Origin of the sequence: Pseudoalteromonas sp. CF6-2 (assembly GCF_021729425.1) — a bacterium.
In the GTDB taxonomy this organism is placed as follows: domain Bacteria; phylum Pseudomonadota; class Gammaproteobacteria; order Enterobacterales; family Alteromonadaceae; genus Pseudoalteromonas; species Pseudoalteromonas arabiensis.
The window spans coordinates 2767407-2825077 of record NZ_CP091442.1 but is presented as its reverse complement, the minus strand read 5'-3'; the positions used below and the strand labels follow the sequence as shown (position 1 = coordinate 2825077).

51 protein-coding genes (2 of these 51 cut by a window edge) are annotated in these 57671 nt (G+C 41.2%); 26 read left to right on the top strand and 25 right to left on the bottom strand.

Features of this window, described 5'->3' with window-relative positions; genetic code table 11:
- Window positions 1–195 carry the 3' portion of a recombinase RecA gene (gene recA / locus L3Q70_RS13065; RefSeq protein ID WP_193987749.1) on the top strand. It extends 852 nt beyond the left edge of the window, so only the last 195 of its 1047 coding nucleotides appear in the window; its start codon lies off the left edge, out of view; the stop codon is at window positions 193–195.
- 686 nt (window positions 196–881) lie between these two features.
- Here recA and L3Q70_RS13060 read toward each other — a convergent pair.
- Together L3Q70_RS13060 and L3Q70_RS13055 are read right to left on the bottom strand one after the other, a co-directional pair.
- Window positions 882–2990: a TonB-dependent siderophore receptor gene (locus L3Q70_RS13060; protein WP_062568805.1), complete on the bottom strand. Its 2109-nt coding sequence runs from the start codon at window positions 2988–2990 to the stop codon at window positions 882–884.
- 149 nt (window positions 2991–3139) lie between these two features.
- Window positions 3140–4309 (bottom strand): DcaP family trimeric outer membrane transporter, encoded by a 1170-nt coding sequence (locus L3Q70_RS13055; protein WP_062568806.1) that lies wholly within the window; start codon window positions 4307–4309, stop codon window positions 3140–3142.
- 304 nt (window positions 4310–4613) lie between these two features.
- Here L3Q70_RS13055 and acs point away from each other — a divergent pair, with 304 nt between their 5' ends.
- Both acs and L3Q70_RS13045 read left to right on the top strand, forming a co-directional pair.
- The gene (gene acs, locus L3Q70_RS13050; RefSeq protein ID WP_062568807.1) at window positions 4614–6554 is read left to right on the top strand and encodes an acetate--CoA ligase; all 1941 of its coding nucleotides are present in this window, start codon (window positions 4614–4616) and stop codon (window positions 6552–6554) included.
- Window positions 6555–6650: 96 nt separating this feature from the next.
- A complete protein-coding gene (locus L3Q70_RS13045; RefSeq protein ID WP_062568808.1) occupies window positions 6651–7304 on the top strand; it encodes a response regulator transcription factor in 654 nt (217 codons plus the stop codon).
- Between the two features lie 50 nt (window positions 7305–7354).
- On the opposite strand, the gene purU is transcribed toward L3Q70_RS13045, so the two are convergent.
- Window positions 7355–8185, bottom strand: a complete 831-nt coding sequence (gene purU / locus L3Q70_RS13040) for a formyltetrahydrofolate deformylase (protein ID WP_237114401.1) — start codon at window positions 8183–8185, stop codon at window positions 7355–7357.
- Between the two features lie 357 nt (window positions 8186–8542).
- On the opposite strand from purU, the gene L3Q70_RS13035 reads away from it, so the two are divergent.
- Entirely contained in the window at window positions 8543–11158 is a 2616-nt protein-coding gene (locus L3Q70_RS13035) for a DUF2339 domain-containing protein (protein WP_237114400.1), read from the top strand.
- A 12-nt stretch (window positions 11159–11170) separates the two neighbouring features.
- Here L3Q70_RS13035 and L3Q70_RS13030 read toward each other — a convergent pair whose 3' ends face one another.
- Window positions 11171–14611, bottom strand: coding sequence for a PAS-domain containing protein (locus L3Q70_RS13030; RefSeq protein ID WP_062568811.1), 3441 nt, complete (start codon window positions 14609–14611; stop codon window positions 11171–11173).
- Between the two features lie 384 nt (window positions 14612–14995).
- Between L3Q70_RS13030 and L3Q70_RS13025 the strand changes: the two genes are divergently transcribed.
- The 13 genes from L3Q70_RS13025 (at window position 14996) to L3Q70_RS12965 (ending at window position 29141) form a co-directional block, all read left to right on the top strand.
- The gene (locus tag L3Q70_RS13025) at window positions 14996–15259 is read left to right on the top strand and encodes a DUF4212 domain-containing protein (RefSeq protein ID WP_004586074.1); all 264 of its coding nucleotides are present in this window, start codon (window positions 14996–14998) and stop codon (window positions 15257–15259) included.
- A 10-nt stretch (window positions 15260–15269) separates the two neighbouring features.
- Window positions 15270–16994 (top strand): sodium:solute symporter family protein, encoded by a 1725-nt coding sequence (locus L3Q70_RS13020; RefSeq protein ID WP_062568812.1) that lies wholly within the window; start codon window positions 15270–15272, stop codon window positions 16992–16994.
- 117 nt (window positions 16995–17111) lie between these two features.
- Window positions 17112–18950, top strand: coding sequence for a DUF294 nucleotidyltransferase-like domain-containing protein (locus tag L3Q70_RS13015; protein ID WP_237114399.1), 1839 nt, complete (start codon window positions 17112–17114; stop codon window positions 18948–18950).
- A 9-nt stretch (window positions 18951–18959) separates the two neighbouring features.
- Window positions 18960–19583, top strand: a complete 624-nt coding sequence (locus L3Q70_RS13010; RefSeq protein ID WP_193987746.1) for a 3'-5' exonuclease — start codon at window positions 18960–18962, stop codon at window positions 19581–19583.
- Between the two features lie 224 nt (window positions 19584–19807).
- On the top strand, window positions 19808–20227 hold the full coding sequence (locus L3Q70_RS13005; RefSeq protein ID WP_237114398.1) for a DUF1801 domain-containing protein: 420 nt from the start codon (window positions 19808–19810) through the stop codon (window positions 20225–20227).
- Between the two features lie 242 nt (window positions 20228–20469).
- Window positions 20470–21027, top strand: coding sequence for a hypothetical protein (locus L3Q70_RS13000; RefSeq protein ID WP_237114397.1), 558 nt, complete (start codon window positions 20470–20472; stop codon window positions 21025–21027).
- Complete coding sequence (gene epd, locus L3Q70_RS12995) at window positions 21005–22021, top strand: erythrose-4-phosphate dehydrogenase (protein ID WP_062569510.1); 1017 nt, start codon at window positions 21005–21007, stop codon at window positions 22019–22021. The genes L3Q70_RS13000 and epd overlap by 23 nt, the downstream gene beginning before the upstream one ends.
- Window positions 22022–22063: 42 nt before the next feature.
- Window positions 22064–23239 (top strand): phosphoglycerate kinase, encoded by a 1176-nt coding sequence (locus L3Q70_RS12990; RefSeq protein WP_062569511.1) that lies wholly within the window; start codon window positions 22064–22066, stop codon window positions 23237–23239.
- Between the two features lie 207 nt (window positions 23240–23446).
- A complete protein-coding gene (gene fba / locus L3Q70_RS12985; RefSeq protein ID WP_062569512.1) occupies window positions 23447–24511 on the top strand; it encodes a class II fructose-bisphosphate aldolase in 1065 nt (354 codons plus the stop codon).
- 398 nt (window positions 24512–24909) lie between these two features.
- Entirely contained in the window at window positions 24910–25860 is a 951-nt protein-coding gene (locus tag L3Q70_RS12980; protein WP_237114396.1) for a porin, read from the top strand.
- Between the two features lie 145 nt (window positions 25861–26005).
- On the top strand, window positions 26006–26695 hold the full coding sequence (gene phoB, locus L3Q70_RS12975; RefSeq protein WP_054551169.1) for a phosphate regulon transcriptional regulator PhoB: 690 nt from the start codon (window positions 26006–26008) through the stop codon (window positions 26693–26695).
- Window positions 26696–26749: 54 nt separating this feature from the next.
- Window positions 26750–28081, top strand: a complete 1332-nt coding sequence (gene phoR, locus L3Q70_RS12970; protein WP_237114395.1) for a phosphate regulon sensor histidine kinase PhoR — start codon at window positions 26750–26752, stop codon at window positions 28079–28081.
- Window positions 28082–28172: 91 nt separating this feature from the next.
- Window positions 28173–29141 carry a phosphate ABC transporter substrate-binding protein PstS family protein gene (locus L3Q70_RS12965; RefSeq protein WP_130149561.1) on the top strand — a complete coding sequence of 323 codons (969 nt, stop codon included), beginning with the start codon at window positions 28173–28175 and terminating at the stop codon, window positions 29139–29141.
- A 58-nt stretch (window positions 29142–29199) separates the two neighbouring features.
- Here L3Q70_RS12965 and mdoH read toward each other — a convergent pair whose 3' ends face one another.
- The 10 genes from mdoH to L3Q70_RS12915 form a co-directional block, all read right to left on the bottom strand.
- Window positions 29200–31182: a glucans biosynthesis glucosyltransferase MdoH gene (gene mdoH / locus L3Q70_RS12960; protein ID WP_237114394.1), complete on the bottom strand. Its 1983-nt coding sequence runs from the start codon at window positions 31180–31182 to the stop codon at window positions 29200–29202.
- On the bottom strand, window positions 31154–32818 hold the full coding sequence (locus L3Q70_RS12955; RefSeq protein ID WP_237114393.1) for a glucan biosynthesis protein G: 1665 nt from the start codon (window positions 32816–32818) through the stop codon (window positions 31154–31156). Before L3Q70_RS12955 ends, mdoH begins: the two co-directional genes overlap by 29 nt.
- 359 nt (window positions 32819–33177) lie before the next feature.
- Window positions 33178–33417 (bottom strand): hypothetical protein, encoded by a 240-nt coding sequence (locus tag L3Q70_RS12950; protein ID WP_237114392.1) that lies wholly within the window; start codon window positions 33415–33417, stop codon window positions 33178–33180.
- Window positions 33418–33473: 56 nt separating this feature from the next.
- Window positions 33474–34325 (bottom strand): pantoate--beta-alanine ligase, encoded by an 852-nt coding sequence (gene panC / locus L3Q70_RS12945; RefSeq protein ID WP_237114391.1) that lies wholly within the window; start codon window positions 34323–34325, stop codon window positions 33474–33476.
- Window positions 34326–35120 (bottom strand): 3-methyl-2-oxobutanoate hydroxymethyltransferase, encoded by a 795-nt coding sequence (gene panB / locus L3Q70_RS12940; RefSeq protein ID WP_062569519.1) that lies wholly within the window; start codon window positions 35118–35120, stop codon window positions 34326–34328.
- 29 nt (window positions 35121–35149) lie between these two features.
- On the bottom strand, window positions 35150–35638 hold the full coding sequence (gene folK, locus L3Q70_RS12935; RefSeq protein WP_237115272.1) for a 2-amino-4-hydroxy-6-hydroxymethyldihydropteridine diphosphokinase: 489 nt from the start codon (window positions 35636–35638) through the stop codon (window positions 35150–35152).
- Window positions 35638–36927: a polynucleotide adenylyltransferase PcnB gene (gene pcnB, locus L3Q70_RS12930; protein ID WP_083515335.1), complete on the bottom strand. Its 1290-nt coding sequence runs from the start codon at window positions 36925–36927 to the stop codon at window positions 35638–35640. The genes folK and pcnB overlap by 1 nt, the downstream gene beginning before the upstream one ends.
- 293 nt (window positions 36928–37220) lie before the next feature.
- The gene (gene gluQRS / locus L3Q70_RS12925) at window positions 37221–38165 is read right to left on the bottom strand and encodes a tRNA glutamyl-Q(34) synthetase GluQRS (protein WP_062569521.1); all 945 of its coding nucleotides are present in this window, start codon (window positions 38163–38165) and stop codon (window positions 37221–37223) included.
- A 19-nt stretch (window positions 38166–38184) separates the two neighbouring features.
- Window positions 38185–38628, bottom strand: coding sequence for an RNA polymerase-binding protein DksA (dksA, locus tag L3Q70_RS12920; RefSeq protein WP_062569522.1), 444 nt, complete (start codon window positions 38626–38628; stop codon window positions 38185–38187).
- A gap of 213 nt (window positions 38629–38841) precedes the next feature.
- Window positions 38842–39831: an AraC family transcriptional regulator gene (locus L3Q70_RS12915; RefSeq protein ID WP_237114390.1), complete on the bottom strand. Its 990-nt coding sequence runs from the start codon at window positions 39829–39831 to the stop codon at window positions 38842–38844.
- Between the two features lie 142 nt (window positions 39832–39973).
- Between L3Q70_RS12915 and L3Q70_RS12910 the strand changes: the two genes are divergently transcribed.
- Complete coding sequence (locus L3Q70_RS12910; RefSeq protein ID WP_237114389.1) at window positions 39974–42523, top strand: penicillin acylase family protein; 2550 nt, start codon at window positions 39974–39976, stop codon at window positions 42521–42523.
- On the opposite strand, the gene sfsA is transcribed toward L3Q70_RS12910, so the two are convergent.
- A complete protein-coding gene (gene sfsA, locus L3Q70_RS12905; protein WP_237114388.1) occupies window positions 42513–43232 on the bottom strand; it encodes a DNA/RNA nuclease SfsA in 720 nt (239 codons plus the stop codon). The genes L3Q70_RS12910 and sfsA overlap by 11 nt on opposite strands.
- A 161-nt stretch (window positions 43233–43393) precedes the next feature.
- Here sfsA and pepB point away from each other — a divergent pair, with 161 nt between their 5' ends.
- Both pepB and L3Q70_RS12895 read left to right on the top strand, forming a co-directional pair.
- The gene (gene pepB / locus L3Q70_RS12900) at window positions 43394–44689 is read left to right on the top strand and encodes an aminopeptidase PepB (protein ID WP_237114387.1); all 1296 of its coding nucleotides are present in this window, start codon (window positions 43394–43396) and stop codon (window positions 44687–44689) included.
- A gap of 196 nt (window positions 44690–44885) precedes the next feature.
- Window positions 44886–45452 (top strand): phosphoribosyltransferase family protein, encoded by a 567-nt coding sequence (locus L3Q70_RS12895; RefSeq protein ID WP_130149573.1) that lies wholly within the window; start codon window positions 44886–44888, stop codon window positions 45450–45452.
- Between the two features lie 37 nt (window positions 45453–45489).
- Here L3Q70_RS12895 and L3Q70_RS12890 read toward each other — a convergent pair whose 3' ends face one another.
- The gene (locus L3Q70_RS12890) at window positions 45490–46146 is read right to left on the bottom strand and encodes a Crp/Fnr family transcriptional regulator (protein WP_062569528.1); all 657 of its coding nucleotides are present in this window, start codon (window positions 46144–46146) and stop codon (window positions 45490–45492) included.
- Window positions 46147–46412: 266 nt separating this feature from the next.
- On the opposite strand from L3Q70_RS12890, the gene L3Q70_RS12885 reads away from it, so the two are divergent.
- On the top strand, window positions 46413–46643 hold the full coding sequence (locus tag L3Q70_RS12885; RefSeq protein ID WP_062570023.1) for a YgjV family protein: 231 nt from the start codon (window positions 46413–46415) through the stop codon (window positions 46641–46643).
- 7 nt (window positions 46644–46650) lie between these two features.
- Here the strand turns inward: L3Q70_RS12885 and L3Q70_RS12880 are convergent, their stop codons facing one another.
- The 5 genes from L3Q70_RS12880 to L3Q70_RS12860 all read right to left on the bottom strand — a co-directional run bounded on the left by L3Q70_RS12880 (window position 46651) and on the right by L3Q70_RS12860 (window position 49435).
- Window positions 46651–48291 carry an amidohydrolase gene (locus L3Q70_RS12880; protein ID WP_237114386.1) on the bottom strand — a complete coding sequence of 547 codons (1641 nt, stop codon included), beginning with the start codon at window positions 48289–48291 and terminating at the stop codon, window positions 46651–46653.
- 105 nt (window positions 48292–48396) lie between these two features.
- Entirely contained in the window at window positions 48397–48630 is a 234-nt protein-coding gene (locus tag L3Q70_RS12875) for an EF-hand domain-containing protein (RefSeq protein WP_062569530.1), read from the bottom strand.
- A gap of 6 nt (window positions 48631–48636) precedes the next feature.
- Window positions 48637–48870 (bottom strand): EF-hand domain-containing protein, encoded by a 234-nt coding sequence (locus L3Q70_RS12870; RefSeq protein WP_062569531.1) that lies wholly within the window; start codon window positions 48868–48870, stop codon window positions 48637–48639.
- 100 nt (window positions 48871–48970) lie between these two features.
- Window positions 48971–49198, bottom strand: a complete 228-nt coding sequence (locus L3Q70_RS12865) for a hypothetical protein (RefSeq protein ID WP_062569532.1) — start codon at window positions 49196–49198, stop codon at window positions 48971–48973.
- A 9-nt stretch (window positions 49199–49207) separates the two neighbouring features.
- Entirely contained in the window at window positions 49208–49435 is a 228-nt protein-coding gene (locus L3Q70_RS12860) for an EF-hand domain-containing protein (protein WP_237114385.1), read from the bottom strand.
- A 311-nt stretch (window positions 49436–49746) separates the two neighbouring features.
- On the opposite strand from L3Q70_RS12860, the gene L3Q70_RS12855 reads away from it, so the two are divergent.
- From L3Q70_RS12855 to L3Q70_RS12840, 4 genes are read left to right on the top strand one after another with little or no spacing between them, the layout of a single operon-like run.
- On the top strand, window positions 49747–51204 hold the full coding sequence (locus tag L3Q70_RS12855) for a HAMP domain-containing sensor histidine kinase (protein ID WP_062569534.1): 1458 nt from the start codon (window positions 49747–49749) through the stop codon (window positions 51202–51204).
- Between the two features lies 1 nt (window position 51205).
- Complete coding sequence (locus L3Q70_RS12850; protein WP_193987731.1) at window positions 51206–51742, top strand: hypothetical protein; 537 nt, start codon at window positions 51206–51208, stop codon at window positions 51740–51742.
- A 2-nt stretch (window positions 51743–51744) separates the two neighbouring features.
- The gene (locus L3Q70_RS12845) at window positions 51745–53088 is read left to right on the top strand and encodes a sigma 54-interacting transcriptional regulator (protein ID WP_193987730.1); all 1344 of its coding nucleotides are present in this window, start codon (window positions 51745–51747) and stop codon (window positions 53086–53088) included.
- Between the two features lie 20 nt (window positions 53089–53108).
- Window positions 53109–53609 (top strand): DUF1543 domain-containing protein, encoded by a 501-nt coding sequence (locus L3Q70_RS12840; protein ID WP_237114384.1) that lies wholly within the window; start codon window positions 53109–53111, stop codon window positions 53607–53609.
- A gap of 1 nt (window position 53610) precedes the next feature.
- Here L3Q70_RS12840 and L3Q70_RS12835 read toward each other — a convergent pair whose 3' ends face one another.
- From L3Q70_RS12835 to pdsR, 4 genes are all read right to left on the bottom strand, one after another.
- Window positions 53611–53820, bottom strand: a complete 210-nt coding sequence (locus tag L3Q70_RS12835) for a hypothetical protein (protein WP_062569538.1) — start codon at window positions 53818–53820, stop codon at window positions 53611–53613.
- A gap of 50 nt (window positions 53821–53870) precedes the next feature.
- Window positions 53871–54032, bottom strand: a complete 162-nt coding sequence (locus L3Q70_RS12830; protein WP_157066206.1) for a hypothetical protein — start codon at window positions 54030–54032, stop codon at window positions 53871–53873.
- A gap of 115 nt (window positions 54033–54147) precedes the next feature.
- Window positions 54148–56274 carry a proteobacterial dedicated sortase system histidine kinase gene (pdsS, locus tag L3Q70_RS12825; RefSeq protein WP_237114383.1) on the bottom strand — a complete coding sequence of 709 codons (2127 nt, stop codon included), beginning with the start codon at window positions 56272–56274 and terminating at the stop codon, window positions 54148–54150.
- Window positions 56274–56963, bottom strand: coding sequence for a proteobacterial dedicated sortase system response regulator (gene pdsR / locus L3Q70_RS12820; protein ID WP_237114382.1), 690 nt, complete (start codon window positions 56961–56963; stop codon window positions 56274–56276). Before pdsR ends, pdsS begins: the two co-directional genes overlap by 1 nt.
- A 219-nt stretch (window positions 56964–57182) precedes the next feature.
- On the opposite strand from pdsR, the gene pdsO reads away from it, so the two are divergent.
- Window positions 57183–57671 carry the 5' portion of a sortase-associated OmpA-like protein PdsO gene (gene pdsO / locus L3Q70_RS12815; RefSeq protein WP_062569541.1) on the top strand. It continues 249 nt past the right edge of the window, so only the first 489 of its 738 coding nucleotides appear in the window; the start codon lies at window positions 57183–57185; its stop codon lies off the right edge, out of view.

Here is a 57671-nt window from a genome sequence, read left to right as displayed (position 1 = left end):
AAGTCAGGTGCTTGGTACAGCTATAATGGTAATAAAGTCGGCCAAGGTAAAGCTAACTCAATTAAGTTCTTAAAAGATAACCCTGAGATCGCAGATGAAATCGAAGGCAAACTACGCGAGATGCTATTACTGCAAGCCACTGTACAACCAGAAGATGGTGAAGATGCAGGCTTAATCGCAGAAGATGAGCTATAAATCGTTTTAAAGAGTATCGTTAAGCGTGATTTGACCCGCACTTAACAAAAGAAAGCCGCTACCCTATGTAGCGGTTTTTTTATGGCTGAAATAGTCTGTGGCCGCGTGTTGTTTATTTGAATGCTCGCGGGGTAAACCCGTTGCTATAAGATGGCGTAGTCGCGGTTTTATATCGCGCTTAAGATTTAGTTGTTTTTTGGGCTGTTGCGGGGTAAACCCGTTGTTACAAGGTGGCGTAGTCGCGATTTTATATCGCGCTTTAGTTTAGGTTGTTTTTTTGGGTTATCGCGGGTAAACCCGCTGCTATAAGATGGCGTAGTCGTGGTTTTATATCGCGTTTCGGGTTACGTGTTTATTTGATTGGTCGCGGGGTAAACCCGTTGCTATAAGATGGCGTAGTCGCGATTTTATATCGCGCTTTAACTTGAGTTGTTTTTGGGTTGTTGCGGGGTAAACCCGTTGTTACAAGATGGCGTAGTCGCGGTTTTATATCGCGCTTAAGATTTAGTTGTTTTTTGGGCTGTTGCGGGGTAAACCCGTTGTTACAAGGTGGCGTAGGCGCGGTTTTATATCGCGTTTTAGGTTAAGTTGTTTTTTGGGCTGTCGCGGGGTAAATCCGCAGCTACGGGGCGTAGCTGCGATTTTATAGCACGTTTAATAGGATTATTAAAAACGCTAAAGCAAGATTATAGCTGCCAGTTTAATGACATAGCATAACCGCGTGGTGCACCGTAGTAACCTTGCTCCCAGAACAAGCTGTGAAGGTATTTCTCATTGGTTACGTTGTTGATATTAAAGTTAACACTCACATTATCATTAATGTCATAGGTTGCCATCAGGTTTAGTAAGCCATAGGCATCTTGTTTTGTGACCGGTACCACACCTGAAGGCTGTGTCGGTTGCACACGTTGCGTGTCATCCTGCCACTGGTAATTTAAACCAAAGGTTAGGCCATCTATTTGAGGTACTTTCTGGGTTAAAGCAAGTTTAACTTGATTCTCTGGTGTGTAATCTTTTACTAACTCATCACCATCGATATTTAAGTTACTATAGCTAAAGCTAGCACTAAGTGTGTCGTTGAGTCGGCCACTCATTTCTATTTCAAAACCGTCACTATTGATGCCATCTGCACCATAGTAGCGTGTGTCATCTGGTTGAGAACCAGCAATAGCGATAGCTAGGCCTTCTTGCTTAGCATCGAAATACGCAAAGGTCACGAATAAGTTGTCATCGAGTAATTGTGCTTTCAAGCCGATTTCGCTGCTTTTACCTGTGATTGGATCTAGGTAATCTCCGTTAATATCACGCTCTGTTTGTGGTACAAAAGTTTCTGTGTAGCTTGCATATGTAGAGAAACGTTCGTTAATGTCATACACTACACCGTAATAAGGTACAGTTTGATCACTGTCTTTATCTTTCGCTTTTCCATATGACTCGCCCTCAGTTTCCCAGTTTACATGGCTAACACCCGCTAAGAAACTCAATGAGTCTGTGGCACGAATTCGTGTAGAAATATAAGCAGAACGCTGACGACTTGTAATATCAGCACCTGTTAAACCATCATCAAATGTCGGTGTGGGTGCTGTGCCATCCCAACCGCCAAGTTCAGGCATGCGAGGGAAGCCATTTTCATTATCATAAAGAGACATATCATCGTTATCCATATCCGCTTGGTTTACACCAAACGATAGGTCGTGCTCCATGCCAAATAAGTCGAACTTACCAGTTGCATAGATATCTAAAATATCGTGCTTATCTTTATGATCATATTCGCTTGCGTAACCTATTAAGCCTAAACCTGTTTCTCTATCAGGTGTTTTATAGACATAAAAAAGCTCTGAATCTTGCTCATTTTCTAAGTGCGCATAGCTTGCTTTTAAAAACCAAGTATTCGTAATTGCTTGTTCAATTGATAAGAACAGCTGCTCTGTTGTGTTGTTCCAGTAAGACCAGTCAGATGCTGTACTGGTTGATTCATCAAAGTTAGTTGCTGAGCCATCGCTATAATAAAGAGGGAGTGCACCCCATAATGGGCTATCTGCATCTTTTTTCTGGTTAACGTAGTTAGCCGTTACTACCGTGCTATCCGTTAACTGGCCTTCGTAAGCAAGGTAGTAAATTGTTTTATCTTGCTCATAGCGGTCAAGGTAAGACTCTGCTTTATGTTTGGTAAATACAGCACGCACAGCGTGATTTTCATTTAGTGCAGTTGATGCATCAAGCTCTAAGCGTTTGCTATCCCAAGAGCCGTACGATACAGATGCATTGACTTGTGTTTGATAAGTAGGGCGTTTTAAAACCATATTAACAGTTGCAGATGGGTTACCTGCACCTGTCATTAAACCATTGGCGCCACGGACAATTTCAACGCTATCGAAAATTGAGGTATCTAAAGTTCCCTGGATAGAGCCGTTGTCTTGTGGCATACCCATGCCGTTAACCTGAAAGTTTGTTATCTCAAAACCACGTGCTTTAAAGTAGGTACGATCAGTTTCAATTTGCTCAACAGTGACACCTGGTGTACTTTCAAGGACTGAGTTCAGATCATCAAGTGAAAAGTCATTCATTAATGCACGAGATACAACAGAGATAGACTGGGGTGTTTCTTTTATTGTTAGCCCAAGTTTTGTTGCAGATTGCGCTTCTTCAGTGATGTAGTTTTTATGGTGCTGACCATAAACAGCTATTTTTTCAATAGGTTGTTCTTTTTCTTGTGCAGCGAAAGCGTGGCCACTTAATAGTGCTGAAGTCACTAAGCTTAATTGTGAAAGGCGCAAAAATTTAGTTGATGACATGCAAATTCCCAAATAGTTCAATTCAGATTGTAAATTAATGCGTAATGTAATCTAAATGAAAATGGTTTGCAATTAGGTTTGTCGGTGTTGGCTTAAAATAAACAAAAAAAGCGGCCGAAGCCGCTTCAGGAAGTAAAACTGATTAGGGATTAAAAAACGTATTTTGCAGAGAACTGCAAGCGATCCATATCGCCATCTGTGCCACTTTCTAGTTCACGCTCAGCATGTTTATACTCAACACCAAACGTAAGCTTTTTAACAGGTGAGTATAAGATATTTGCACTATAGCTTTGACTGGTTTCTGTAGGATCGCCAGAGATCGCAAATAAGTCACTATTATTGTCAGCAGAGAAGAATGAATAAAGGAATGTTGAACGCCATTGGCTATTCCAATGTTGCTGATAGGCAATAAAGCCTGATGTTGAATCAATGGCATCAAGATCATCACCATCAAGCACGGCACCATGAGCAACATTTAAACCCACGTAGCGACCTAAGCCTGAACCCTGTGTCAGCATAAATTTAAGGTTGTTTTGACCAAAGTTTACTTTACCAGACGCGCTAATACCAAATGAAGACTCATCGGCATCAATACCATTCTTTTTATAGGTTAATTGGCGTGCAAGACCTGTCACAACTAACTCACCCCAATCCGCTTTGTGAGTATAACGGGCTGTAAAATCAGGCATTGCGGCATCATCGGTTGCAACGCGAGCACCACCTTGTGTGGTAATGGTACTTTCAGGGTTTTCGATTGAAAAAGACCAACTACCCGTTGTGTACCTTGCCTGAGCTTGGCGAGCAAACACAGTGCCTTCTGCTGGACCAACAAAATCAAGGGTTTCTGGAAGAGCACCTACGTTTTGGAAGTTCGACCATGCTTGACCGAATAACCAACCGTCATACGTGACATAAGCTTGTCGAATACGTGGTGCATATGAATTAGTAACGCGCTCATTACCACCAGGTGCTGATGCTAGAAAGTCGATCTCAATCTTTGTATTTATGGTTTTTCCGTTATCTAATTTGGTTGCGGTACCAAAATTGAAACGTGATTGACGGGCGTGCATATCAAAGACAGCATCATTGTCTGCGTCAGGTCCAACAGGAGTCGTACTTGGCACGTAAAAATCGCGACCAACGCTTGAACCGTCTGGTATACCTGATGAGTAATCACTCCACATTGCATCGAGTTTTACATAACCGCCATAGGTGATATCAGTATTACCTATGGTGGCTGCGTGTGCTGTGCCTGTCAGCGCACAAAGTACTGCTGATGCAGTTAATGTCTTCAAGGCTGTTACTTTTCTTGTTGTCATAATGTGTATTCCTGTCAAAGCTACTTGTATGTTGTTGTATCACTGTTGTTTAAGAAGTGATTTCTCTCAATTATCTATTGGTCTATTAGACTAAGGTGGTACTAATACTAATGAGCAACAAAGTTTGTTTAAATTAAGGTAGTTAGTCAGATGTATTAGTACATTGGACTTGATTATAGAAGGTGATTACGAAGTTTTTTGTTTATTGGTGAGATATACAACTAAGGTCTAATATTTTAAGTCGCTTTGCTGAGTGATCCTTGAAGTAAGCCTTTGGCAAGTAATTAACATGGAGACGACAACAATGTCACAAAGTATCTATCCAGTTCCAGCGCATATCAAGAATGCAGCACTCGTTGATAACGATAAATATAATACACTGTATAAGCAATCTATTGATGACCCAGAAGGATTCTGGCGAGAGCACGGTAAACGTCTTGATTGGTCGACCCCTTATAATAAAGTAAAGAACACGTCATTCGATAAAGGTCACATTAATATTCGTTGGTATGAAGACGGACAATTGAATGCCTCTTATAACTGTATCGATCGTCACCTTGCTAAAAATGCAAACAAAACGGCCCTGATTTGGGAAGGTGATAACCCTGAACAAAGCGAAAACATTAGCTATCAAAAGCTGCATGATGAAGTCGCAAAACTCGCCAATGGTCTTAAAAAATTAGGTGTTTCTAAAGGCGATCGCGTCGCTATTTATATGCCAATGACTCCACAAGCTATCTATGCAATGCAAGCATGTGCACGTATTGGTGCCATTCACTCTGTTGTATTTGGTGGTTTTTCTCCATCAGCGATTGCTGATCGAATTAACGACTCCGGCGCTAAGGTTGTAATTACTTCTGATGAAGGTCGTCGTGCAGGGAATTGCGTGCCACTTAAGGCAAACGTTGATGAAGCGGTATCACAAGATTCGGTAACCAGTGTGGAACATGTCATCGTGCATCAGTTAACGGGTGGCGATGTTGAGTGGAATAGCCATGATGTTTGGTGGCATGACCTAGTAGCAGATTTACCGGCAGAATGTGAACCTGAGCCAATGAATGCAGAAGATCCGCTTTTCATTCTTTATACTTCCGGTTCAACGGGTCAACCTAAAGGGGTTGTTCATACCACAGGTGGTTACCTTGTGTATGCATCAATGACCCACGAGTACGTATTTGACTTAAAAGAAGATGATATCTTTTGGTGTAGTGCCGATGTGGGCTGGATCACAGGTCATAGCTACATTGCATATGGTCCATTAGTTAATGGTTGCACTCAGGTTGTTTTTGAAGGTGTGCCTACTTACCCAACAGCAGGTCGTATGGGTGAAGTCATTGATAAACATAATGTTACTATCCTATACACTGCACCAACGGCTATCCGTGCTTTGATGGCGAAAGGCGATGAGCCAACGGCCACATCAAAACGTACTAGTTTACGTATTATGGGCTCTGTAGGTGAGCCAATTAATCCTGAAGCATGGGCGTGGTACTACGAGCATATCGGTAATGAAAATTGCCCAATCGTAGATACGTGGTGGCAGACCGAAACTGGCGGCATCATGATCACACCACTACCAGGTGCAACAGATATGAAGCCAGGTTCGGCAACACGTCCATTCTTTGGGATTGCGCCTGCATTGTATGATGCCGAAGGTAATACGCTTGAAGGGGCAGTTGATGGCAACTTAGTTATTTTAGATAGCTGGCCTTCACAAGCGCGAACAGTTTATGGCGATCATGAACGTTTTGAGCAAACCTATTTCTCAGCATACCCAGGTGTGTATTTTACAGGTGATGGTTGTCGTCGTGACGAAGATGGTTACTACTGGATCACTGGTCGTGTAGATGACGTGCTTAACGTATCAGGCCACCGTCTAGGTACAGCTGAAATCGAAAGTGCATTAGTTGCTCACGAAGCAGTTGCCGAAGCGGCTGTTGTTGGCTATCCACATGACATCAAAGGTCAGGGCATTTACGTGTATATTACACCAAATGAAGGCGTGACTGTCAGTGATGAGTTAACGGCAGAGGTACGTAACTGGGTTCGTAAAGAGCTAAGCCCAATTGCATCACCAGATATGATCCAATGGTCGCCAGGCCTACCGAAAACACGTTCTGGTAAAATCATGCGTCGAATTCTACGTAAAATCGCGGCAAATGAGCACCAACAGTTAGGTGATACTTCAACACTGGCCGATCCGAGTGTGGTTGATGAGTTAATCGAGAACAGATTAAATCGTTAAAAATGCGTTAAAAACTTGATTAGAAGTTGATTCTAAACGTAGTATATCGGCTGTCACTTAGAAATAGGTGTCAGCCGAATTTATTAGGAGTGAACCATGAGTCAGTTTTTAATAGCGGACGATCATCCGTTATTTCGTGAAGCGCTGAAAGGGGCATTGAGTGCGAAGTTCGCTGATTTAGAAGTGTTTGAATCGGAAAACTTTGATACCACATTGCAAGTGCTTAGCGAACAAGAAGATCTTGATATTCTACTGCTAGACCTTCACATGCCAGGTAATGGCGATTTATACGGCCTTATTCGTATTCGCGAAGACTATCCAAGCTTACCCATAGCAGTGGTGTCAGGTAGTGAAGACATCAATATTGTTTCTAAAGTGATGGGATATGGTGCGATGGGGTTTATACCTAAATCATCATCATCAGATGATATTGCTATAGCCATTAACCATATTCTTGAAGGGGATGTATGGTTACCCATTGAGCTTAAAGATAAAGTCGCTGCGGTTGATGGCGAAGACAAAGAAATAGCCGCTCAGGTAGCCTCATTAACACCACAACAATATAAAGTGTTGCAGTACTTACACGAAGGCTTATTGAATAAACAAATCGCTTATGAATTACATATTTCTGAGGCCACGGTAAAAGCACATATTACCGCTATTTTCAGAAAACTTGGTGTATATAACCGCACTCAAGCGGTCCTTATTGCCTCAAAACTTCAACTTGATCCTATTGAGTCGAACTCGTAATTAGATAATAAAAATAATAAAGAGGCGATTAGCCTCTTCATTAAAATGACTTAAGCAAATACCACGGTGCGATTACCGTTAATAAACAGTTTATGCTCAGAGGCTAACTGTAAGGCTTTGCAAAAAACTGTTTTTTCTACATCTTTCCCCATTTTTGCCATCATTTCTGCGGTATCAGCATGACTAACATGGGTTATATCTTGCAAAATAATTGGCCCTTCATCGAGCTCATTATTAACAAAGTGAGCTGTTGCACCAATGATTTTTACGCCACGTTCAAAAGCCTGATGATAGGGTTTTGCACCGATAAATGCCGGTAAAAATGAGTGGTGGATATTGATTATTTTACCTTCAAAGCGAGCGACAAACTCAGGGCTTAAAATTCGCATATACTTAGCAAGGCCAATAATATCAGGTTGGTAGCTGGCAATTAGGTCACCCACTTGCTGATCGTGCTCTGCACGGCTCAACCCTTCATGAGAAACAACATGAAATGGCACATCAAAGCCGGCTGCCAAAGGGGCTAAGTCTGGATAGTTAGCGATAACGGCTAATACTTCAATATTCAGGGCTTTTTCAAATTGTTTGAGTAAAACCCCCCCCAAACAATGTGCTTCTTTAGTGGCAAGCAACACAACTTTGGTTTTCTCGCTGCTATGCAGTGCAAGCTCAGCACCATCTGGAAGTAAGGTTGCAAGCCTAGGTAAAAAGTTATCTGACACCGTGCCACTTAACTCAGTACGCATAAAAAAGCGCTTAGCGTCTTTGTCAACAAACTCATTATTACGTGTGATATTTAAATTATGCTCATGACAAAGGCCTGTGATTTTGGCAATTAAGCCAACATCATCATCGCATTGCGTGGTTAAAATCGTGTTCATAGTCCTCATTCTAATCCCGTTTTTGTGGCCTTTATTATTTGCTAATTTTTAAGTGCTGCATAGCGCAATTTCAACTATCTAATAATTAATTTCAGAATAGCCTAGTCCAATTCACTGTATTACAAAGAGTACTTGTTATTGGTGGTTTGAATGAAAGTGAGGTTTTTGTGAGTAGGATTTAAGTTTTCATTATAGATCAGGATGACGTAGCAGATTCTGACTTTAACATGACATTAAAGCGAACACTCATCGATCAACCTTAACAGATTTGGTTCCGTACCTTCGTTGCTTTACTTACGCTAAGTGTTTATTGTAGAGATAATTAGGGCGTTTGCTTTATAGACACAAGGATGATGTATGGATGAGGGTATTGCGTTAATAGTGTTACTGGTTGCTGTAATTCTATTTGGGTCAGTGGCGGGTATTGTTGCCCTGTTTCAGCTTTCAAATTTAAGAAAAGAAGTGATAGCGTTAAGGAAGACGATTTCGTCAAAGGCGTATCAGCCGCATCTTGCTGATGAAGCTAAAGTATCAGCTCATGTTGAATCGCAATTAAGAGAGCATGTACAGCCTTCACCCACTAACACAGAGCCTGACTCAACCACTCTTGAACAACTTAAAGTTGATTCTCATACTGTTAAACCTAGCGTTTCAAAACAGCCTAAGCCAGATTATTTCTCGCCAATTATTGCTCGATTTAAAGCCAATTGGTTAACGTGGGTAGGAGCAATAGCGCTGGCGTTTGGTGGGATTTTCCTTGCCCGTTATTCACTCGAAGCTGGTTTATTATCAGAATCAATGCGGGTTATTTTAGGGGCCGTGTTTGGTGTAAGTTTAATTACGGTCGCCGAGGTGTTACACCGAAAAGGGATTGTTTTTGAAGGATTTAGTAACTACATACCTGCGGCACTTGCTAGTGGCGGCTTTATAAGCTGTTTTGCTTTAACTTTACTTGCTTATTCACATTACGAATTATTACAGCCTTTATCTGCGTTTGGTATTTTGACCTTTGTATCTCTGGTTGCCAGTTGGATGGCATTAAGGTTTGGCCCACTGCTCGCAGTTATCGGCATAATTGGCGCCTACAGTGTGCCGATATGGGTAAGCACAGGAAGCAATGACTTTATTGCCTTACTGACCTATGTTGGTTTTGTTACTGTATCAGCCTCTTTAGTGGCTCATTATGTGAAACGCCATTGGTTATGGTATTTGCTATGGGCTGGTCACTTGGGTTGGTTTTGGTTGGTGGCTGTCACTGCATCAAGCCATTTTTTATGGTTTATTAATCTGTATGCGGCTTTGAGTATTCTACTATTGATTGCGATACCGCGTTTAGGGTTAAAGCTCAGGCAGGTAGAGCATCGCCCTTATCGCTTTACAAAAATGCTAAGGCAACTGCCAGATACTCCTTTACTACTGGCAATTATTTCCCCTGTTCTTTTATTAATGAGCACTACCAATGCACTGCTTGTATGGCAGCTTAGTACTTTATTATTTGTTGTTTTATTACTGTTTTTGATTTTAAAAAATAGTGTATGGGATAACTGGCTACTGCTCGCTTTGGCATGTGTTGTAATATTATTGCTTGCACAAAACAACACTGTTGATTTTTCAGAACAGCTTTTTGTTTTTAGGCAAAACTACGGAGTAGGGCTGTTTTTTAGTGCGTTGTTTTTAAGTTATGGGTGGTACTTTACAGGCAAGTATCCAAAACGTTTAGGGTTTACATTAATCGCTTCACTATCAACCTTTGTGATTGTAGCGAGTTTATATTTAATTACCCCTGACCATGCTTTAATGAGCGCTTATCCGCTATGGTGTGTTGTGTTGTTAGCGGTCAGTGCGCTGCAATTTAAACTCTCAGCAAATAACAACCATCCTTTGCAGGTATTCTGCTACTGGCTTGGTGCTAATGCTAATATTAGTTTAGCACTAACTATGCTACTTGAAGGAAGTAGTTTAACCCTCGCATTAACGGTGCAAGTGCTATTGATTAGTTTTTATGTGAACAAGCACAGCATCACAATGCCAAGTTGGCCACTAAAAGCGTTAGTGGCAGGTTTACTCGCACGCTTGAGTGTAGCCCCTTGGTTAGTGGATTATAATGATACAAACCTGTTTGGTGTTCACTGGAGTCTCATTGTTTACCCTGTCAGTGCATGTTTGTTTTACTGGGCCGCAAGGTTTTGGCATCAACAACCTCTTCGAGTGTGGTTAGAAGGCGCCACTTTACATTGTATTGCTTTGTTTATAACGACTGAAACAAGTTATCAATTGGTGGGACGTTACCCTGATTTTGAGAATTTATCGGTGTATGAACACATTCTACTTGCCTGTAACTGGGGCGTGTTAGGCTGTGTGTATTTATTGCGTTCAAGGTTTACTCAACACTTGGTAAGGCTTTATCAGGCTGGGGCGATTGTACTTTTAACACTGGCTGGTTTATTTGCATTAAAACTACTCACTGCGTTGAATCCTTTCTTTGAGCCTATAAATATCGGTCAGTGGCCAATTATTAACTGGTTATTACTGCTCTGGTTGGTGCCTGCATTAATAACCTTATGGGTTGCAAAGTTAATAAAGCCTATTAATACTAAATTGGTTAAGCCATTAATTTGCCTCGCAGGTGCTTTTCTTGCACTTTATATTAATGCTGAAATACGCCACAGCTGGCAAGGTGAGCTTATTAATTTAGCGCAGTCGACCTCAGACGCCGAACTGTATACATATTCGTTAATATGGTTATTGATAGGTGCATTAGTGGTGATTGCGGGGCACTTGCGCTCTATCGTTGATCTGCAAAAGCTTGGACTAGGGTTACTGGCCTTAGTGGTGTTGAAGGTATTCTTGATTGATATGGCAAATCTAACAGGGCTGCTAAGGGCTGTGTCATTTATTGGCTTAGGTATTTCATTGGTTGCACTAAGTTGGCTGTTTCAAAAATTTAAGGCAAAGCCACACGCTTTGCCTTAAAGAGAGAGTAGGTTATGCACTGTGATTAAGCAGTGCTTTTAACTTCGCTGGTTTTACAGGCTTGCTGAGATAGTGGATGTTCTCAGCTTTTGCTTGTTGTTTAAGCGCTTCATCACGTACAGCGGTAATTAAAATTGCCGGAACAGGGCTTTGCCAAATTTCACGTAATGTTTTGATTAACGTAATGCCGTCACAGTCGTGACCAAGCTGATAATCCATCAGGATTACATCTGGGGCACGATGATCTTTAGCATATGCCATAATCGCATTTACGTTATCGAATAACTGATAATTAGCTTGCCATTTTTGTAGAAGGCTTGCCATTGCATTAAGGTTTTCAGGGTCATCATCTACTGCGACAATATTCATGGCAGAGCGGTTTTCCATGCCTTTTTTCGGCGTTTGTTTTTGTTGTATAAACTGTCTCTCTCCATAAGGGACTTCAATACTAAAGCGGCTTCCTTTACCTAGGTTTGAGCTTACATCTAAGCGTAAAGACAATAAGTCTGCCATTCTTTTTACCACGCCTAAGCCAAGACCGACCCCTTTATTGTCACCTGCTTCAATACGATAAAAGTCGTTGAAAATTTTTGCTTGTTCCAACTGTGATATGCCAGGACCTGTATCCCATACTTCAATACGAAGATGGTGTTTTCGTTTACGACACGCAATTAATACTCTTCCTTTATCAGTGTATTTTACTGCATTAGAAACAAGGTTTTGAATAATTCGGCGCAGATAAGTGATGTCGCTATGTACAATGATCCCTGCAGAGCGCACTGTGAGTTTCAAGCCTTTTTCACTCGACATAATTGCGTATTCATTTTTAAGGGGGGCAAGAATATCGTCAATACTAAAATGGCGTGGAGTTGGCGTCATCGCACCTTGTTCTAGCTTCGCTATTTCAAGTAATGCAGACATCAGGTGGACGGTTGAATCTAAACTTGCACCGAGTTTTTCAAAATTGTTTAAGTTATTACTCGAGAGGGTTTTGTCATCAATGGCTGCTAAATAAAGTCGAGCAGCATTAAGCGGTTGTAAGATATCGTGACTGGCCAGTGCCAAAAAGCGAGTTTTACTGTCATTCGCTTGCTCAGCTTCTTTTTTAGCCAAAGTGAGTGCTTGCTCAGTTTGTACTCGACTGTCAATTTGCGCTTGCAGATCTTTGTTAATCGTTCGTATTTCTTGCGTTCGTGCTTCGATACGGTTTTCAAGATCCATATTGACTTCCTCAAGAGCGTTTTGGGTTTCAATATGCGCTGTTATATCTGAAAAACTGGTCACAAACCCACCATCAGGCAGTGGGTTGCCTATCATCTCAAAGACTTGGCCATTACGACGGTGACGAATAAAGTGGTGTGGGCTGCCATTTTTAAGGTGTTGCACGCGTTTTTCTACATGCCGTTCTATCTCCCCTGGGCCGCACTCTCCGCGTTCTGCGTTGTAACGGATCACCTCTTCAATCGCTTGGCCTACTTCTAAAAAGCCCTCAGGGTAGTGGAACATTTCTGCGTAGCGTTTATTCCAAGCAACCAAGTTGAGTTCTTTATCAACAACTGAAATACCATGACTGAGATTTTCAAGCGAGGTGAACAACAGGTTTTGATTAAATTGCAGTGCTTGCGTTGTTTCGTCAAAGAAATTGACGACCTCTTCAAACGCCATGCGTTTCCCTGAGGCTACGGTATGAATAAGCGCTTGGGCAGACGATGCGCCTAGTACGCCTGTTAAAGCGCGCTCACAATAGGCAATAAACTCAGGCTCTGGGTGAGCATTGTTGTCATCAAGTTTATTGCTTAATGCAAAGTGTGCAAGTACCTGTTGACTGCGCTGAATACCCAAGAAGGTTTGTAATAGTACTTTAAAGTCGTATACCGTGGCTTTAACGTTCTTATTTAAGCGTCTTGCAAATACCGCTTGCTCTTTCGGGTTTACAAATGCAGCGGCTTGAATCTTATCTATTAAGCGCTCATCAGCACCCAGTGAAAAGCTAATATAACAGCCGATATTCGCAAATAATGCGATTAGCGTACCTCGTGTTATAAGTGTTTGCTGTAACTCGGCATCTAGGCTGTTACCCGCATCTAAAATAGGCAGCATTAAAAATAGAATCCAGCAAATAACACCTGCAAGCAAACCAGCATACACACCATAAGCATGGCCTTTACGCCAGTATAGGCCACCGACGATAGCAGGCAGTAATTGTGAAACCAGTGAAAAGGCAACCAAGCCCATGCTTGCCAGCGCTTTACCATGGCCAAACCATTGCTGGTAGAAATAAGATAAGATCAAAATGCCAGCAATAGTGAAGCGTCTCACAAGTAAAATCTGTGATTTATAACTACTTGTTATGAGGTTACGTTTAAACTTACGACGCAACATTAAAGGTAAAACCACATCGTTTGAGATCATGGTACTTAAGGTAAGTGTAGCGACCACAATCATCGCTGTTGCAGCAGATAAACCGCCAATAAAAACAAAGGTGGTTAAAAACGCGTTTTCATGTATTAAAGGCAGTGCTAACACAAAGCTATCGGGTGAAAAGCCACTACCAATACCAGGATGAATAGCCGCTGTCGCAATCGGAAAAATCATTGCCGCCGTTAACAGTAAATAAAGTGGAAATGCCCAACGTGCGGTATAAAGGTGACGTTTGTCTTGGTTATCAACAACGGTCACATGAAATTGCCTTGGCAAACAGATTATAGCGGCTGCGGCCATTAAAGACTGGCCAATAAAATTGAAGCTCAGAAAATCAAAGTTATGCCAATGCTGCCAAATAGAGCCTGTTAATTGCTCAGTTTGCACCGTACTCAAATTAAATAATGTGTATAAAGCAAGTCCCGCAACGGCAACCAAAGCTAGTAATTTCACCATAGATTCGAATGCAACAGCGAGCATCAGCCCTGAGCGATATTCGGTTACATCCACTTTTCGTGTGCCAAAAAAGATAGCAAACATTGCCATGATTAAGGTCGCCGACAGTGCCAGCATAGAACCCGAAATACGGCTATCATTTTGCAATAATAAAAAGCTACTACTAAGTGCTTTGAGTTGTAAGGCGATATAAGGGATAGTCGCAAGTAAGGCTATGATAGTAACCATAATTGCAGTAGTTTGACGTTTGCCATAGCGGGCTGAAATAAAGTCGGCAATAGTGGTGATATTTTGTTTTTTACTGACTAAAACGAGTTTACGTAAAAAGCCCTGACCGAAGAAAAACAGCAGCGCAGGACCGATTAAAATAGGCAGGTAGTTCCAACTACTGGTAGCAGCTGTGCCCACCGAACCATAGTAAGTCCAAGACGTACAGTAAATCCCTAAAGAGAATGAGTATACAAAGGGGTGATGGCTAATACGTTTTGCTAATGGAGTGGTTTTATCCCCCCAGTTAGCTAGCCAGAACAACACGCCAATGTAGGCGAGTGCAACAAAAATAAGCGCAGCTGTCATGTCTAAATTCAGTAATTATTGTAATAACTCTACCTTATCAGAATTATCAATAATTTCGATGTGTTGATTTTTTCTATATACAAAGTTTTATATTTAACTTATTGAAAAACATTGTCTTTAATGTTTTTTTGTATTTTTATTAGACTAATGTCGCAGATCATTCGTTTTTGCTATTTTCAGTATTTCGCAGATTTATAATTACAGGTTAACTCTTTGTTAAATATTGCTTTTTACTGACTGTTTACAAATGCGATTTTACAGTTTACGTAAACGTAAACTGGTTGTTACGACTATGGTATCAATTCCATATTGCTGAACCCTTGCTAACTTAGTTTATGACAACTAATACCACTCATTACATTGGTAATGTATAAGGGGATAAAAATGGCTTTTAAAGATGAAGAACAAGCAAAAGCTTATTGGGCGGAAAATATTTCACTGCTATTTAAACTGTTAGCAGTGTGGTTTGTCGTCTCATTTGGTTTTGGCATTTTATTGGTAGATGTACTGAACGAAGTACGTTTTTTTGGGTTTAAACTCGGCTTCTGGTTCTCCCAGCAAGGCGCAATTTACACCTTTGTTGCTTTGATTTTTGTTTACGTTTTCAAAATGAATACGTTAGATAAAAAATACGGCGTAGACGAATAGGAGCTAAGCAATGGATGTTCAAACACTCACGTTTATTATTGTCGGTTTAAGCTTCGCGCTTTACATCGGCATCGCAATCTGGGCCCGTGCAGGGTCAACAAATGAATTCTATGTTGCTGGTGGCGGTGTTCCACCACTGGCCAATGGTATGGCAACGGCCGCTGACTGGATGAGTGCAGCATCGTTTATCTCAATGGCGGGTATCATCTCGTTTGCGGGTTATGATGGTGGTGTATATCTAATGGGTTGGACAGGCGGTTACGTACTTCTTGCTTTATGTCTTGCGCCTTACCTTCGTAAGTTTGGCAAGTTTACGGTGCCCGATTTCATTGGTGATCGTTATTACTCACAAGCAGCACGGATTGTGGCAATATTATGCGCCATCTTTATTTGTTTTACATACATTGCAGGTCAAATGCGTGGTGTAGGTGTTGTATTCTCTCGCTTTTTAGAAGTTGATATTGAGACCGGTGTTTACATTGGCATGGTGATTGTTTTTTTCTACGCTGTATTAGGCGGGATGAAAGGCATTACATATACGCAAGTAGCGCAGTATTGTGTACTGGTATTTGCTTACCTTGTTCCAGCAATCTTCATTTCAATGATGATGACGGGTCACTTCTTCCCACAAACAGGGTTTGGTGCAACGTTAAGTGATGGCTCAGGACAGTTTGTACTTGATAAACTTGATGGGCTCAGTACTGAACTCGGCTTTGCGCAATATACCGAAGGCTCGAAGAGCATGATTGATGTATTCGCAATCACAGGTGCGTTAATGGTTGGTACTGCGGGTCTGCCTCACGTAATCGTTCGTTTCTTCACTGTTCCTCGTGTTAAAGACACACGTATCTCAGCGGCATGGACGCTTGTTTTCATTGCTATTGTTTATACAACTGCACCTGCTGTTGCATCGTTTGCCCGTGTAAACATGATCGATACAATTAATGGTAAAGATGGAAGCGGTACAGAGTATGCTGAAGCGCCAGCATGGGTTAAGAACTGGGAAAGAACAGGCCTTATTACCTTTAATGATAAAAACGGTGACGGCAAAATGTTCTACTCAGCAGGTAAGATTGATGATCCAAACAGCGCTAATGAAGTGAATGTTGACCGCGACATCATGGTACTTGCAAACCCTGAAATTGCAGACTTACCAGCATGGGTGATTGCATTAGTTGCAGCGGGTGGTATCGCAGCAGCGCTATCAACAACTGCAGGCTTACTATTGGTAATCTCGACCTCGGTATCCCATGACTTATTAAAACGTACCTTAAAACCAGATATTAGTGACAAACAAGAGCTACTTGCAGCGCGATTAGCGGCAATGATAGCGATTGTGATTTCAGCTTACTTTGGTATTAACCCGCCAGGGTTTGTGGCCTCGGTTGTTGCCTTTGCATTCGGCTTAGCAGCGGCGAGCTTCTTCCCAGCTATCATAATGGGTATCTTCTCTAAGAAGATGAATAAAGAAGGTGCAATCGCGGGTATGGTGACAGGTATTACTTTCACTGCGGCTTATATTATCTACTTCAAGTTCGTAAGCCCTGAGCTAAATGCGCCTGCACACTGGTTATTTGGTATCTCTCCTGAGGGGATCGGTCTAGTTGGTATGATTGTTAACTTTGTAGTGGCAGGTATCGTACTTAAACTAACGGCTGAAACGCCAGTTGAAATCCAAGAAATGGTTGAAAGTATTCGTAACCCGAAAGGTTCGAGCGCAGCGCACGCGCACTAAAAATGCCATTTATGAGAACACACTCTTGAAGGTTAAAAGCCCGACTTAAGTCGGGCTTTTTATTTATTTAAAACGGGAGTAGTGTAGATATTGCCCCATCGAATAGCGAGAATGACCATGAATACCGAGCAACAGGAAGTCGCCCAATTTGTGATGCAGCAAACCCCTTTTAATCAGCTTGATATGGCTGCCTGCGAGTACTTTGTTAACCATCTCGATATTATTTACCTTACCCGTGAGAATCAAAATCAGTGGTTAAGCTCAGAAAATCCAAAGTTGTTTTTGATTCGCTCTGGTGATTACGATTTGGTTGATGCAAAAGGCGATGTGATTGCTAAGTTGGCAACTGGCGATTACTTTGGCTTTCCCTCATTGCTAACAGGCGAGGCCATTCAAAATAGTATTTCTGTGCAAAAGGAAGGCATTGTCTACATGTTAGGCCAAGCGGCATTTGACTATTTGCGTCGTGAATACAAAGTATTTGAGCAATACTTTGTGCGAGCTCACAAGAATCGCCTGCTTTCATCTCACTATAAGAGTCAAAATGAGAGTTGGTCTGAAAAGAAAATAGCGGAGTTGATGAACCGAAAAGCAGTCATCTCAGCACCTGATGCGAGCATTCGACAAATCGCTAAGAAAATGAAAAAACAGGGTGTCTCGTCGATTATGCTCACAGAAAATGAGCGTTTAGTGGGGGTCGTTACAGACAGAGACTTGCGCAACCGTGTATTAGCCGATGAGGTTGACCCACAAGAGTCTGTCAGCAGTATTATGACTGCTAAACCAAAGTTTATTTTTGAGAATAATCGGGTGTTTTCAGCGTTGCACTTGATGCTCAAATACAATATTCATCATTTACCTGTACTTGATGAGCACCATAAACCATTGGGTATGCTAACCAGCACTGATTTATTGCGTCAGCAAAAAAGTGACCCTGTGCAATTGATTGGTCGTATTTATAAAGCGCATAGTGTGGTTGACTTAAAACGCTATTCGCAAGAAATCCCGAGCTTATTAAAAGGTTTTTCGAATAATATCGATGATATCTCACTGATTGGTAAATTATTAAGTGGTTTAACTGATGCCTTGACCTCGCGCTTAATTCGTTTGTTTCAAGAAGATAATGGTGCTGCGCCAACCAGCTTTAGCTTTATTTGCTTTGGTTCGCAGGCCCGTGAAGAACAAACCCTGCATTCAGATCAAGACAATGGCTTACTGTTGCCAGATGGGTTAACTGAACAGCAGCAAGATTACTTCAGACGTATGGGCGAGTTTGTATGCGATCAGTTGACTGAATGCGGTATTAAACGTTGCCCAGGTAATATTATGGCGAGCAACCCACAGTGCAGAATGGGTATAAGTGCATGGACTGAAAAATTCTATAAATGGATTACCTCCCCCACGCCAGGGGCCATGCTCAATTGCAAAATATTTTTTGATTTACGGTTTATTGAAGGCTCAACAACCTTATATGCAAGCTTCTGTGAACAATTAAAACGTATTTCTAAAAATGACTTATTCTATGCGGCTATGGCCAGTGATATTAAAAATACACCTGTACCAATCGGATTGTTTAATCAATTTAAGCTAGAAAAAGATGACAAGCAGCATAAGTACCTTGATTTAAAAAAACGTGGTGTGGTGATCATCAACGATATAGTGCGTTTATATTCTCTCAAAGCGGGTATTCAGCGGGCTAATACGCAAGAGCGAATCGATGCCTTAATGAGATTTTCATTACTCAATAAAGATGATTTGTATAACCTAAAAGATTGCTGGCGTTTTTTAACGCAGCTGCGTTTAGGTACGCAAATAAATGAAGAAGGCCTACCGAGTAACTGCATTAATCCAAATGCCTTAAACTCCCTAGAGCGCCACCAATTAAAAGAAGCGTTTTACTTGGTTAAACAAGCACAGCAAGCTGCTGCCTTTAAATTTGCTCGCGGAAGTTTATAGGAGAGCACAATGGTAAAACGCTGGTTAAGTCGGTATTTAGCACGCAAGCAATTATTGGCGTCTAATGCCTATAAAGAACGCTACATTGTGATCGATATGGAATTAACAGGTCTTGACCCTCGCAAGCATGAAATCGTCTCTGTGGCGTGGGTGATGATAGAAGATCAATGTATTAAACTCAGCGGTGCTCAGCACTTAATAAATAAAGATGTGCAAAGTTTAGAGCAAAGCCCGATTTATCACGGTATTGCTAAGCAAGATATAGATGCAGGCGAAAGCTTAGAAACGATCCTTGGCAAGCTGCATGAGTATTTTGATGAGTGTATTTTGGTGTTTCATAATGCGGCGCTGGATTGGGGTTTTTTAAAACAAGCGTGTCGTAAGTTCGGTTTAAAGGCAAAAGCGCGTTTGATTCTTGATACTTTTGTGATTGAAAAAAAGCGCCTCCATAAACAAGGTCATGAAATTGGCCACGATGACTTAACTCTCAGCGAATGTCGCAAACGTTACAATTTACCGCATTACAGCTCGCACCATGCCCTTACTGATGCCATGGCAACTGCCGAGTTATTCTTAGCGCAGTGCCATCAAATCAGCCGGGGTAAACCATTAAAAGTAGGGGAGGTGGTTTGATTAGCAGGCGTTATTTGAAAAGGGTTAATCTCGAGGGAATTTTTGTTTTTGATGTAGAACACGCATGACACGTATTATGTCATCCTCGACCCAATAGGAAATAATCATCGAGATTTCAGGGATAATGAGCAGTCGCCCTTTGATGCATGTACGCTCTACGCCCATCTAAGTAGGTTCTACTTATGCTAGTATTAGCAGCTGTGTTTTGTTTAAAGGAATAATGTATGTTGCATAATATAACCAACACACAAGTGAGTGAGCACTTTGAAAAATACCCAGAACATGCTCGAATTCGTTTAATGGCGCTTCGAAGTTTTGTATTTAACATTGCCGCTGAACTAGAATTAGGTGATGTTCAAGAGTCTCTAAAGTGGGGAGAACCTAGTTATAGTATTAAAACAGGTAGCCCAATAAGGTTAGATTGGAAGTTAAAGTCTCCTACTAATTACTACCTCTTCTTTCATTGCCAAACCAAGTTAATTGATACCTTTCGTCAATTGTATAGTGAAACGTTGGTGTTTCAGGGAAATAGGGCAATTGTGTTATCACTCACTGAGCCTCTACCAGAAGCTGCAATTAAACACTGCTTGGAGATAGCTTTAACGTATCAGCAGCGTAAGAAATTACCTCTTTTAGGTGTATGAGAAAGTAAAACGCGATATAAAATCGCGCCTACGCTATAAATCAACTTCTTTTTCTGCAGACCTCTTATAAAAACTTCAAAGGTCGATTACCAAAACTGCGCCATCTAAAACATGCCAAGCAATTTTTATTTCACCTGACCTCTTATAAAAATGTGTCAGGTCGATTACCAAAACTGCGCCATCTAAAACATGCCAAGCAATTTTTATTTTGGCTGACCTCTTATAAAAATGTGTAAGGTCGATTGCCAAAACTGCGCCATCTAAAACACGCTAAGCAATTTTTATTTTGGCTGACCTCTTATAAAAATGTGTCAGGTCGATTACCAAAACTGCGCCATCTAAAACACGCTAAGCAATTTTTATTTTGGCTGACCTCTTATAAAAATGTGTCAGGTCGATTACCAAAACTGCGCCATCTAAAACACGCTAAGCAATTTTTATTTTGGCTGACCTCTTATAAAAATGTGTCAGGTCGATTACCAAAACTGCGCCATCTAAAACATGCCAAGCAATTTTTATTTCACCTGACCTCTTATAAAAATGTGTCAGGTCGATTACCAAAACTGCGCCATCTAAAACATGCCAAGCAATTTTTATTTCACCTGACCTCTTATAAAAATGTGTCAGGTCGATTACCAAAACTGCGCCATCTAAAACACGCTAAGCAATTTTTATTTCACCTGACCTCTTATAAAAATGTGTCAGGTCGATTACAATACCGCCATCTAAAAGGCAGCTGCCTTTATCTGCAAGCAACTAGAGTGGATTTTCTTCTTCATGGCAATCAAACTTGCAATTAACGGTTTTGGTCGGATTGGGCGCAACATCGTCCGTGCTTTGTACGAATCAGGGCTTGAAGATCAGATTAAAATTGTCGCTATTAATGAACTAGCCGACCCAAAGGGCATTGCCCATCTCCTTAAATACGATACATCTCATGGTCGTTTTTCATTTCCTGTTAATCTAGGTGAAGATACGCTAACAGTCGCTAATGATTCTATAGCACTGTTTGCTGAAGAAAACCCCGCTGAGTTGCCTTGGCAAACCCTTGGCATTGATGTAGTGCTTGAATGCACAGGAGTATATCACTCACGAGAGCATGCTGAGCTACACTTAAATGCCGGTGCAAAAAAAGTATTATTTTCGCAGCCAGCTGATGCCGATGTTGATGCCACCATAGTATATGGTATTAATGACGATGAATTAAAAGCAGAGCACACAATCGTTTCTAATGGCTCATGCACAACTAACTGTATTGTGCCAGTTATCAAAGTATTAGATGACGCATTTTCAATTGAATCTGGGGCAATTACGACCATTCATGCGTCGATGCATGACCAACAAGTGATTGATGCATATCATCATGATTTACGTCGTACACGCGCAGCTAGCCAGTCCATTATTCCGGTAGATACGAAACTTGCTCGCGGTATTGAGCGTATACTACCTAAGTTTCATAGTCGCTTTGAAGCCATTGCAGTGCGTGTGCCTACAATCAATGTGACGGCCATGGATTTGAGTGTTACCGTTAATTCTGATGTCGATTTAGCGGCGGTTAATCAAGCACTTAAACTGGCAGCTAAAGACCGTCTTGATGGTATTTTAAGTTACACTGAAGAGCCTTTGGTGTCGGTAGATTTTAATCATGACCCACATTCTTGTATCATAGACGGCACACAGACACGTGTTAGTCATAAACGACTGATAAAGTTGTTGGTGTGGTGCGATAATGAATGGGGTTTTGCAAATCGTATGCTCGATACTGCGCGTGCGATGGTGGCTATAAGTCAATAATTTATAAATATAATATTAGTATCGTTAACTAAGGAGAAGTCCATGTCGGTCATTAAAATGGCAGATTTAGATTTAAACGGCAAACGCGTGTTAATTCGTGAAGATTTAAATGTGCCTGTTAAAGAAGGTAAAGTGACCTCTGATGCACGTATTCGTGCAGCATTACCTACTATCAAATTAGCGTTAGAAAAAGGCGCTAAAGTAATGGTGATGTCACACCTTGGCCGCCCTACGGAAGGGGAATATGATGAAGCATTTTCACTTGCCCCAGTCGTTAATTATTTAAATGATGCTCTTGAGCAAACTGTGCGTCTTGAAAAAGACTACTTAGAAGGCGTAGACGTTGCTGATAATGAAGTGGTGGTTTTCGAAAACGTGCGTTTTAACGTTGGCGAAAAGAAAAATGACGAAGCACTGTCTAAAAAGCTCGCTGCATTATGTGATGTATACGTAATGGATGCATTTGGTACGGCTCACCGTGCGCAAGCATCTACTCACGGTGTGGGTTTATTTGCTGATGTTGCCTGTGCAGGTCCACTACTTGCGGCAGAGCTAGACGCACTAGGCAAAGCGCTTGATAACCCTGCGCGTCCTTTAGTGGCGATTGTAGGTGGTTCTAAAGTATCGACTAAGTTAACTGTACTTGATTCATTATCTACAGTCGTTGACCAGCTTGTAACGGGTGGCGGTATCGCGAATACCTTTATTGCGGCAGCGGGTCACCCTGTAGGTAAATCTTTATTTGAAGCTGATTTAATTGATGAAGCAAACAAATTAAGTGCAGCGGCAAAAGCAAATAACGGTGAAATTCCGGTACCAACCGATGTTGTTGTTGGTAATGAGTTCTCAGAGTCAGCGGTTGCAACATTAAAAGATGTTAATGAAGTAACAGACGAAGATATGATCTTCGATATTGGTCCTGATACAGCAAAGCAGCTTGCAGATATTATTGCTAAAGCTGGTACTGTTGTGTGGAATGGCCCTGTTGGTGTATTTGAATTTGATCAGTTTGGTAACGGCACTCGTGCTATTGCGGATGCGATTGCGAATTCAAATGCGTTCTCAATTGCGGGTGGCGGTGATACGCTTGCGGCAATTGATAAATACGGCATTGCCGATAAAGTATCTTATATTTCAACTGGTGGTGGTGCATTCCTTGAGTTTTTAGAAGGGAAAAAGCTGCCAGCGGTTGCTATGCTTGAAGAACGTGCTAAGTAATTAGTGCGAAGCCAGCATAATCAGTCGTCTGGTTATGCTGGTTAGCTGTTAATAAAATACCTCTCACCTTCATTTTATTTTCAGCTATAACGGTCAGCGATAGTAAATGCTGTGGCTTTTCGTGATGCAGTGATGCATCAAAAACTAACATATCCGTTCAAACTAGATAGTAGGAAACTACTGTCGATACAATTTGGAGAATCCCAAATGGCTTTAATCAGTATGCGACAACTTCTTGATCATGCAGCTGAAAATGGTTACGGCGTTCCTGCGTTTAACGTTAACAACCAAGAGCAAATGCGTGCAATTATGGAAGCGGCTGATAAAACAAACAGCCCAGTAATTGTACAAGGTTCTGCTGGCGCACGTGCTTATGCCGGTGCCCCTTTCATTCGTCATATGATTTTAGCAGCCGTTGAAGAATGGCCTCATATTCCAGTTGTAATGCACCAAGATCACGGTACTTCACCAGGTGTGTGTCAGCGCTCAATCCAGTTAGGTTTTTCATCAGTGATGATGGATGGCTCATTAATGTCTGATGGTAAAACACCTTCAAGCTACGAATACAACGTTGATGTAACGCGTCAAACAGTTGAAATGGCACATGCTTGCGGTGTGTCTGTAGAAGGCGAGCTAGGTGTTTTAGGCTCACTTGAAACAGGTGAAGCAGGTGAAGAAGATGGCGTAGGTGCGGAAGGTAAACTTTCTACAGAGCAAATGCTAACTGATCCTGAAGAAGCGGCTGACTTCGTTCGTAAAACACATGTAGATGCACTTGCTATTGCATGTGGTACATCACATGGTGCGTATAAATTCACTCGTCCGCCTACAGACGATATTTTAGCGATTGATCGTATTAAAGAAATTCACGCGCGTATCCCAAATACTCACTTAGTAATGCATGGATCGTCTTCAGTGCCACAAGAGTGGTTAGAAGTTATTAACCAATACGGTGGCGAAATTCCTGAAACCTATGGCGTACCAGTAGAGCAGATCATCGAAGGGATTAAATACGGTGTTCGTAAAGTTAATATTGATACCGATCTTCGTTTAGCGTCAACAGGGGCGATTCGTCGTCACTTAGCTTTAAATCCTGCTAACTTTGATCCACGTAAATACTTAGCTGAAGCAACCAAAGCTATGACAGAGATCTGTGTAGCGCGTTATGAGTCATTCGGTACCGCGGGACAAGCAAGTAAGATCAAAGCTATTTCTTTAGATGATATGCACCTTAAGTATTTATCTGGTGAGCTTGATCCAAAAATTAAGTAATTGATACTAAATGAATAAAGCCGGCTTCTATGCCGGTTTTTTATTGTCTAGATCAAATTGGATCAGCGATTTACTTACTCAAGCTTGTTAGGATCAGAGTTTTACTAACCTTAAACTACACAGATCATTATTTTACTAGTTCAATACTGATCTCAGCCTGTTCTCTGCTCAGCTTTTAAACGAAATACTAAGAGCCTTAACATTAAATCAATAAGTTAGCCTGATATGTAAGTATAAAATTGATCTGAAACTGATCAACTTAGTAAAAACCTGATCCTGATCTGTTTCAGTTAGTAGCTCAGTGATCTGAAATATTTATATTAAATACTTGCTTATATCTTGACCAATAACAGTTTATGTTCGATTTTTAAGTTACTGCTTAAATTAAGGATCGTCCTATGAACAAACCAGTCATTATGTTGTCGAGCTTTGCTCTATGCTTATTTTCTTTTGATAGTGCAGCTGAGGCGATTGATATTTATGGCCGAGCCCATTTAGGCATTGCAAATAGTGACACAGGGGAGGGGAGTGACACTTCCGTTGAGAGTTACAGCTCTCGCATAGGAATTAAAGGAAGCGGTGATATTAGTGATGGTTTTAAAGCTATCTATAAGTTTGAGTTTGCTGTAAATGCCGCTGATCAAGATAGTGATGGCAAAACAGAAGAAAATATTACAGCACGTAATCAGTATGTCGGCTTGCAAGGGCGTTATGGGCAAATAGTCGCAGGGCGTCACGATACCGCGCTAAAAGTATCACAGGGAAAAATCGATCTAATGAATGATTTTAACGGTGATGTAAAAGCCCTTTTTAATGGTGAAAACCGCCTTGGAGATGTACTTCATTACAACTCGCCTGTTGTTGGCAATATGCAATTTGTGGTCACCTATATTGCCGAAGATAACTCAAAGCAAAAAGATGAAACGGGCGTATCAGCAGCACTCATGTATGGCGACAGTAAATTTAAAAAGACACCTTTTTTCGTTAGTGTAGCCCACGACAGCAAAGTGGCAGGTTATGACACCACACGGTTTACTGCACAAGGTAAGTTAGGTGATTTCACGTTAGGTGGAATGTACCAACAAAGTGAAAAAATATCAGACTCTGATAGTGAAGATGGCTTTCTATTTAGCGCCTCTTATAAGCTAAATAAATATAAGTTATTAGCGCAATATCAAGATGCGGAAGGCGAGTTTGGTAAGTTAAAAGATTCAGGCACCGGTACGTCTATTGGTATTGAACGAAGTTTGTCAAAACAGGCAAGGATGTACATGTGGTATACGCAATTCTCACTAGATAATAACGCCGATCAAGACCATCTAGCTGTTACCTTGAGGTATGACTTTTAGTTATTAAAGCTCATTTAAAGTTAAAAAATACAGATTTATACTTTGATTTTTTGGTACTTTTTGAATTACTCGTTAGACTTTCATAAAAATGTCATACTTAGTCATAATAATGAAACCAGTTCGCTAACGAAAGAGATAAATTGGAATGTCACGTAAAGTACTAGTCGTCGATGACGAAGCACCTATCAGAGAGATGCTGGTTTTTGTTTTAGAGCAAAATGGTTTTCAAGCAATTGAAGCAGAAGATTACGACTCTGCCATTGAAGCGATGGTAGAGCCATACCCCGATATGGTTTTATTAGATTGGATGTTACCAGGTGGGAGTGGTATTCAAATTGCTAAAAAATTCAAGCAAAACGAATATACGCGTCAAATCCCTATTATTATGCTGACAGCACGCGGAGAAGAAGAAGATAAAGTGCGTGGTCTTGAAGTTGGTGCTGACGATTATGTAACTAAACCATTTTCTCCGAAAGAGCTCATGGCGCGTATCAAAGCGGTTATTCGCCGAGTGTCTCCTACTTCTTTAGAAGAAGCCATTGAAGTGCATGGTTTACGTCTTGACCCTATTTCACACCGCGTTACATCAGAAGGGAGTGAATTAGATATGGGTCCGACTGAGTTTAGATTACTTCACTTTTTTATGACTCATCCAGAACGTGTTTACAGCCGTGAGCAATTACTTGATCATGTATGGGGAACAAATGTATATGTAGAGGACCGTACTGTTGATGTGCACATTCGTCGTTTACGCAAAGCGATTGCACCACTTGGACATGACCGTTTGGTGCAAACCGTTCGCGGTGCAGGCTATCGTTTTTCTAGTAAATTATAAGTGCCTTAGCCGACAACAGTTAGCTAATTTACATACTTAAGGTTAAGTGAGTGTATGTATCGAGTAGTCAATAAACAGGCGTTAGCAAAACGCCTGTTTATGTATTTCTTACCCTTGTTATTAGTTGGCGTACTCGTTGGTGCGCCTTTTTTGCTTTTATTTTTAGGCTCTTTTGCACTACTAATTTGGCACTATCATCAATTATATCGCCTTAGCGATTGGCTCCTTAATCAGCGTAGTTTTAACCCACCTGAAGGGGAGGGAGCGTGGGAGCAGGTCTTTGAGGGGATCTATCGTTTACAACATCGAAATCGTAAAAAACGTAATGAGCTGGCTGATTTAATTCGTCGTTTTCGTGACGGGGCAGAAGCCGTTCCAGATGCGGTGGTGGTGTTACAAAAAGATCTTAGCATTATCTGGTGTAATCAATTGGCACTTAAGGTATTAGGTTTACAGTGGCCAACCGATCACGGACAACGTTTAGATAATCTTATTCGCGATCCTAAATTTGCAAAGTACATGCATAAAGCGTGTTTTGATGAACCGCTCGAACTGGATGGTGGCCATAGCTATGATCAAACGCTAGAGTTTCGTGTTATGCCCTATGCAAGTTCACAGCTGATGATGGTGGTACGTGATGTTACTCGCTTAAAGCAACTTGAGCAGATGCGTAAAGATTTTGTGGCTAATGTGTCTCACGAACTGCGTACACCACTCACCGTTGTGACTGGTTATTTGGAGATGCTTGATGCTGACACATTACCGCCACCTGCTATGTGGGAAAAAGCACAAACAACCATGCTTGAACAATGTAAGCGTATGGATAGTTTGGTCAATCAATTACTTTCACTGTCGCGTATTGAAGGGGCGCGTCGTCAAGATAACGACAAGCCTGTGAATGTGCCGCAGTTACTTACCTATATTCAAACCGAAGCTAAGTCACTTAATCAAGACAAAGGCCATGAGCTCATATTTAATGTGGATGAAACCTTGGATATTAAAGGTGCTGAGGATGAGTTACGCAGCGCATTCTCAAACTTAGTTTTTAATGCTATCCACTATACCAAGCCTAGTGGAAAAATAGTGGTTAATTGGCAGCTTAAAAATAATCTGGCTGCGTTTAGTGTGACGGATAATGGTGATGGTATTGCCAGTGAACACATTAATCGTTTAACCGAACGGTTTTATCGTGTTGATAAGGCGCGTAGTCGTACAACTGGTGGCTCAGGCTTAGGTTTAGCCATTACAAAACACGTGCTTACACGTCACGATAGTCACCTAGATATTAAAAGTAAACTCGGTGAAGGTTCAACGTTTTCGTTTGCATTTGGCAGCGATAAAGTTGTTCGTTTGCTAGGCTCTTCAGAAAATAATTCAAAGTCATAAAAGTGTCATTTTAGGGTAATCTAACTGTCATCTTGTGTAATTAAAGTAGGTGGCAGTTAGGAAATGGGACGAACAAATCGGAGTAACCCCTATGAAATTCAAAAACCTCGTTGCCGCAATGGGTGTGGCTGTAACAACATTTGTATCAGCTCAAGCAGCTGCAGTTGATAAAGATATGCCTGAATACACTAAGACAAGTGGTATTTCGGGTAACTTCTCATCTGTAGGCTCTGACACACTTGCAAACATGATGACGTTCTGGGCTGAAGAGTACAAGCGCTTCTACCCAAACGTAAACATTCAAATTCAGGCTGCGGGTTCTTCAACTGCGCCTCCAGCATTGACTGAAGGTACAGCAAACTTTGGCCCAATGAGCCGTCGTATGAAGTCAAAAGAAATTGAAGCATTCGAAAAGCGTTACGGTTATAAGCCTACTGAAGTACGCGTAGCAATCGATGCCCTTGCTGTTTTTGTACACAAAGATAACCCTATTGAAGGTTTACGTATTGACCAAGTTGATGCGATTTTCTCTTCTACTCGTAAATGTGGTGCTGATGCACAAGCAAATCGTTGGAGTGATGTAGGTTTAACGGGTGACTGGGCTGCTAAAGACATCCAGCTTTATGGTCGTAACTCAGTATCAGGTACTTACGGTTACTTTAAAAAGAAAGCACTGTGTAAAGGTGATTTCCGTAACAATGTAAATGAGCAACCAGGTTCTGCCTCTGTAGTACAATCAATTTCATCGTCACTAAACGCGATTGGTTACTCAGGTATCGGTTATAAAACATCAGGTGTACGTACAGTACCACTGGCGAAAAAAGGGTCTAACTTTGTTGATGCAACCCTAGAAAACGTTGCTACTGGTAAATACCCATTATCTCGTTTCTTGTATGTTTATGTGAACAAGCACCCTAACAAGCCACTTGCACCCATTGATGCAGAGTTCTTAAAAATGGTTCTTTCTGTAGATGGTCAAAAAATTGTTGAGAAAGATGGTTATGTGCCACTTTCAGGCAAAATGGCAATGGCTGAACTTAAAAAGCTAGGCCTTCTGTAACAACCAACAGACATAGTAAAAAACCGCTCAGTTTGAGCGGTTTTTTTTCGTCTATAGTTTAGAGCTTAGCAAGTAGTTTTGCTTTTAGCCGCTGTTGTGCACGGCGAACTTGCTTACGCTTTTTCCCTGAAGGTGCTTTAAAGCTTTGAATAGGCATGATCGTTGGTGACTCGTCAGGTAAAGCTGGCACATCAAAACTTGCCTGTGAGTCCTCAGGTAAGGCAATCTCTTGCTGATGAACACGCAGTGCTGCGAGAGTATCATCATCAATTACCTCGCTAGGGCAAAGGAAAATACCCATTTTGCGCATTTTAACACCAAGACCAATACTGCTTGAGTATCGAACAATTGGTGCAGCTAAAATTAGACCGACTAAAATGGGCGATAACCACCAAAAGAAAGTTGGTGTGTAGTAATACGCAACACCACCCCAAATAAACGCCGTAATCGTAGAGAATAATGTATAGCCAATGGCTTCTTTCCACGGAACCATGCGTCCCTCGCGTGGTTGCGCATCCCAGCTCACTTTTTTGCCAAGAAATACACACACTACAAAGTAGCTATGAAACACCATCATAAGTGGCGCAATGATAATGGCAAATACAGTTTCAATGAGTGCGCCAGCAATGAGCTTCATCGTGCCACCAAATGCTTTATTGCGGTGTACGAGTGTGACAATGATACCCAGTAGCTTCGGCAGTAACAGCAAACCAATTGTAATGAATAATAATGAGTCGATTAATTCAGTTTTTGCTATTTGCCATGTTGGGAAAAGCTGGTACGCATGGTTGAAATACACATCACTGTTTACAGCACGTGTTACCGCATCTAAGGTGCTTAATGCCAACATTGAAAGCCAAATTAATGATGAAATATAGGCCGTAGCACCAAATAAAAAGTGCATTTTACTCATCAGCTTCAAGCCCGATTTAGGGAGTAGGCCTAAGTGCTGAATATTACCTTGTACCCAGCGTCTATCACGAATTGCGTAGTCTAAAATATTACTGGGTACTTCTTCGTAACTACCTTCAATGTCGCTCAGTAATAGCACATCCCAGCCACTGCGGTGTAACAGAGATGCTTCCACAAAGTCATGGCTTAAAATCTCACCGCCAAAAGGCGCGTTACCTTTTAATACTGGAAGGCCACAACACTGCGTAAAGGCTTCAACGCGAATAATCGCATTATGTCCCCAGTAATTAGCTTGATTTGTTTGCCAAAAAGCAGACCCCGTCGCTAGCATTGGACTATATAAGATTGATGCAAATTGTAAAAAACGACCGAAAAAAGTATCTTGGCGAACTGGAATCGGAATCGTTTGGATAAGGCCAGTATTAGGGTTATTGATCATGCTTGATGTTAGCTCAAGCATACATTGACCCGTCATGATGCTGTCAGCATCAAGTACTATCATATGTTCGTATTGGCTACCCCAACGCTCACAAAAGTCAGTTAAGTTACCTACTTTACGATGCTTGTTATCTTCACGGCGACGATAAAATGTGTGTTTCGCTAAATCACCCAAGCGTGCTGTAAATGCATTCCATGCTTTTAGCTCATTGCGGGCAATGTCTGGATCTTGCGTATCGCTGAGTAAATAAAAATCGAAATGCGGCATTTGCCCTGTTTTTTCAAGCGAGCGAAGGCTCACTTCAAAGCCTGCAATAACACGCTCTGTATCTTCATTATAAACAGGCATAACAATGGCTGTTTTCGTTTGGGCAATAGCATCAGCATTTACGTCGATTGGTTTTTGACGTTTCAATGTTAATGGGTCAATGCGTAAGAGCTGTAAAATAAAGCCCATACACCCACTACAAAAGGCAGTAACAATCCACGCAAAGGTTACAGAGAATAATGCCAATAATGCATACTCAAGTAATGTCATGCCGTTTGAATTTAAAATATCGAACATGATCCACACGCCATAGGCTGTTATGGCCAGTGCTAGGCACGTAAAAAGCCAAGCACGTGTCTTTTTAAACGGCATTGCAGTTGCAGTTAGTTTTTTACTATTGGACGTCATTTGGATACCAGACATAGCTCCATACCTCGCTAATTTCTTTGTCACGTAGTTTTAGCGATAAGCGCATATCAACGGGCTTATCTCCCTCAGGCGCCACCTTAAATGCCACGCGCCATCCTTGATTATTTGGTAATTGCTGCACTGTTTTATCGCTGATTTGGCCAGCTGAAATATTTAAATCAGCCATCAGTGCGAAGTTTGCAGACAATTGGTTAATATTTTCGCCACTAAAGTCGACGGTAAATTGGCGATGACTTTTTGGCGGTGGATTCTTCTCACCAGGTAATGCCGCGCTACCTATGCGGGTTCTTAACACACTGGCTTTATCTTGCGTTGCAAGGGTTGCATTGAAGGTTGATAGCTTATAGCTGAAGCTTAAATTATCGCCAGCCTTCATAGCTTGCTCTGGTACCCAGTAGCTAACAATGTTGTCGTTAGTTTCGGTGTCTGTCGGAATTTCAACAAGTTCTACACGTCCTTTGCCCCAATCATTGATAGGTTCAATCCACATGCTAGGACGATTGTGGTAGTGCGCTTCTGTGTCTAAGTAATTATTGAAATCACGGTCACGTTGCGCGAGTCCAAAGCCTTTCGGACTATCATAGCTAAATGAAGTAACACTCAGTTTTTTCGGGTTATTGAGTGCACGCCATACCCATTGACCTTGTGCTGATTGCATTAATAAGCCATCTGAGTCATGAACTTCTGGACGGTAGTCATCAAAGAACTTGGTACTGTTTTCACCGTGATAAAACATACTTGTAAGCGGTGCAATACCTAACTTTTTAATGTCTTTACGGGCAAAAATTTGCATCTCGGTTTTTACTTCAGTATTGGTTGAAGGAGTCAGCTCAAAGCGATAAGCACCTGCAACTGAAGGACTATCCAAAAGTGCATAAAGTACGATAGTGGTGTCTTCTGGTGCCGGTTTAACTAGCCAGAACTCTTTAAAAACGGGAAACTCTTCGCCTGAACTTAACGCTGTATCAATCGCTAATCCTCGCGCTGAAATACCGTATACCTGATGCGGACCTACTAGACGAAAGTAAGATGCGCCTTGAAAAACCGCGACTTCATCTTTGTACTCATTATTATTCAAAGGAAAGTGTAAGCGAAAACCCGCATGGCCTAACTGCGCATTTTCTGTGGCTTTACTGATTTCTTGCTCTAAAGGGGCTGCCGTTGCGTCGTAGCGATAATAATCCGTTTTAAATGGCAAGCTTTTAACTTCGGCATTTTTCTCTAGGGTATTGATCGCAACAGGTGATTTATATAAAAAACCTGGGTGAAATAATTGGATTTCATAAAGGCTTTCATCTTTCCAAATAGCTTGTTCAGTACGAAAACGAATTGCGCGATAATCTTGATAACCAATACTTGTTAAAGCTTCAAGTTCTAAATCTTTAGGTGCAACATAAGGCTCTGAAGCTAATTTCTTCGCACGCGCAGTGATAACTTCAAATAGCTTTTCTTGTGGAATAGTAATCATCGCAGGCTTTTGCTCAACAACCGCTTCCTCTGCTTTGGTTGCTTGTGGTTGAGTTTGTTCTTCAATAGCGTATGCATTGCCTGCACAGATGGCTAATAATACGCCCAAGTAGGTCTTCTTTTTTAATGCACTGAAGAGCTTAGTCTGGGTTTCTGGTTTCATTCTGTTTTCCTTTAGCCTTAAAATAATCACGTCGAGCTGTTGTAATTGCGTTAACGTTCTCAGCAAAAAGCGGACCTAAAATAAACACTTGTTTATCATGATTTTTTTTGTTGGTACTGCTAATGTAAGAAGTAATTTTGGGATTAGTAAGAAATAATTACACTGTTAGTTAATCAGTTCATCACTAATACGGGTAAGTTTAATGAACGAAAGCTTGCTCTAATATGAATAGCTTAAAGGGTGAGCAAAAATATGAACAAAATTAGCAGACGCTTAATTGAGGTTTGAAAATTGTAATCGAGGGTTCTATTAAGAGTAAGACACTGATTATAAAAATAACCAGTGTCTAGTAAGGGGGGTTATTTTACATCACCAAGCTTTTCTGCATTCGCTTTACATTGATTGTAAGCTTCAATACATTTATTACTACATACTTTGTGAACTAATCCATCTGCGGTACTTTGTTGTTCACAACTGCTTTCACATTGGTAATTCTGTTGAGCGCATTGTTGCATTTCTGGGTTTTCAATTTTGTTTGAGCAAGCTGATAAAAGCGTCAAAGAAAACAATGACGCTGTAATGGCTGGTAGTTTTTTCATGCTGATCCCTAGTATATTGTGTTCTTCTAAATCCATCTTACCCAGATTAAGCGTATTTAATCCAGCTCAACTTGCAAATTATCAATTAAACGCACTGTACCTAAATAGGCTGCTGCTAAAATAACGAGTTGTTTATCCTCGCTTGTTGCAGCTTTTAGCGTTGAGCGCTCGGCAATTGCATAGTAGTCAGGTTTTAACCCCGCTGCTTCAAGCTGTGTTTTTGCTTCTACCTCAAGTGTTGCGATATCTGCGTTGTCTTGTTTAAGTGCCGTTGCTGTATTATTTAGCGTGGCAAACAGGGCTTTTGCAGTGTCTTTTTGCTCATCAGATAAATAGCCATTACGAGAGCTCATAGCAAGGCCTGAAATTTCACGACATGTAGGAACGCCAATAATTTCAACGGGTATAGATAAATCACGCGTCATGGTTTTTATGACTTGCAGTTGTTGGAAGTCTTTTTCACCAAAACAGGCAAAATCAGGTTGAACAAGGTTAAATAATTTAGTGACAACCGTTGCCACACCTTTAAAGTGTCCAGGGCGAGAGCCTCCACAATAGCCCATGGATACGCCAGGCACATCGACAAAACTTTGTTCGCCTAAGCCATTTGGATAGATCGTTTCTACAGATGGGGTGAAAACGATATCAGTATTTAAATCGGCTAACCCTTGCTTATCCGCACTAAGTGTTCTTGGGTAGTTATCAAGATCTTCATTAGCGCCAAACTGCATAGGGTTAACAAAAATACTGACCACAACCTTATCAGCTAATGTTTTTGCTTTTTCAACTAATGAAAAGTGGCCTTGGTGCAAGTTTCCCATAGTCGGGACAAGCGCAATGCTCAAGCCTGCTTGACGCCAAGCCTTGATCTGACTACGTAACGATTTAATTTCGGTGATTGACTGCATTTATTTAAACTCATGTTCGGTACTTGGGAAAGCACCACTTTTTACATCTTCACAATACTTTTGAACAGCTGCAGGCATAGTGCCCGTCTCTAATAAGAAGTTTTTTGAAAACTTAGGAATGTAACCGGCTGAAATGCCTACTAAGTCGTGCATTACTAAGATTTGCCCGTCAGTTTTATTGCCTGCACCTATGCCGATGGTTGGAATGCTTAGCTCATCAGTAATACGCTTAGCCAGTTCGCTCGGAATACACTCTAAAACAAGCAATTGCGCCCCTGCAGCTTCGAGTGCTTTAGCATCACTAACCATTTTATCTGCTTGAGATTGCTCACGACCTTGAATTTTAAAACCACCAAATACATGCACTGATTGTGGTGTTAAGCCTAAGTGACCACATACAGGGATGCCTTGCTGAGTCATGGCGCGAATACTGTCATGCAACCATTCACCACCTTCAAGCTTAATCATATTTGCACCCGCACGCATTAGCTCAGCTGCGTTGTTGCAAGCATCTGTTGGGTTGGCGTATGTCATAAACGGTAAATCAGCAATAACGAATAAGTCGCGGCTGCCTGCGCGCACACAACGGGTGTGGTAGGCTATATCAGTATTGGTGACAGCAAGAGTATCGTCATTACCTTGTAATACCATGCCAAGTGAATCACCCACTAAAATCACCTCGACGCCATTATCATGAAACAGTTTGGCAAAACTGGCGTCGTAGGCTGTCAATGCCGTGATTTTTTGTTGTTCTTGTTTCATTTTATTAAGTGTAGAAACGGTGATTTTAGACATAATTTCCTCTGAGGCTTTGCCTTGGTTAATTACTGCTGAGGGAGTTGTTGTAAATCGTTTAAGGGCAACGTATTTTTTATATCAGCAAGTGCTTGGCTATTTGGTAGTACCAATGTTGGTGCTATTTCGAATAATGGATACACAACAAATTCTCGCTCAGTTAAGCCATAATGTGGCACCGTCAAACGAGGTGTATCAATTATTTGGTCGCCAAATAAAAGAATATCAATATCAAGAGTTCGCGGACCCCAACGCTGCTCTTTTCGTACACGACCATGCTTAAGTTCTATGCTTTGTGTTAAATCGAGTAATTGCTCTGGGGCTAACTCTGTTTTTATGCATACTACAGCATTAACATAATCAGGCTGGTCTTGTGGACCCATAGGTTTACTCGCGTATTCATGAGAGGCACTTATAAACTCGATATCTGAGTGTGCTTTTAACTCAGTAATGGCGCGGTGTATTTGTTCTTGAGGTGCGTTTAAGTTAGCACCCAAACCTAAGTAAACTTGATTCATCATTGCTCTGTTTTTTTCTTACGTGGACGGCGGCGACGTTTTGGACCACCTTGATGACCAAGTGCTTTGACCATTTCTTTTTGGCCATTTATGTCCTGCCCTAAATAGTTTGTCCACCAGTTAGCAAGCTCTTGAAGTTCAGTTTCACCTGCTTGAACACGTAACAGTAAGAAGTCATATGCGGCTTTAAAACGTGGTTGCTGAGTCAGTCGATAAGCGCGTTGTCCACCACGTTTATCAAGGCGTTGTTGAATATGCCAAATATCGCGAGCGCCTAGCGTGAAGCGTTTTGGTACAGCTACATGTTGCGCGTTTTCACTCAGTACTTTGTTCATCGCTTGTGCAAATGCATCGTACTCTGACAGTTGATCGCGTTGTTGTAACTTTTTAGCAATGCTCTGTAATGGAAACCACAACAAGGCTGCAAAAATGAAAGCTGGCGTGACTTTTTTATCTGCATTAATACGCTTATCGGTGTTTTTAAACATTTGCAGGATAAACGCATGTTCAAGGCCATCAGGATTGGCATCTAAGATTTTATCAAGTGCTGGAAATAGTGCTCTAAATAAACCATATTGGCGTAGCATAATGAAGTTTTCTTCAGCTTTTCCATTTAAAAATAGCTTGAGTGATTCTTCAAATAAACGCGCTGCTGGAATGTGGTCTAATAAATTTGCCAGGCCTGCAATAGGTTTTTCGGTTGCAGGCGCAATACTCATACCTAATTTAGTGGCAAAGCGAACAGCGCGCAGCATACGCACAGGATCTTCTCTGTAGCGCGTTTCTGGATCGCCAATTAACTCAATTTGCTTCGCTTTAATTGCGCTAATGCCATTAGCGTAATCATAAATACAAAAATCATTAATTGAGTAGTAAAGGGCATTGATAGAGAAGTCGCGGCGCTCGGCGTCTTCTTCAATACTCCCGTACACATTATCACGTAGCAATTGGCCATGTTCGCTTGATTGACTAATTTGATTTTTAGCTTCGTCGGCTTCGTGGTGTCCACGCATGGTCGCTACTTCGATAATCTCACGACCAAATACAATATGCGCCAAACGAAAGCGTCGACCTATCAGTCTGCAATTTCGAAACAGTCTTTTGATCTGTTCAGGTGTTGCGTTAGTTACTACGTCAAAGTCTTTTGGTTGTTGACCTAACAATATATCTCGAATACAACCACCTACAAGGTAAGCATCAAAGCCACCTTCTTTTAAGCGGTACAATACTTTGATTGCATTTGGGCTAAATTGTTTACGTGAAATCCCATGTTCACTACGTTCGATCACCAAAGGCAATTCGCTGGCTTGCACGGCATTGTTTGTGTCAGTGGCATTTGGGCCAATAATTTGCCGACAAAATTGAAAAAGCTTGGAAATAATAATCTGTCTCCTACGACATGGTCTTTGCAACTCATCAAGTATAGCGTTTGTTTTTTCACTTCGTCGGTGTGAGATTGAGTCAGTAAATGTCCATAAAATGTGGCGCTATAATTAGGTGCTGATGAATCGCACACTTTGGGTCGCTATCATATACCAGCGTGGCATAAAAATTAAGTTACTCGACCTTTAAAATTGGCAATTTATTTTGGGATGGATTGAAATTTACTAAAAGATGAATGTGGATCCTCACTTACTTGAATCTCTTTTACTTTGGGAATACATTCAAGATGGTAGGCCGCAATAGCCCATTTTAGCATTTCTTCGACCGTTGCAGACAAAAGAGCTGGTTCGGGATTTAAGCCTAAAAAGCGAAAGGCATCAAAAAGCGCAGGCTTAGGTGCTGTTTTTGAAATCGCAGGGGCATAATTTTGTTTTGATAATTTAAAGCCCGGCTTTGCAACTGCCAAAGGTAGGTGAGCGTATTGTGGGGCTGTTTGGTTAAGTTGTTTAAATAAACTGAGTTGTCGTGCTGTGGGTTCTAATAAGTCAGCACCACGCACAACATGACTAATTTTTTGAGCAATATCATCGACCACAACAACTAGCTGATAAGCAAATAAACCGTCACTACGCTTGATAAGGTAATCTTCTTTGGCTAAAGCTTGGTCGACTTTTACCTTTCCCTGAATGAGATCGCTGTAGTGGCTAGTGGCAAATTGTTGGGATAATCGCAGTGCCGAATTTACGAAGGAATGACCTTTTAACTGACACTGGCCTTGGTATATCCCCCCCATTGCTTTAACTTGTTTACGAGTACAATGGCAAGCATAAACTAAACCTTGATCAATAAGTTGATCCAAGACGGATTGATATTCTTGTAGGCGCTTTGTTTGGTAGGTGACACGTTCATCCCAATGCAGGCCATAAGCTTCTAATGTGCGTAAAATATCATCACTAGCACCAGGGACAACACGTGTTGTGTCAATATCTTCAATGCGAACTAACCATTTACCTTGATTAACTTTCGCATCAAGAAAACTTCCCACAGCCGCTATTAATGAGCCAAAGTGTAATGGCCCAGACGGGGATGGCGCAAAACGGCCACGATATATACGCGCTTGCGTATTAACGGCTGTGGTAGACATGGGTTAATTTAAAAAGTAATTAACCGCGGCCTGATTGTTTTTCTTTTATTTCTGCAAGTGTTTTACAGTCAACACATAGATCGGCAGTTGGACGTGCTTCTAAACGACGAATGCCAATCTCGATACCGCATGATTCACAGAAACCAAAGTCATCTTCTTTGATTAATTGAATTGTTTTTTCAATTTTCTTGATCAGTTTACGCTCACGGTCACGAGTACGAAGCTCTAATGAAAATTCTTCTTCTTGTGCAGCGCGATCAACTGGATCTGGAAAGTTAGCAGCTTCATCTTGCATGTGCGATTTAGTACGGTCTACTTCGTTACGTAAATCGTTACGCCAAGCTTCTAAAATTTTTTTGAAATGAGCACGTTGTGCATCATTCATATACTCTTCACCTGGCTGTTCCTGATACGGCTCTAACCCGGCCTGAGCCAATAACCCTAGTCTTTTTTGGTCTGGCATAACTTTCTCCTAAATCCTTAATATATTGCCCAGCATTAGCCGGCGGCTATAAATAGCAGAAACGACAGGTTGAGGCAAATTTATTTTTAATTAATCTTGTGTGCCTAAACCAAGAAGTGAGCAAAAAGTAATTACTTGGTTTGATTAACGCTTGCTGTTAGTCAATTTTTTATAAACTTGCCTAGTAATATGGGCAAAAAAAAATAATACAACTTAAAAATTATGTTCGTTTAAAAACTTCTTCGGTGTTGTTTGATACCAGCGCTTAAAGGCTCTTTGTAGTGCGCTTTGTTCTGAAAACCCTAACTTATTGCTGACTTCAAGCACAGAAAAACCTTGTAATAGCATTTGTTTTGCGTGCTGCTTCCTTTGTATATCGATTATTTTTGAAAAGCTTAATTGTTGGTCAGTTAAGTAACGTTGTAAGGTGCGCTTTTTAAAGCCAAGTAGCTGTGCTGCTTGTTCGACTGTTGGGATATAGGGCAATTGGCTGGCGATAAATGCATTTAATTCGTTAATGTGATCAGTATGCGGGCTAACGTCGCCTGCTTGAGAGAGTAAGATTTGCTCAAGTTCTGGATTAGGAGACAGTAAAGGACTGCTAAGAAGTTTCTCATCAAAAATCAGGCAGTTTATGGCAGTATTAAACTCGATAGGGCAATTAAAAGTATCTTGATAAGCTAGCATGCACAAAGGCGAAGGAGGCTTTCTTGTAAGCTGTACCTTCTCGAGTGCAAGCTCTGCGTTTTGCTGGCAGCAATGCTTAGCAAAGGATAACCAGCTACTGAATAATTCATCAACCATGTAGTGATTTATTGTCTCTTTTGCATGCCAGCTAAGTCGGCATTGTTGGTTTTCATGTACTAATTCAATATGGCCTATATTTCTCACTAAAGAATTTAGCTTTTGCGCGTGCTGTAGTGCTTTTTCAAGGTTTTGACTAACAAGTGCAACATGACCAAGTAATCCCCAATTTTGTGCCTTCAGAGATTGGCCGAATAACAGACCAATATGCTCTTTATTAAGCTGAGTATCTGCAAAGCACATTAACGATTCATAGTCAGAAACAGGAAACCGATAGCAAGTGTCATCTAAATAATGAGCACGCTCTGCCAGTAATGAGTTTAGCTTTTCTGATTCAAGTCCTTGACGTTGAAGAAAATAGAATAACGAACGAATTATTTGACTACTGACATAAGACATAGGATTTCATTTTTTATTATTAGAAATATTAAGCTGCATGAGTTGGCGCGCAAAGTCAATATATTGCGTAGAGAGTCAAGATTTAGTGAATTAATTAAGGCAAGCTGGTCAATGGATACAATAACCATAATAAGGATGCACAATGAAACTCCACCCTTTAGTATTCAGTATTGCCGCAGCATTACTCACTGTAGGCTGCAATTCTGATAGCAATAATGATGTTACAGAACCACCTGTCACGACAACCCCAGAACCTGAAGAGGTTGTAAAGGTGGCTATTCCGAACTTTGCCGAAAATAGTGTACTTGAGGCCAATATCCGTTGGACAAGTTACGGTGTGCCGCATATTACGGCAACAAACCTTGAGAGCTTGGCATTTGGTAGTGGTTATGCATATGCCAAAGATCATGCTTGTTTGTTGATGGATCAAATTATTAAAACTCGCGGCGAACGTGCTAAATATTATGGCCCTGACCAAGTCGCTGGTAGTGGTGACTCTAAACACTTAATTTCTGATTTTGGTTACAAAGCATTAGGGGTTAATGAATATGCATTACAGCATTATGATGAACTGGATGAAACCAGCCGTGCTCACTTTGAGGGATTTGTGCAAGGCTTTAATAAATATGTCAATGACACGGGGGCTGCGAATCTAGCGCCTGAATGTGCGTCAGCACCTTGGGTGATAAGCTTAACCGCACAAGATATGCTGGCATATTCAATGGCAACTGTGCAGTTGGCAAGTTCAGCAAACTTTTTAGAGCTCGCATTTTTTGCAAACCCTGGTGACGGTGATGAGTATTTGCCTACGCCAAGTAGCAATGCGCCAAGCGCTGTTTCCAGTTTAGTTAAAAATGTCAATCAACAAGCAAAGCAATTTAAATTAGAAAAGAAATTTAAGCATTTAGGTTCTAATGGTTGGGGTTTGGGTAAAGAGATGATGGCCAATGGCAAAGGTGGATTATTAGCAAACCCTCACTTTCCCCATGAAGGAAACCTACGTTTTTGGCAGTCACATTTAACCGTACCCGGTGCAATGAATGTGATGGGAGGGAGTTTGCAAGGTATGCCAGGGGTGATTAATATCGGTTTTAATGAACATGTTGCATGGACACATACCTTCTCAACAGCACGTCACTTTTTAATTTATCAACTTGCATTAAATGAAGATGATCGTATGAGTTATCGTGTTGAAGATGAGCTGCATACGATAACCAGTAAAACAATTTCAGTTGAGGTTGCCATTGGCCCCAATACGACCATTGAGCTTCAAAAACCATTTTATTACAGCCATCATGGTTTGATGTTAGAGACACCCGCCGCTAATGGTTTAGGCTGGAATGATAGCCAAGCATTTACGATTAAAGATGCGAATGAATTTAACATGGATGTGGTTGCCCAGTGGTCTGCGCTTAATCAGGCGGTGAGTCTTGATGATATGAAAGAGTCGTTCGCTAAGTTTGATGGGGTGTCATTCAACAACACCATGGCGGCAGATAAAGCTGGGAATGTATTTTATGTGGATGATAGTACCGTTCTCAAATTAAAGGACACAGCCAATTTAGCCATCCGTCTACAACCTGAACTTGTGGCCTTAAGAGAATCAACTGGATTTGATTTAGTGCCAGGAAATATGAAGCTATTTGAAAGTCAGGGTAAGGTGCCATTTACCGAAGCTCCTCAGCTCACCCGCACCGACTATGTACAAAATTCAAATGATAGTTATTGGGTTACAAACCTAAACGAGCCACTTGTTGGCTTTGCAGCTCAGTATGGTGACGTTCATACACCACTCTCATTACGTACGCGGATGGGTCTAAAATTATTGCAAGATGGCGGTGGCGAAGATGCTAAGTTTACTCTTGATGAATTAGAGCAAGCACTGGTAGGCAACCGTATTTATTTAGGCGAACTTGTATTTGCAGATCTTGCTATGCAGTGTCAGGCACAAGGTGATGTACCTGTACAGGTGACGAGCGATATTGCGGTTGATGTAAGCCCTGCTTGCGGTATTTTTTCGAACTGGAATGGGGCTATGAATTTAGAGACTCAGGGGGCGGCATTAATTCGTGAATTTGCTCACTTGTTTAATCCATCTACTCATTTATACACTAATTTTGATGTTACAGACCCTGCAAATACTCCTCATACTTTGCGCCAAGACAATGTTGCATTAAAAGCGTTGGCGCATGCGATGCTTAATTTACAGTCAAATGGTGTATCGCTGACGAGTAGTTTAGCGGATGTGCAGTTTGTTGAAAAATCATTGGCTGGTGGTCATGCTTCCGGCGAACAATTACCATGGGCGGGGCCGATGCATGTTGAAGGAGGGTTCAATGTCTTTCGGTTTGATAGAAGTAACCTAACGCGTTCTACATTAATTCCTTATGCAGATTATCAAACATTACCTGATGCAATAACAGGTAAGCCTTTGGCTTCTAACTTATCATCACAAGGTTACCCAGTGAACTATGGGTCAAGTTGGATGTTTGTGATGAACTTTACTGAAGATGGGCCGGTTGCAAAAGGGTTACTGACTATGTCGCAAAGTTCAGATTCACGTTCAGAGCACTTTGATGATCAAAGTCGTTATTATTCGCAAACGGCTAAGTTGAGGCCTCTATTTTACAAAGAGGCTGATATTGCACTTAACTTAATTGATGAAATAGATATTTCAATGACTAAACAATAAATGGAACTTGCTTGGCCAGTGTAATAGCACTGGCCGAGATGTCAGCTTTATAAGCATACACCTCAACACCGCAATCAATGGCTTGTGTTAATAACGAACAATACGTTTCATCAATATGCTTGGCACCACTGACTTGGCTAATTCCTTCGTGTAGCACAGCAAAAAGTAATACGGCGCGATGCCCTTGTTGCACCATTTCGATAAGCTCTCTGATATGTTTTTGGCCACGAACTGTTTGCGCATCGGGAAAATAGCCTTGTCCTGATTGGGGGTTATCTTCACTTAGTAATGTCACCGATTTTACTTCAACGTAGCAATTTTCTTTGTCATTAGCGGTGAGTAAAAAATCGATACGACTGTTCTCTTGACCATATTTTACTTCAGCTTGAATTGTGCTGTAGTCGCAAAGCTCTTTTATTACATTATGTGCTAATGCTTCGTGTACCACTTGGTTGGCTATCGCGGTGTTAACACAAATTAACTGCCCAAAATGATTTTTAGTAAGCTGTAAAGAATGTGGGTATTTTCGTTTTTTGTTATCACTGGTTGAGTAATAAGCGCTAAATCCAGGTTCAGCGCAACCAGTCATCTTTCCTGTATTGGCACAGTGGGCGGTAAATTGCTCGCCAGTTTCTAGTTCAAGATCCGCTAAAAAACGCTTATAGCGTTTGAGTAATTTAGCAGGTTGTAAAGGAGGTAAAAAATGCATAACTTTGTTTTTATTAGACGCGTTCGCTCATTGTAAATGAATAGCGACATAGAATGCACCCTTAGTCTGTTAAGTAAAGGTTATTTATCGCAAGCGGTTGGGATGTCGCGTTCGCTGTAGTAAACTCGATAAACAATTTTCAGCGCAAAGAGTATTCTAACATGTCGGAAAAATTTTTAGTTCAACTTAGCGAGCAGGGTGCTGCCGCGCATTGGGGCGAAAAAGCCTCTCTTTCTTTTACTGAACAAGGCGCAACCGTTCATTTAACGGAGCAAGATACACTTAAAAGCGTACAAAAAGCAGCGCGTACGTTAGCGAATCAAGGCTTAAAGAATGTTGCTCTAACGGGTGATGTTTGGTGCACTGAAACACAATGGGCTTTTTATCAAGGCTTTGTATCGCCAAAAAATTTAGATGCAGTTGAGTTTGCCGAAAACGCAAAAACAGATAGCAATGAACTGGCTGCATTAACAAAATCAGCGACATGGGCTCGCCAAATGATCAACGGCACTGCCGATGATATTTTTCCTGAAAGCTTAGCAGGCAAAGCGGCTGAATTTATTCAGTCATTAGCGCCTGAGCACGTTAGTTACCAAATCATTAAAGGTGATGCACTTTTAGAACATCAATGGATAGGTATTCACGCTGTAGGCCGTGGTAGTGAGCGTCCACCTGTATTATTAGAGCTAGATTACAACCCAACCGGTGACGACAATGCCCCTGTTGATGCTGCTCTTGTGGGTAAAGGGATCACATTCGATTCGGGTGGTTATTCAATTAAAGCAAGCGAAGGCATGCTTGGTATGAAATGCGATATGGGCGGTGCAGCAACGGTTACTGCTGGTTTAGCGCTTGCTATTAGTCGTGGCGTGAATAAACGCATTAAGCTGTTTTTATGTTGTGCTGAAAATTTAATTTCAGGTCATGCTTATAAACTAGGTGATATTCTTACTTATAAAAATGGCACAACAGTTGAAATTGTTAATACCGATGCTGAGGGCCGCTTAGTACTTGCTGATGGCTTAATGGCTGCGGGTGAAACTGGCGCACCATTAATCATTGATGCGGCAACGCTAACTGGGGCTGCACTTGTGGCTGTAGGTCAAGAGTACAATGCATTATTTGGCCTTGATAAAGACTTTGTGCGTGAAGTACAAGATTTTGCAGAGCAAGAAATGGAGGCAGCATGGCCACTCCCTCTTGAAAAGTGGCACCAACAAAACTGCCCATCACCTTATGCTGATACAGCAAATAGTCGCCCACAAAAAGGCGGCGGTTACGGCGGTGCGTCAAATGCTGCTGGCTTCTTATCGCGCTTTGTTCCTAACGATGGTAAAGGTTGGGTGCACATTGACCTTGCTGCAGCATTCAATATGGGTAGTACGAGTGAGTGGGCCGCGGGTGCTACAACACAAGGTATGCGCACGGTTGCTAGAACGTTGCTTGAAAAAGCTTAATTGAGTACTACACGAAGTATATTACCAAAAGCGCCTTTATTAGGCGCTTTTTTGTTTTTTAATGTGATTTACAAACTGATACAAGATTTTTTTCATCATTTAGTATAAAATCTCGCCCCACATTTTCTCATCAGGTGGTTAGTTTAAATTTCATTAACTACACTTGAATGATCAATTCACACTGGGGTCTCTATTTATGTCAGATAAGTGCTATATCACTGCGCAGCAGTTACTTGAAGATTCGTTTCGCGTTGCTGCTAAAGTTTATGAAGATGGTTTTCGTCCAGATTTCATCATTGGTATTTGGCGTGGTGGTGCTCCTATCGGTATCGCAGTACAAGAGTACTACGATTACAAAGGTATAGAGACAGACCATATTGCTGTTCGTACATCGTCTTATTACGGTATTAACCAGCAATCAAAAGAAATTAAAGTACATGGTTTGCATTATATTATCGAAAATGCCAACGCAGATGATTCGTTGTTGATTGTTGATGATGTATTTGACTCTGGACGTAGTATTTTCGCTTTAAAAGAAAAACTTTCTGAATTAATGCGCTTGAATCTGCCACGCGATATTCGTGTTGCTTGCCCATATTACAAGCCTAAAAACTCAAAAGTAGACATGGTGCCTGAGTATTATATTCATGAGTCTGATGAGTGGTTAGTTTTCCCTCATGAGCTGTCAGGTTTAACGCCAGATGAAATTATTGAAGGCAAGTCAGACTTAGCAAATATCCAAGACTTATTATTAAATAAGTAAATTGCTACTTAAATAAAGTGAGTATGTAGGCACATACTCACAATTGTGAAAAGCTATCAACATAGTTGCTTAGCTTTTCTATATCAACAACCTTAAGTCCTTGGTTGCTTCTTACTATCAATCCTTTTTCTACCAGCTCTGTCACTACGCGGCGATAAGCGCGTTCAGTGGTTGCGAAACGTTCAGCCTCTGCATTAACCGTAGGGTAGGCGCGTAGCAGTGTTGGGTTATTATTCTCAGCCCTTAATAAACAGTCTTTTGCGATGTTATAACTCAGTGGCAATAGGAGTTTATCGAGATTTATTTTCTGATTCTCTTGAAACTTAGCAGCAATAGTTTGTGCTGTGTACAAGCTGAGTTCTGGCTTTTCTAGCAACAGTGAGCGCCAATGTTTTAGCTCAATTAAGTTATAACTCACATCACTAAAACAGGTCACTGTGTAAATGCAGGGTAAGTTGTTTAGCGCTTCAATCTCGCCAATCAAGGTGTTATTACAATCAAGCTGGCCGAGTAAGAGTCTGCGGCCATTACCCACATCATAACTAAGCGACACAGTTCCGCTTCTAACTAATACAAGTTTAGACAGAGGTTGATCTTGATGGATCAGCACTTCTTTTTTTGCTTGTTGGTAACGACTTCCAGCAAAAGTAAGTAATTGCTCAACGAGATAACTTGAAAAATGATATTGAAACATTAACGCCGCTCTTCGGACAATTGTCCTATTTATTACACCTTAATGACGTTAGCATTAAGATTCTAAGAATTCACGCTAACTTGCTAGCTAGGCTATGCCTTGCTTTTACCTTCATTTCCCGTGTTAATGATTTTAAGCAAAGTATTCACTGTGCTTTATAAGGTTTTCAGTAAGTTAGCTTTTTTATTTTCATTGTTAAAGTAGCAATGAGTAAGTCAAAAAAAATGACAAGCTCTAATGCTAACCTAAAGCCTAGGAGAGAACAATTGAGTTGGGAATATTTAGGCTATTTAGCGTCTGCTTTGTTGGTCGCTTCTTTAACAATGAGTGATGTGGTTAAGCTGCGTTGGTTTAATTTGGCCGGATGTATTGCTTTTACTTGTTACGGTATAGCAATTGACGCCATTCCTGTTGCATTCACAAATGGACTCCTGACGTTTGTGAATATTTACCATATTATTAAATTAAAGCGTCAGTCATCCACTGACGCTAAATAGTGACCGTTTAGCGGTCTCGTTGATATTTTAGTTCGCCACCAATCCATGTTTGCTTTACCTTGATATCATGAATTTGTGAAACTGGAACTGTAAAGTAGTCTTTGTTTATTAAAATAAAGTCAGCCCATTTACCTTGCTCTAAACTGCCTAATTTAAACTCTTGGTGAGCAGCATAAGCGCCGCCTAAAGTGAACGCTCGCAAAGCTTCATCTCTCGATAATAGCTCTTTTGGCCGCCAACCACCTTTTGGTAACTGGTTGTGATCCATGCGAGTAATGGCTGAATATAAACCATCGAATGGGTCAGCTAGTTCCACTGGGAAGTCAGAGCCCGCAGCCACAATTGAACCTTGCTCTAAAAATGTTTTCCAAGCATATGCACCGGTAAGTTGTTTATCGGTCAAGCGTTGTTCAGCCATATGCATGTCAGACGTGGCATGCACAGGTTGCATTGAGGGAATAATTTTTAGTGATTTGAAGCGAGGAATATCGTCGGGCGTAACAATCTGCGCATGCTCAATACGGTTACGTAACAAAATTCCCCCTGATTTTTTAAATACTTTTTCATAGGCATCTAATACGATACGGTTCGCTTTATCACCAATAGCATGGGTGTTCGCACTGAAACCATTTTCAAAGCTTAAGGTGAAAAGTTGTTCGAGTTTTTGCTGTGTTTCAAGCATTAAGCCATGGTAATTTTTTCGATCAGCATACTCATCAATTAGCGCAGCACCACGGCTACCCAGCGCACCATCGGCGTATACTTTCACGCTTCTGATTGACATGTAGTCATGCATATCTTTATAGCGACCCGCTTTTAACATGGTGTCTAGTTTTGGGTCGCTTGCGCTTAACATAGCAACAATTCTCAGCGGTAGAGTGCCTTGCTCGGCACGTTCTTTGTAAACTTGCCACGTATCATAATCAATACCCGCATCATGAGTTGATGTAATGCCTAAGCTGAGCAAATGTTTACCTGCATTATCTAAAGCAGTATTAATGCTGGCGTGGCTTGCTTTTGGTACATGTTGGGTTATTAGTGTTTCTGCTTTATCAATGAAGACACCTGAAGCTAGCCCTGAATCCAGTTTTAAAATTTCACCACCAGCAGGAGAGCGAGTGTCTTTTTCGATACCAGCAAGCGCCATGGCTTTCGAATTAACCCACACCGCATGGCCATCAACTCGAGACAGTACCACAGGCTTATCTTTTACATAGCGGTCTAAGTCTGCTGCCGTAGGAAATTGCGCGCCTGGCCATTGCTCTTGGTTCCAGCCACGACCAATGATCCAGCCTTGTTTATCTTTCGCAAATTCTGCGAGCTTTTTTCCTACCTCATCAACTGAGCGGGTATTTCTAACATCCAGTTGTGATAGGTTATTACCAAGGCCAATAACATGGCCATGAGCGTCAATAAGCCCAGGTAGTAAAGTCGCCTGTTCACCATCTAGGGCCGTTGCATCAGGATAACTGGCTTTTAAGGAGTCATTGCCTGTTTTGACCACCTTGCCGTCTTTAATAACCAGTGTTGAAAACTGCTTAGTATCCCCTTTATAGGTCGGTGTGTAGCCATTGACGTTATAGATGACCGTTGTGTTTGCAAAACAGGATAGTGATGCTGATGCGAGTAAGCCGATGATGAATTTCATAATTGTCTTGTTTTTATTGATTTATAAAAACAGTATCAGAGTTGTAATAAACTGCAACTACTTGAACAAAAATGGCAGGGGAAGGGTGCTTGGCACACCCTCAATTTATTTGCTAGCGTAAACTTCAAACTCTGCGAGCGATAACTTGTTATCTTTGTCTTTATCGTAACTTTGAAAACGAGACCAAAGTGCTGGGTCTCGTGCTGATTCAGAGCGACTCAAATAGCCGTCATCATTGCGATCAAGTTGTTTAAACTTCTCACCAATACTGCCAGAGGCTAAGCTCATAGTACTAAAAAGAAAACATGAAACTAAGCTGGTGATGGTTAATCTTGTCATTGTTTGTTAGCTCTTACTTGTTAAATAATTTTTAAACTCAAGGAGTGATATGCGCTTGTCATTATCTTGATCCCACTGACTTATACGCTTTTTAAGATGAGGCTGAGGCGTAAGTTCGTCAGGGCTTAAATAGCCATCTTTATCCTTATCGAGATGATTAAAACGTTGTTTTACATCTAATGCAAAGCTATTAAAGCTAAACGTAATAAGGATTAGTGAAATAACTGAGACTATTTTCATACTGCGCTCCTTGTTAGTGAAAGTGCTTGCCATAATTTAATTCCCAAAATTAAATCCGTTTACACACTCCCTCAGGGATTATGGCAAACACTTTAAGTCGTTAAAGTTTGAATTTCTCAAACTCTTGCTCTGATAGAACCTGATCGTCATTTTTATCTAGATCAGCAAACTGCTTCAGTAAGTCCTCATGTTGTGTGGCTTCTGTAAGCGAAATTTCACCATCGGCATTCGTATCAAATTTAGCGAAACGTACATCCATTTGTGATGCTAAAACGGTCGCGCTGATCACTAAAAACATCAGCGAGAAAGCGGCAATAAGTTGTTTCATTACAATCTCCTATTGAACAAACAATTGAAATTCTGAAAAAGAAATTTGGCCATCTTGATTCGTATCAATTTGTGAAAAGTTGTCGTGTAACAGTGCGTCTTCCGATGCCTCTGATTCACTTAAAATGCCGTTACTGTCTTTGTCCAGTTCTTTAAAAGAATCATTTAAATTAAGGGCATAAGTCGCTGTTGAGATACAACACACAGCCGTCAGCACAGCAAGGGCTAATTTCTTCATTTTAATTCCTAAGAAAATTAATTATTTACTCTAATACAAAAACAATGCCAAAGTTAAAATTTCTTAATTATCATACTGTTATGTGTTTTTGAGCGTGTGTCGGTAGAAATTCTTACATGGTTTTGTGTCTTTTTTGCAACGGGAAAATAAACTTTTAAATTTAACCTTTTAAAATCAGTTGTTTAGTTTGTCTCCAAATTGCAACGATATTGATTTTTTAGTGAAAATAGTGCTGAATTTCAGATAAAATTCAGCCAGTGTATAACTTAGCTCATAGATAATTTATACCTGTCACACCTTGAAGGAAACCTATGCAAAGGCAAGCTAGCAGCAAGTTCAAACACCTACTCGATTGGCGTCCCAACTTAATCGGGCAGTTTGTATTTAGTACTCTTTTATCGTTATTGCCTTTATCTTTGGTGGTGATCCTATTTTTAAATGCGCTCAACAAGCAGCTTGCTGTCACTCAAAAAATAGTGAGCGATAACTACTTAGTAACCAAAACATTTAATAGTCTTAAGCAAGACCTAAATAGCCTTGAGCGAGCAACGAGGCAAAACTGGGTGTTGAAAAGTGAATCACTTGATACCTTAATTGCAAATAAATGGCAGTCATCTTTGCAAAGCATTGATGAGCTAATTTTTTTGAGTCCCTCACCAGATTACGTTAACCAATGGCAGCAGCTGGCTGATGTGTTGAGCTTTGCTCAGCAACACTTAGTAGATGAACAAAAGCAAGATGGTGAGCTGTTTGCACCAGCCAGTAAACTAATTGCAGAGCAAACGGTGTGGCTACGTGATCAGAATGAATTACGCATCACGAAAAACCAACAACACTTAAAAACCTTACAAGCGTCATTTATAAATTGGCTATTGGCATTGATCCCTATTACTTTGCTGGTGAGTGGCGGGTTTTTATGGCGGATCAGTGGGCGTTTACGCGAATTGACATCTGTTATCGATAAACTGGGACAAGGACATTGGCAACAAAATATTTCTGTTAAAGGTTCTGCTGAGTTGATTGAGTTGGGCAACAAGTTACAGTGGGTACAAGCGCAACTACATATGCTTGAACAGCAAAAAGATACATTCTTACGTCATGTTACACATGAATTAAAAACCCCATTGGCTTCTATGGTTGAAGGAACAGATCTACTTGTTGATGAAATAGTTGGACCTATTAATGCAGAGCAGCAAGCAGTATTAGAGCTTATTACGCAAAGTATGGCGCGGTTACGCATTATGATTGAAAGCCTTTTAAATTATAATGCAATTCGCACCAGTAAGGAGAGCATCACCGAATTAGACTTTTCGGTGATGATGAGCAAAATAGAGCGACATTTTGAACATCGCCTAATAGCGCGAGACCAATCGTTGCTTTGGTTAAATGAGTTACCTAGCCGCTCTCTTTATATTTCAACGGAATTATTAGAAATGATTTTAGTGCAGCTTATTTCCAACGCATTAAAATTTTCACCAGAAAAAGAAGCAGTTACCATTAAGGTGACATTTAAACACAGTAAGCTTATGGTGTCGGTGAGCGATCTTGGCATTGGTGTCGATGAATCCGAAAAAATGTCTATTTTTGGTGCATTTTATCAAGGTAAGAATGCCAAAAACCAAGCTGAGATGGGCAGTGGCTTAGGACTTACTATTGTGAAAGAAACAGTTGAACAATTAAACGGTGAACTAAAGCTTGAAGACAACGACCCACATGGCTGCTGTTTTACCGTAATATTACCAATTCAATTAACCCAGGGAGTTAACTGATATGGGCTTAGCTAATAAAGCCAATTTTATGATGATTGCTGCACTAATGCTCTCGGGCTGTTCGTTGCTAGAACCTAAGCCTGTAACAGAGCAAACGCAGCAAGTAGTTAATAAAAAACATGTAACACCCGAAGAGGGAGAGCCAAATCCCAAGCCGCGTCCGAAAAGTGAGCCAATGTATCCGCCTGCAAATATTGTTATTGCTTGGCATGCCCAGCAATGCGGAGGCTATAAAAACACACATAAAAAAGTAAGTTATGTCGGTGAAAAAGAAATCAAAGCGTTGTTTAAATCACTGTGTCTAGAGAGCGAAGCAAATCCAGAAAAAACCTTGGAGTTACTAGACAAAACAGATCAAGCTTACTATTGGCCAGATGATATAAAGCAGTACCTTTGGCTTCAAAAGCAAAGTGTTAAGCAGCATTTAAAAGCGAAACAAGCAAAGCAAGCATTAACCGAAAAAATGGAAAAAACACTGTCGTCACTGGCTACGATTGAGCAGCAACTTCTTCTTCGCGAAGAGACTAAGGAGCAGTAAGTATGAATGAAGTAAGTAAACCTCGCGTGTTACTAGTGGATGATGACGCGAGTTTATTAAAGCTGTTAGCAATAAGAATCGAGTCTAAAGGTTATCAAGTGAGTACTGCTGAAAGTGGCATTGTGGCTCTTCAAGAACTTAAAAATAAAACCTACGACGCGGTAATTACCGATTTAAGAATGGACGAAATGGACGGGATGGCGCTGCATCGTCAGTTGCAAAGCCGCTACCCATCTATGCCTGTCATTATGATGACAGCGCATGGTTCGATTCCTGATGCAGTCGAGGCGACAAAGCAGGGGATTTTTGCATTTATTACAAAGCCTGTTGATAAAGATGAGTTATTTGACAGCTTAGCAAAAGCAATAGAGATCCATGGCGTGCACGGAGAGGAAGCGCCCACTCAAACCAATATCGTGACGCGAAGCGGCGCGATGCTGCATTTACTTGAACAGGTTAAGTTACTGGGGCCGACACAGGTTAACGTACTCATATCTGGTGCCAGCGGCACAGGTAAAGAACTACTTGCACAAGCAATCCATCAGCATAGCCACGTTAGTGACGGTCCATTCGTAGCGATTAACTGCGGTGCAGTACCCGGTGAGCTATTAGAGTCGGAATTATTCGGGCATAAAAAAGGTGCCTTTACAGGGGCTGTGAAAGATCATCAAGGTTTATTTCAGCAAGCACAAGGCGGCACACTGTTTTTAGATGAAATTGGTGATATGCCACTGAACTTACAAGTGAAGTTACTACGCGTATTACAAGAGAAAACGATTCGCCCTGTTGGTTTCCAAGAAGAAATTCCAATTGATGTCAGAGTTGTATCTGCCACTCATAAAAACCTTCCTGAAGCGATAAATAACCAACAGTTTAGAGAAGATCTTTATTATCGATTGAACGTTGTTAATTTAAAGCTACCACCTCTTTGTGAACGCCGTGAAGATATAAGCTTACTGGCACAGCATTTTGCAGGGCAGATAGCAAAGCGCATGAATCAAGACGAAAAACGTTTTGCAAGCGATGCGATGCATGCGCTAGTGAGGTATGATTGGCCGGGCAATATTCGCCAACTACAAAACGTAATTGAACAAGTTGTTGCCTTGACGCCAGGCGGAGTCATCTCTGCTCAACTGGTGGAATCTGCACTCAATAGTAATGTAAGTATTGCGGAACCACTTTCGCTGAATGATGCGAAAAAAGAGTTTGAGCGCGACTATCTAATCAATACCTTAAAGATGGCAGCCGGCAATGTCGCAGAGGCCGCTAAGCTTGCAAAACGGAACCGTTCAGATTTTTATAAGCTAATAAAAAAACACAACATTAATGTAGAAAACTTAATGTAGAGCTAGCATAAGGAAAATTCATGTCACTTTTTTTAGTCTACCTTGGTGGACGTATTCAAGGTTGCCACATAGAAACGCATGATGTGCGATTTGTGGTGGGAAGTACAATTGAACAAACATACTCAAAATTAAAAGCACAGTGGGTCGGTGATAAAAACAATGTGCACATGGATAGTTACATGCAAATTCAGCACATTGATGGATACAAGGTAGAGGTTGTTGAAGAAGCGCACGGACAACCTGAAAAACTATATTTTGTGAATCTAGGTGCCTATCGTGCTGATAGGTTGGCAGAGCAGCATGATTTTGCACTCTATGTTGCTCGCAGCAGTGAAGAAGCTAAACAACGTGCGAAAGAGTCTTTACTTGCAGGGCTAAGCCATCTCCATAAGGATGATTTACACGATGTCGATGATTGTTTTGCGATTGACTTGCTCGATAGTCACTTATCAATCAAGTTAACTCCAAGCGGGCAATCACAAGCAATGAAACCGGATTGGTTTGGTTATCACGTTTTATAAACTAATCCTGATTATCGCTTTTACTAGCAATTTTAAAGGCGATAATCACTAGGCCAAATAAAGCAAAAGGCAATGCAGCTAGTAAATACTCCACTGTATGATTGTCTTGATAATTTGGCTGAAGTAAGAAGTGTCCTACGACACAAAGCAGAATAGCGACGAATAAAACAGGCAGTAAGATCAGTTCTTTTTTTGGAGAGTGTTTTTTCATAACAAAGCGTCACATTGCAAAGGTGCGCTATTGTAATGAGCTAAGATTGATTAGGTCAAATAACTTGGTGACTTATATTGCGCTGCATCAATTTTTTTATTGGCCGCTTTTTTTACAGGCTTTTTAGGTTTGACTGGTTTGTCAGCTGTATCATTACAGTTATACAGTCCCATAATAAACTCTATTTCCTCGCGTTGTAATCCAGACTGCATGATACCCCCCTTAATGTCGAATTTGCCATTTATACGACAAATACTAAGCAGTTGAAGCTGAATTATCGGTGAATAATGCGTCATTAAACTGTAATCATATGTAACACAAATTCGCTTATTTAATAGGCAGCTCCACAGTAAACACAACACCCGTGCCATCATCTAAATTTTCAGCGGCTACTTTACCGTGATGGTAATCACAAATAAGCCTTACAATATAAAGACCTAAGCCTAAGTGGGGCTGCTGTTGATGTTGCTGACTTCTCACCGAGACCATTGAGTCGAAAATGTGTTCAACTAAACCGTCAGGTAGCAGAGGTCCTTGGTTGCTGATTTTTAATAATGCATGTTGCTCTTGCTTGATTAAGCTGACTGAAATTGTGCTTTGTGAAGTTTTAAACTCAAGTGCATTGTTGATGAGCTTATCAAGCAATTGAGCGATAAACTCGGGTGCGCCACTGACATTTAACGGCTCTTTACAAAGCGACAAGGTAAATAGGCTTTCACCATAGGTTATTTGATAGCCTTGCATGCAGCCTGTGATCACCTTGCTCAGATCAAATTCTTCAGCTTCGGCGCTTTGAATACTTTGTTCAAGACGCGTTGCTTCGCTCATGGTGGTAATAATTTTACCCAACCGCTCAACCCCTTCACTGGCACGGTCGAGGTATTTTTGACTCAATTCAGATTGCGGCTGCATCTGTAAGTTTTCAAGTGATGAGCGAACAACAGCCACAGGCGTGCGTAGTTCATGGGAGAGTCGTGATGACATATTTTCTAAGTAATCAGTATAACCACTTAAACGACTAACAATATTGGCAAAGCTACGAGAAAGGTCACCAATTTCATCATTCGAATCGGCATAGGTTATTTTGCCAGTAATACGCCCTTGGGCATCAATGGCTTGTTCGGCATTATCACGCAGGCGGCGAATACGGCTGGAAATTCGTGACGCAAAAAAGAACAGGGTCACAGTGCCCACAAGCATCACCGCTAAAATGACATTAAATAGCTTCTCTAGCGACTTATTACGCAGAGTGCGCACGCCATTGGTGGTTTCTTCTGCGATTACTGCACCAATCACTTTATCTTGGATCCAAATAGGGTAGGCAGCAGATAAAATAACGGCTTTGTTATCTGGGGTTAAGCGCCATGATGATGCGGGTTTACCATTTAAAGCACTGGCTATATGAGTACCTTGCATCGCAGCGACATCATGTAAGGTATCAATAAATTCATTTTCTGGGCGAGTTAATATTTTATAGTAAAGAGGATGCAAATAATCTTGCTCAAAGCGTTGCCACCACGTTGTTGCGGGCGCATCTTTTAGGCCATCTGCCCAAACGCCATCGGCATGATGAATTGAGCCTGATTGCGCAAGTACACGATGATGGTTATCGACGACCCAAATTCGACTGCCACTGTGGCCCATGCCTTTCAAAATACGGTTAATTTCTGGCGAAGGCACTAAAACAGAGCCGATATCATTGGGATTTTGTAGGTTTGAGGTCGACATAAGCTGAGGCTCAGCTTTGCCTTCATCCCAATCTTCAATCGCAAAACCGAGCTTATTACCTAACATCGAAAGCGGAAAACGCAGCTCTATGTTATACCCCGTGTCGGTGCTTTTAAAATACCCCTGAATTTTAGTGACCGGCTGTTGTGTTGAAGCATCAAAGGCATTGACCCAACCATCTTGACGGGCAGCCACCACATAACGTTTAAATTCACCTGCAGGTGTTTTTAACATGATCTGTAAGTGATCGTTGCGGGTAAAGCTAAGCACATTTTTAGCACGATACACCAAAGAGCTGTCTGTGACTTTAAACGCCGCATAAAGGTAGTTTTCGTATTTGCCCACCATGTGATCAAAACTAAGATCACTCTGTTGATGATCATTGCTTAAACTTTGTAAGTAGCGCTTATCATAATGCCAAAATAAGCTTTGATAAGGCTGCCACTCCGACAGTTTACCATCAAGTTGAATCGGGTTATTTAGGTTGTAAGCGTATAAATCACGGCCTTTTACCACTTGATCTAAAAAGTTGGTTTGCGAGTCAAACAAAGCGGGGCGCTCATGTAATGCGGTGGCGAGTGCACGTGTTGTGCCTACTAAGGTTTTTTCTTGCCCTTGCCTTAAGAACTTTTCCATTTCCCACACATACTCATAGCCAAGCCAAGGTAATAAAAATAAAAAGCAGGATAAGAAAATAAACTTTGTTCTAAGCCCCAAACGCAGCATTAAGCTTGCTCCCAGCGATAACCCATACCGTAAACTGTATCAATGCAGTCAAATGCATCATCTAAAGCAATAAATTTTTTTCGAATGCGTTTTACGTGCGAGGTAATCGTGCTGTCATCAACATAAATTTTCGCATCACTCATTAATTCGTTACGGCTTTTAACATGACCTGGACGCTGCGCAAGTGAATGCACCATCCAAAATTCTGTTACAGTTAAATCAACCAGTTGCTCTTGCCAAAAAACCTGCATGCGTTGGGTATCTAACTTTAACGTGCCGCGATGCAAAAGAGCGGTTTGATCGGCGGGTTGATCAAATGCATCGAGGCGTCTAAATAGTGCGCCAATTCGCGCAGCAAGATGCGCCATGCTGATGTCTTTGGTTAAATAATCGTCGGCACCCATGCGCAGGCCACACACGGTATCAATTTCGCTATCGCGAGCGGTTAAAAATATAATCGGTAAAGTTTTAGAAAGGCTGCGTAGAGTTTGGCAAAGTAAAAAACCACCATCTACTTCATGGCCAAGACCAATATCAACAATGGCTAAGTCTGGTAAAGATTGACTAAATGCCAGTTCAGCACTTGCTCTGTCAGCAAAACCTACCACCTGATAGCCCTGAGCACTGAGCATTTCTGCGTAGTTTTCGCGGATTGCTGTTTCATCTTCAACGATTGCTATTTTCTTCATTGTTAATACTTACTTAAATTCTTTCTATAGCGAACTATACCTAATTTTTTGCCTTGCGTACTGGCAAAAATGCGATTGCCATTTTTCTGCCACAATTGCTCAGCAGTTTGCCTTTTTTGATCCCCTTTATTGCCATTTCGACTTGTTTTAATAGCTCCATACCAAGTTCGCAACACCAACCAATGTTGCCAAGCAATTAAGTAAAAAAAGGATTAAACCATGAAAAAATTAATTATTGCCGCTGTCATTACCACTGCTTTATCAACAACACAGTATGCGGTTGCTGCAAATCAAACAAAGCAAGATACACCAAAAGAAACAGCGATAGGCCTTAGTGCTGGTGCCGTAGTTGGCGGCTTAGTCGGCGGTCCAATTGGCGCGTTTGTGGGCGCATTTGCAGGCGGCTTAATTGGTGAAAAAGAAGCGGCAGAAAACACCATTGATGAACAAGCTCACGCATTAGTCGTAATGAAAGAGCAAACCGCAGATTACCAACAAGTGATAGCCGATAACGCCGCCCTAAGTGAGCAGCTTGAATTATTAGCGGATGAAAAAGAGCAGTTACTACAAGCCCAGCTTAATACTTTACTGGCCATGACGGTGCAGTTTAAAACGGGCTCTAGTGAAATTGCCCCGCACTTTGCTAATCAACTCGACAAAGTAGCTCAGTTACTGATTGCCCAGCCAAATCTGGCTATCGATTTAAAT

Coding starts and splice junctions, on each gene's coding strand:
- L3Q70_RS13060 (WP_062568805.1), bottom strand. CDS start 2,990: ATGTCATCAACTAAATTTTTGCGCCTTTCACAATTAAGCTTAGTGACT.
- L3Q70_RS13055 (WP_062568806.1), bottom strand. CDS start 4,309: ATGACAACAAGAAAAGTAACAGCCTTGAAGACATTAACTGCATCAGCA.
- acs (WP_062568807.1), top strand. CDS start 4,614: ATGTCACAAAGTATCTATCCAGTTCCAGCGCATATCAAGAATGCAGCA.
- L3Q70_RS13045 (WP_062568808.1), top strand. CDS start 6,651: ATGAGTCAGTTTTTAATAGCGGACGATCATCCGTTATTTCGTGAAGCG.
- purU (WP_237114401.1), bottom strand. CDS start 8,185: ATGAACACGATTTTAACCACGCAATGCGATGATGATGTTGGCTTAATT.
- L3Q70_RS13035 (WP_237114400.1), top strand. CDS start 8,543: ATGGATGAGGGTATTGCGTTAATAGTGTTACTGGTTGCTGTAATTCTA.
- L3Q70_RS13030 (WP_062568811.1), bottom strand. CDS start 14,611: ATGACAGCTGCGCTTATTTTTGTTGCACTCGCCTACATTGGCGTGTTG.
- L3Q70_RS13025 (WP_004586074.1), top strand. CDS start 14,996: ATGGCTTTTAAAGATGAAGAACAAGCAAAAGCTTATTGGGCGGAAAAT.
- L3Q70_RS13020 (WP_062568812.1), top strand. CDS start 15,270: ATGGATGTTCAAACACTCACGTTTATTATTGTCGGTTTAAGCTTCGCG.
- L3Q70_RS13015 (WP_237114399.1), top strand. CDS start 17,112: ATGAATACCGAGCAACAGGAAGTCGCCCAATTTGTGATGCAGCAAACC.
- L3Q70_RS13010 (WP_193987746.1), top strand. CDS start 18,960: ATGGTAAAACGCTGGTTAAGTCGGTATTTAGCACGCAAGCAATTATTG.
- L3Q70_RS13005 (WP_237114398.1), top strand. CDS start 19,808: ATGTTGCATAATATAACCAACACACAAGTGAGTGAGCACTTTGAAAAA.
- epd (WP_062569510.1), top strand. CDS start 21,005: ATGGCAATCAAACTTGCAATTAACGGTTTTGGTCGGATTGGGCGCAAC.
- L3Q70_RS12990 (WP_062569511.1), top strand. CDS start 22,064: ATGTCGGTCATTAAAATGGCAGATTTAGATTTAAACGGCAAACGCGTG.
- fba (WP_062569512.1), top strand. CDS start 23,447: ATGGCTTTAATCAGTATGCGACAACTTCTTGATCATGCAGCTGAAAAT.
- L3Q70_RS12980 (WP_237114396.1), top strand. CDS start 24,910: ATGAACAAACCAGTCATTATGTTGTCGAGCTTTGCTCTATGCTTATTT.
- phoB (WP_054551169.1), top strand. CDS start 26,006: ATGTCACGTAAAGTACTAGTCGTCGATGACGAAGCACCTATCAGAGAG.
- phoR (WP_237114395.1), top strand. CDS start 26,750: ATGTATCGAGTAGTCAATAAACAGGCGTTAGCAAAACGCCTGTTTATG.
- L3Q70_RS12965 (WP_130149561.1), top strand. CDS start 28,173: ATGAAATTCAAAAACCTCGTTGCCGCAATGGGTGTGGCTGTAACAACA.
- mdoH (WP_237114394.1), bottom strand. CDS start 31,182: ATGTCTGGTATCCAAATGACGTCCAATAGTAAAAAACTAACTGCAACT.
- L3Q70_RS12955 (WP_237114393.1), bottom strand. CDS start 32,818: ATGAAACCAGAAACCCAGACTAAGCTCTTCAGTGCATTAAAAAAGAAG.
- L3Q70_RS12950 (WP_237114392.1), bottom strand. CDS start 33,417: ATGAAAAAACTACCAGCCATTACAGCGTCATTGTTTTCTTTGACGCTT.
- panC (WP_237114391.1), bottom strand. CDS start 34,325: ATGCAGTCAATCACCGAAATTAAATCGTTACGTAGTCAGATCAAGGCT.
- panB (WP_062569519.1), bottom strand. CDS start 35,120: ATGTCTAAAATCACCGTTTCTACACTTAATAAAATGAAACAAGAACAA.
- folK (WP_237115272.1), bottom strand. CDS start 35,638: ATGAATCAAGTTTACTTAGGTTTGGGTGCTAACTTAAACGCACCTCAA.
- gluQRS (WP_062569521.1), bottom strand. CDS start 38,165: ATGTCTACCACAGCCGTTAATACGCAAGCGCGTATATATCGTGGCCGT.
- dksA (WP_062569522.1), bottom strand. CDS start 38,628: ATGCCAGACCAAAAAAGACTAGGGTTATTGGCTCAGGCCGGGTTAGAG.
- L3Q70_RS12915 (WP_237114390.1), bottom strand. CDS start 39,831: ATGTCTTATGTCAGTAGTCAAATAATTCGTTCGTTATTCTATTTTCTT.
- L3Q70_RS12910 (WP_237114389.1), top strand. CDS start 39,974: ATGAAACTCCACCCTTTAGTATTCAGTATTGCCGCAGCATTACTCACT.
- sfsA (WP_237114388.1), bottom strand. CDS start 43,232: ATGCATTTTTTACCTCCTTTACAACCTGCTAAATTACTCAAACGCTAT.
- pepB (WP_237114387.1), top strand. CDS start 43,394: ATGTCGGAAAAATTTTTAGTTCAACTTAGCGAGCAGGGTGCTGCCGCG.
- L3Q70_RS12895 (WP_130149573.1), top strand. CDS start 44,886: ATGTCAGATAAGTGCTATATCACTGCGCAGCAGTTACTTGAAGATTCG.
- L3Q70_RS12890 (WP_062569528.1), bottom strand. CDS start 46,146: ATGTTTCAATATCATTTTTCAAGTTATCTCGTTGAGCAATTACTTACT.
- L3Q70_RS12880 (WP_237114386.1), bottom strand. CDS start 48,291: ATGAAATTCATCATCGGCTTACTCGCATCAGCATCACTATCCTGTTTT.
- L3Q70_RS12875 (WP_062569530.1), bottom strand. CDS start 48,630: ATGACAAGATTAACCATCACCAGCTTAGTTTCATGTTTTCTTTTTAGT.
- L3Q70_RS12870 (WP_062569531.1), bottom strand. CDS start 48,870: ATGAAAATAGTCTCAGTTATTTCACTAATCCTTATTACGTTTAGCTTT.
- L3Q70_RS12865 (WP_062569532.1), bottom strand. CDS start 49,198: ATGAAACAACTTATTGCCGCTTTCTCGCTGATGTTTTTAGTGATCAGC.
- L3Q70_RS12860 (WP_237114385.1), bottom strand. CDS start 49,435: ATGAAGAAATTAGCCCTTGCTGTGCTGACGGCTGTGTGTTGTATCTCA.
- L3Q70_RS12855 (WP_062569534.1), top strand. CDS start 49,747: ATGCAAAGGCAAGCTAGCAGCAAGTTCAAACACCTACTCGATTGGCGT.
- L3Q70_RS12850 (WP_193987731.1), top strand. CDS start 51,206: ATGGGCTTAGCTAATAAAGCCAATTTTATGATGATTGCTGCACTAATG.
- L3Q70_RS12845 (WP_193987730.1), top strand. CDS start 51,745: ATGAATGAAGTAAGTAAACCTCGCGTGTTACTAGTGGATGATGACGCG.
- L3Q70_RS12840 (WP_237114384.1), top strand. CDS start 53,109: ATGTCACTTTTTTTAGTCTACCTTGGTGGACGTATTCAAGGTTGCCAC.
- L3Q70_RS12835 (WP_062569538.1), bottom strand. CDS start 53,820: ATGAAAAAACACTCTCCAAAAAAAGAACTGATCTTACTGCCTGTTTTA.
- L3Q70_RS12830 (WP_157066206.1), bottom strand. CDS start 54,032: ATGCAGTCTGGATTACAACGCGAGGAAATAGAGTTTATTATGGGACTG.
- pdsS (WP_237114383.1), bottom strand. CDS start 56,274: ATGCTGCGTTTGGGGCTTAGAACAAAGTTTATTTTCTTATCCTGCTTT.
- pdsR (WP_237114382.1), bottom strand. CDS start 56,963: ATGAAGAAAATAGCAATCGTTGAAGATGAAACAGCAATCCGCGAAAAC.